The organism is Bacillus testis (genome assembly GCF_001243895.1).
GTDB classification, from domain to species: domain Bacteria; phylum Bacillota; class Bacilli; order Bacillales; family DSM-1321; genus Bacillus_AD; species Bacillus_AD testis.
This window is the reverse complement of record NZ_LN851186.1, coordinates 3,627,749-3,685,419: the sequence shown is the minus strand read 5'-3', so window position 1 is coordinate 3,685,419 and position 57,671 is coordinate 3,627,749. Positions and strand designations below refer to the sequence as shown.

Below are 57,671 nucleotides of genomic sequence, written 5' to 3'. Positions count from 1 at the left end.
TCTTTACTTTCTCATTATAATCTTCAGACTATAAGAGGGCAATTATTCATTATAGCAGGAGAAAATAGCCTCGAAATCCATATAGAAAGATAATAAACGGCCGGCGGTAAAATTTGTTACAGTTTGGTAAATAGATGTAATGAAACTTTAATATACCAATGAAAAATAGCTGTTATAATAAAACATACGTCGATAGTGTTAAATTATTTAAAAATAACTTAATTCAGCGTATAATGATAATAGTCATGCAAAAGGGGAAAAGTTGGAATTCTCACTTGTTCAGGAAATGAACAGGAGAAAAGACATATGTAAAAATAAAAGTGAAATAGTTTAAAATAAATAGAATCCAATATAAATCTACTAGCTTATCAAGAAAAAGAGATCATTGAAAGCGATAAAAAACGAACGATTATCTGGTTTTTGCTTGAAATGGTTGCAAAACAATGTATTTTTGGTGAATTCCATACTAAGATAGACATAGTACTTGAGGCGTTGTTTTAAAAAAAGAATGATGAGGACGACTCACTATGTATATGATCATCAACCCGGTAACAAAGCATTTTGATTAAATCATGGTGCGAGTTGGACGAAGACGGAGGCATCTGTATGTCCATAAAAAAAGTAGACATCCAAGAGTTAGATGCAATTTTAGAAAAAATGATCCATATGGTAGGCGCAAGCAAGAATGAAATTTTCAATATCGGCGAACAAAGCAGGCTGGATTTTGAGACTCTGCTAGAGGAACTGAAGAATATACGCAGCATGGTGCTTCTGGTAATTGAAGAAGGGGACCAGTTGGAGCGGAAAGCCCGGTTGGCCCGTAAGCGACTATCGGAAGTCAGTATGCATTTTAATACATTTTCAGAAGCACAAGTCCGTGAAGCATATGAAGTGGCTCATTCCTTACAGGTGGATCTGCAAATGAACAGGCAGATGGAGAAGCAGCTGCGCCACAAGCGCGATGATCTTCAGCGCCGGCTGATCGGCCTGCAGAATACGATTGAACGGGCTGAACATCTTGTTTCTCAAATCAGCATTGTTTTGAACTTCTTGACCAGCGACTTGGCGCAAGTAGGGGAAATATTGCATGATGCGAAGCGCCGCCAGGAATTTGGCTTCAAAATCATCGAAGCACAGGAAGAAGAACGAAAGCGCTTATCGCGTGAAATTCATGATGGGCCTGCTCAAATGATGGCAAACGTCATGATGAGATCAGATTTAATAGACCGAATCTTCCGAGAACAAGGGGCCGAAGAAGCGTTAGTTGAAATCCGGAACCTGAAAAAAATGGTACGCAATGCTTTATATGAAGTAAGACGGATTATTTATGACTTGCGCCCGATGGCTTTGGATGACCTTGGGCTCGTACCTACGCTGCGGAAATATTTAAGCAATATTGAAGAATACAACCAGACTTTGAAGATTGACTTTGTCTCATTGCGTGAAGACATACGATTGCCTACCAAGATGGAGGTTGCTTTATTCAGGCTGATTCAGGAATCGGTCCAGAATGCCATCAAGCACGCTGAGGCATCTACCATTACTGTGAAGATAGAAATAAATAAATCGCATGTAATGGCTGTTATAAAGGATGACGGAAAAGGGTTTGATCCAGATACAAAGAAAGAAGGTTCATTCGGTCTGATCGGCATGATGGAACGTGTAGACCTTCTGAATGGTGATCTAACAGTAGATTCAAGTATTGGGAAGGGAACAGTCGTCATGATTTCCATGCCGATTGAAATTTCATAAGCAATACCTTTATAAAGAATGGGACTGGATATAGACAAGGGGAGTGGAACATGTTGAGCACTACGAGTATTGTGATCATAGACGATCACCAGCTATTCCGTGAAGGGGTAAAACGAATTCTTGATTTTGAAGAGTCATTTGAAGTGGTCGCTGAAGGCGATGACGGTAGCGAGGCAATCGATCTAGTCGATCGCCACAGACCGGATGTCGTCATAATGGACATCAATATGCCTACCACGAATGGAATCGAAGCGACGAAGCAATTGATTCAGCAATTCCCGAATACAAAGGTCATCATCCTCTCCATCCATGATGATGAGAATTATGTAACGCATGCACTTAAGACAGGCGCCAGCGGCTATCTATTGAAGGAAATGGACGCCGATGCCCTGATTGAAGCTGTCAAGGTAGTGGCTGAAGGAGGCTCATACCTCCATCCGAAAGTCACTCATAACCTGGTCCGCGAATACCGCAGACTGGCTTCTGATACAGCGGATGAGCATTCATCCCATCTGGCAACCGAAATCCGCCGCCCGCTGCATTTATTGACACGGCGCGAATGCGAAGTGCTGCAATTACTGGCTGACGGCCAAAGCAACCGTAATATCGGGGAAACATTGTTCATTTCCGAGAAGACGGTTAAGAACCATGTCAGCAATATTCTCCAAAAAATGGCCGTCAATGACCGGACGCAGGCAGTTGTGCTTGCCATCAAGAACGGCTGGGTCGAAGTCCGCTAAGAAATATAACATGAACAAATGGGATGCGATTGAAGTTAATTGCATCTCTTTTTTTTATATGAAGCGTGAACTGCCCCTAGGTGTAAAAAGGCATATAAAAGCCCATAATGGAAGCAGAATATATATAGGGTATAACATTTTAATGCAAAACAACCACTTTTCATATAAAATGGTTAATATAATTGATATAGAGAAAATGATAATAAGGCAGGTACTACTTATGAAAACGGCAGTTCTGACGGATAGTACGGCGTACATCCCGAAAACCTTGCGTGAACAGTTGAATATACATATGGTTCCCCTAAGTGTTGTATTTGGAAACGAAACTTACAGAGAAGAAATTGACATAAGAGCAGATGAATTTTATGAAGAAGTAAAGAAAGAAGAAAAATTGCCCACTACCTCTCAGCCTCCAATCGGTTTATTCGTCGAAACATTTTCCGAGCTAGCAAAAGAGTATGATGCAGTTGTAAGTATCCACTTATCGAGCGGCATCAGCGGCACTTTCCAAGGAGCAGTAGCAGCCGGGGACATGGTCGAAGAAATCGAGGTCCACTGCTTCGACTCCGAAATTTCCTGTAGTGTCCAAGGCTTCTATGTCATTGAAGCGGCAAAAATGGCCCAAAACGGTGCCACTCCTGAGCAAATTATAGAGCGCCTGGAGGAAATCAAGAAAAGCGTCAGAGCTTATTTCATGGTGGACGACTTGAACCATCTGCAAAGAGGCGGACGTTTGGGCAGTGCCCAAGCCATCATCGGCAGTCTGTTGAAGGTGAAGCCAATCCTGCATTTCCAGGATAAAATGATCGTTCCTTTCGAAAAAATCCGCACAAGCAAAAAAGCGCTGAAGCGAATCGTGGATCTTTTGGAGGAAGATGCAAAATCAGGCGAACCGATAGAAGCCGTCATCATCCACGCCAACCGTGAAAGCGATGCGCGTGAATGGATGGAAGAACTGGCAGCCCGCTTCCCGAATGTGAACTTTGAACTGAGCTATTTCGGCCCGGTCATCGGCACCCATTTAGGGGAAGGCGCGTTGGGCATGGGTTGGTATAAGAAGTAAGATACAGAAGCTGTCCTTTTTAGGGCGGCTTTTTTTGTGCCTATCTAAAGGAAACAACTAGCCTTTTGTCGAATTGTGTGGGGAAAGGAGCTGATTCAATACATGAAAGACCTTCAATCACAGCTATGCGGTAAAACGCTGCTCGCATCCGAACTGACGGATCTATCCCCCGATGCTCTCCAAGCTGCCCTCGAACAAAAAATCATCCAACAAACAGCTGGACTGGCCAAGATGAATGGCCGGCTCACATGCCAGCGCTGCGGCAACCGTGATTCCAACCGTTTTGCCTCACACCATTGCGCCCGTTGCGGAAAGGAATGCGCCTATTGCCGGAACTGCATTATGATGGGTAAAGTGGCTTCATGCAGTACACTTATTCACTGGACAGGCCCGCCGGTTGTTTTTCCATTCCATGAACAATGCCTACAGTGGCAAGGAACATTATCGCCGGGACAGCAGGCAGCCGCGGATTTGGTTGTCCGGGCAGTACAGCAGAAGCAGACGGCCTTGGTCTGGGCGGTTTGTGGAGCAGGAAAAACGGAGGTGTTGTTTCCGGGCATTGCCGCTGCATTGTCTCAAGGAGAACGAGTCTGCATTGCCACCCCGAGAACGGATGTTGTCCTCGAACTGGCGCCGCGCCTGAAGCAAGCCTTTCCTTCCGTCACCATTGCGTCGCTTTACGGCGGAAGCGAGGAAAAGAATGTGTTGGCGCAATTGGTTGTCTCGACCACCCATCAGTTGCTTCGCTATCAAGAGGCGTTCGATCTGGTGGTTATTGACGAAGTGGACGCCTTTCCCTATAGTATGGACCAGGCGCTCCAATATGCAGCTGCCAGAAGCCGCAAACCAATCTCTTCACTTATTTACCTCACCGCCACCCCTTCCCGCGAGCTGCAAAAACAAGCAGCCGCCAACACCATCCACTGTGCGACTATTCCCGCCCGCTTTCATCGCCATCCAATCCCTGTGCCGCGTTATCAGTGGTGCGGCAACTGGAAAAAAGCATTTTCCCTGCAGAACATACCGGTTCCCATCCAAGAATGGTACAGAGAAAAACTTGCCTCCCAAACGCCGTTTCTATTATTTTTCCCCCATATCGAAATCATGAATGCTTGTTTGCCTTTCTTTCAACAAGACTACCCAGAATTGATGAGTGTCCATTCGGAAGACCCTAAGCGGAAAGAAAAGGTGCAGGCATTGCGTGAAGGAAAAGTGCTTGGCCTGATGACAACCACCATTCTTGAACGGGGTGTGACTATTCCCCGTCTGCATGCAGCAGTCGTCGGAGCAGAAGAAGGTATTTTCACAGAGAGTGCGCTTGTGCAAATCGCCGGCAGGGTCGGGAGGAAAGCAGACTATCCCACAGGCGACATCGTCTTCTTTCATTACGGGAAAACATGGGCGATGAAGCGCGCTGTCCGCCAGATCGAAACCATGAACAAAGAAGCGGCGGAAAGGGGAATGATTGATGTTTAAGTCCAATCTCTGTCTCTATTGCAGCACGCCGATGATGGCTTCCTATTCATGGGCCACGTTTTCGTGGAGCTATCAAAAACCCCTGCTATGCACAAGCTGCGAAGGCAAGTTGGCACCAATCAGCGGGACTACATGCAGTATTTGTTCAAGGGAATTGCCGACGGCAGAAGTCTTATGCCAAGATTGCAGCCGTTGGGAACAGGATGGTAGATGGAAAGGCATATTGGGCAAAAATACGTCTCTCTATCACTATAATGACTTTATGAAAGAGCTGATTGCCCTCTATAAATACCGCGGCGATACGGCACTTGCTGAAGTGTTTGCCGGACCGCTGAAGAAATGCCTCAGCGTTTATAAGGAAGCATTGATTGTCCCGATTCCGTTAAGCGATGAACGACTGATGGAAAGAGGCTTCAATCAAAGTGAACAATTGATCCTGAAAGCAGGATGCAAGCCGGTTCACTTGCTGGCACGGATCCACAGCGAAAAACAATCGAAAAAAACGCGCCGGCAAAGGCTGGAGCTGCCGCAGATTTTTCAGTTCAAAAGTAGTAGTCCGATTGAAGGTAAACAAATCGTGTTGGTAGACGATATTTATACTACAGGAAGTACTCTACGTCACGCAGCCGAAATACTATTGGAGTCAGGTGCAAGCAGCGTCCATTCACTAACGGTTGCTAGATAGATACGAATAAAAGCAACTGAAAGGGGAATAAACATGGGAGATCTAATGAATTGCCCAAGATGCGACAGCTTATTTATCCAGACAACATTCCGCGATGTATGCGATAGCTGCTATAAAGAAGAGGAAAAGCTGTTCGAATTAGTCTACCAATATATACGCAAGCGAGAAAACCGCACGGCAGCCATGCAGCAGGTAATCGAAGCAACCGGCGTCGAGGAAGAACTGATCATCAAGTTCATCCGCAACGGCCGGCTGAAGCTGGCGCAGTTCCCGAATCTGGGCTATAAATGCGAGCGATGCGGCGGCATGATCCGCGAAGGGCGACTCTGCGTTTCCTGTTCAACGTCATTGAAAAGCGAACTGCAGCTTTTTAAAGACGAAGAACGGCGAAAGCAGGAAATCCAGGAACGCGATAAGCGCCTGACCTATCACGTCAAAGAAAACAGCCACCCCAATAAGTGAATAGCTAATAGGAAAATGATAAAATAACATACAAACTCAGAAGAATGAGCCGATACTATTAATAAACAAAAAGATGCGGTTAATGAAAGCGAGGGGAATTCAATTGAAAATCAATCAAGTTGGCCCGGCCGGAATGAATCCATATAAAAAGAACATCAATAAATTAGATGAACTGAAACAGTCCACTTATCAAAAAGACAAAATCGAAATTTCCTCAACAGCAAAAGAAATGCAGCAGTCCTCACAAATCGTGGCACAACGCCAGGAACGCGTACAGGACATCAAAGTCTCCATCCAGAACGGCACGTATCAAGTCGATCCGAAAGCTACGGCGAAAAGCCTATTGGATTTTTACTCGAAAAATAAATAAAGAAGGGGCTAAAAAGCCCCTTCTGACATAAAGCAAATCTCGAAGGAGGCCACTCATGGGCAGTACAGCACTCATCCAGCACTTGGACACATTGATCAAGCTCCACCGTTCCTTGTTGAAACTGGCCAACCAGAAGACCGAAGCCATCAAAACCAACAACATCGATGTGCTTGAAAAGCTGATGAATGAAGAGCAAAAGCATATCAAGGCAATCACTCAGATTGAAAATGAACGGCTAAAGGAAGTCGCTCTCCTCATGGATCACCAAGACCACACAACGCCAAGTCTGATGGATGTCATCGCCCAAAGTGAAGACGGCCAGAGCGATCTATTGAAAAAGCAACGCGAGCAATTATTGGAGCTCACACAGCAATTGAAGGATGCCAATCACCTGAATCAGCAGCTGATTTATTCTTCCCTGCAATACGTCAATTTGACACTCGATATGCTACGGCCGCAGGAAGCAAACTACAATTACAATAAACCGGCCAACAACGGCGGCCAGCACATGAAACGGAGCCTATTTGATTCACAAGCATAACAATCGTAACCGAACAAGAACGGGGGAAATACAATGCGTTCAACCTTCATGGGTTTAGAAACAGCCAAACGCGGCATGTTCACGCAGCAAGGGGTATTATATGTAACCGGGAATAATATTTCTAATGCGAATACGCCGGGATATACAAGGCAACGGGCCAATATGGTGCAGACGGATTCCTATCCATACAGCGGCATGAACCGGCCAGGGATTCCTGGTCAGATTGGGACGGGGGTAACGACTGGAAGCATTGAGAGAGTGAGAGATTCTTTCCTTGACCAGCAAATTCGCCAACAAAATAATAGTGTCGGTTATTATAACGGACTTAGTGATGCCCTTGGCAAGATGGAACAAATCATGAATGAACCTTCGACAAGTGGTTTGCAAAGCACCATGGACAAGTTCTGGAACTCATTGCAGACGCTTGCGGCTAATACGGAAAACAGCGGCGCACGTGATGTCGTAGCATCCACCGGCCAAATGGTAGCCGATACGTTCAATTATTACTATAATTCATTGACCCGAGTTCAAACAGACCTGGGCAATCAAATAAGCGTCAAGACGACAGAAATCAATGAGGCCATCAAAAGTATAGCTGAGCTTAATCGAAAAATTTCAGAAGTTGAACCGCATGGCATGTTGCCAAATGACTTATATGATCAACGTGATGCATTGGTTGACCAATTGTCCAGTATGGTCAATATCAATGTCACTCGCGTCCAACCTACACAATATGGAAATGCCCTGCCGCAAGCAGATGGTTTGTACAATATTGAATTGGTAAAAGATGATGGGAAATCATCTGTACCTCCTATCAATTTGATTGAAGCGAGTACGAAAGGAAATGGCGGTTACAAACAATTCAGCATCACCCCGGAAAATCTAGAAGGCTCAGTCGATAAAATAGTTATGACGGATTCCGCTAATTCAGCTAAATCTGTAGAGATTTCAGCAAAAGATTTCGGTAAATCCGGTGAGTTATCAGCCATCATTCAAGCATACGGCTATGAGGATGGCGGGGTTAAAGGGAGTTTCCCGGATATGCTGAAAAAGCTGAATGATATGGCTTATGCATTCGGAAAAGAATTTAATGCAATCCATAGCCAAGGCTATATTTTGGATGATGGAACCAACACAAATATACAGGGCGGAGACTTCTTTGAAGGATTGAATAAAGAAAATGCTGCCCAAACAATTAAAGTAAAGGCATCCATCATAGATAATCCAAGTACGATAGCTGCCGGTGGGACGAGCGGCAAATCTGGAGATAATCAAAATGCACAGAAGCTGGCTAATATAAAGAAACTAAGCTTCTCGGAGTATTCAATTTATAATGGGACGGAGACGAAGCCGGATACGCTGACTGGAAACATGGACAGCTATTATGCAGGCATCATCGGCAAGCTTGGGGTCGAGTCGAAAAGCGCCCAGCAGAATTTGAAGAATGCCTCGACAATTGCTGCTTCTGTCGAAGAACGCCGCCAGTCTGTCAGCGAAGTATCGCTTGATGAAGAAATGGTCAATATGATCAAATTCCAACATGCCTATAATGCAAGCGCGCGGAACATTACCATGATTGACGAAATGCTGGATAAGATTATCAATGGCATGGGCGTCGTCGGACGTTAAGGAGATGAAGAGGAATGCGTGTCACACAATCGATGATCAGCAATAACACGTTGCGCCATATTAGTGATAGCTACAGCAAATTGGCGCAATTGGATGAACAGATTTCAACGGGCAAGAAATTTTCCAAGCCTTCGGATGATCCTGTTGCCGCCATGCGCGCGATGGGATACCGCAGCGACTTGAATAATATCCAGCAGTACCAACAGAACATCGGTGAAGTGAAAACATGGGTGGACAGCACGGACGATGCCCTTAATCAAGCCGTGTTGGCATTGCAGAAAATCCGTGAATTGACAGTTGAAGCAAGCAACGGTTCACTGGAGAGCAATCAGCGTTCTTATGTCGCCACAGAGATTGAACAATTGAAAGAACAAATCGGCAATATTGCGGATACACAAATCGGCGGCAAATTTATTTTCAATGGTGTGAATACACAAAAAGCGCCTACTAAGGATGGGTTTTATGAAGGCAGCACGGATCAGCAATCGATTAATTTGGAAGTGTTCCCCGGTATCACATTACCTTTGAATACACCGGGAAAAGATTTATTCCAGGAGTTAACAGCAAACGGCGATAATGACCCATTGCAGAGCTTGATCAATGATTTAAAGGATACCAATTCCAGTGAATCGACTATAAGTGGTCATTTGTCTGAAATCGATAAGCAAATTGATAAGTTTCTAACCGCACGTGCAAATGTCGGGGCAAAGCAAAACAGGGTAGAGCTGATGGATGACCGTTTAAATAGCCAAGAAGTCATCTCCACTCAAATACTCTCTGATAATGAAAATGTGGAAGTGGAGAAAGTCATCATGGATTTGACCATGCAAGAAGCGGTACACCGGGCTGCTCTTGGAGTAGGTGCCAAGATCATGCAGCCATCGCTGATGGATTTCTTAAGATAAGCTATTCCAATGGGATAGCTTCTTTTTTCTATTAAAAGGGGAGAGGGAAGATGAGAATACCGCAAATTAGATTGGAATCTCAGTCAGCAATGATTTCTATCCAAACGAATGATGCAGAATTAGAGTTGCAACAGCCCCAAGCTGAACTGGACATTCAACAACCAAAAGCAGAGATGTCCCTCGAAAGGACTCCTGCCAGATTGACGATTGACCAAACAGCCGCCTGGGAAGCGATGGGCTTTAAATCAATCAGCCGCAGTTCGAAAGAGTATGCCACTAATGGGAAGCAGGAATTGATGGAAGGCATGGCCCGGCGGACGCAAGAAGGTGATGCGCTGATGAAAATAGAAAATGGCGGAAACCCCATTCAACAAATAGCTAAACAAAACAGCGAAAGGACTGAGATACAATTCAATATCGGATTCATTCCGCCTATCGGCAGTGTAAAACTGGAGTATGAACCGGCCAAAGTAGATATCGATTGGCAGATTCATAAACCGATTGTAAATGCAAAAACAAACAAGCCGATTGGCGATTATCGAAGTGGAAATGTGGATATTGATTTAAGACAAAAGAATTCGCTTACCATTGATTTTGTCAGCGAAGAAATATAATAAATGATAGATATGGAGGGGTTATATGAAAATTATGACCAAGTTTCACGGAGAACTGGAGATAGACCAGCAACAGTTGTGGCATTTCCAAAATGGCATCCCAGGATTTCCGGATGAACAGCAGTTTGCCTTGTATCCTTTAGGCGATAGTGATTTATCCGTTTTGCAATCTTTTCAGAATAAGAATGTAGCTTTTGTGGTGGCAGATCCATTCGTTTTTTTTGACCGTTATGATTTTGTATTGGAAGACTCGGTTCTGGAGCAGCTTGAAGTGGAAAATCGAAGCGATGTGATGGTAGCTGTCATTTTGACATTAGGAGAGACGATAGAAGAATCAACAGCAAACCTGCAGGCACCTGTTATTTTCAATCTGAAAAACCAGAAAGCAAAACAAGTTATTCTGCATGATACGCACTATATGACAAAACATCCATTAAACCAGCAAGAGGGGAAGGAGTAAAGCCATGTTAGTGCTGACAAGAAAAGCAGGGGAAACAATCGTGATCGGCGAAGGAATTGAAGTGACCGTATTGGAATCCAAAGGAGATCAAATCAAGCTCGGCATAAAAGCGCCTAGAAATGTAGAAATCCACCGGAAGGAAGTATTCGAAAGCATCCAGAATGAAAACAAAGCTGCACTATCCAGTGAAAATTTCATTTGGGATTTTATCGGCAAAGAAAAATAAGTATCAGAAAAATATTCTCTAAAACCTATTAAATTCCTTGCTTGCATGTCGATATAACTAATGTAAACGAAAGGCGTGAACGGCCGTCACCCTTTCAGCTCTATATAGTGTTCACAAGGACGTGAACCGACACATTCAAGGAGGAATTTGAAATGAGAATCAATCACAACATTGCGGCCCTTAACACGTACCGTCAAATGGGGAACGCACAAAACGCACAATCTAAAAATATGGAGAAATTGTCTTCTGGCCAACGAATTAACCGTGCCGGCGATGATGCTGCAGGTCTTGCAATCTCTGAAAAGATGCGCGGACAAATCCGTGGATTGGATATGGCTGCTAAAAACTCTCAAGATGGTATCTCAATGATCCAAACTGCTGAAGGTGCTTTGAACGAAACACACAGCATTCTTCAACGTATGCGTGAGTTGGCTACTCAATCTGCTAACGATACAAATACAAGCACTGATCGTGACGAAATTCAAAAAGAAATGAATCAATTGACTTCTGAAATTACACGTATCGGTAACACTACAGAATTTAACACTAAAAAGTTACTTGATGGCACTCAAGCTATTACTACTACTACAGGTGAGGACGGAACAGTTTCTACAACGGGTACTGGTGCTTCATTACAAATTGGGGCAAACAAAGGCCAACAATTTACTGTACAAATCAATGATATGCGTGCTCAAGCTTTAGGGGTGTCAGGCGTTACTGGTGGAGGAGATGCTAGCGAAGCTGGTGCAAAATTCGTTGCTGTTGCTAAAGGTGGATTAACTGACGTTAGTGCAACGGCTGGGACAGCAGAATATGCACTAGATTTATCGACTGCTGACAAAGCAAGTGCTGCTATTACAGTAATTGATTCCGCTATTAAATCAGTTTCTAGCGAGCGTTCTCGTCTTGGCGCTTACCAAAACCGCTTAGAGCACACAATCAATAACTTGAGCACATCTTCTGAAAACTTAACAGCTGCAGAATCACGTATCCGTGACGTAGATATGGCTAAAGAAATGATGGAACAAACTAAAAACTCTATCCTTCAACAAGCTTCTCAAGCTATGCTTGCTCAAGCTAACCAACAGCCACAAGGCGTTCTTCAATTGTTGAAATAATAAATATGGTTAAATTTAAAGGGATTCTAGTTTTAGGACTAGAGTCTCTTTTTTTATATCATAAGTTCCTTTTATAAATGAATTGCTCTTTTTTCATCAAAATATAAGCCTTATCTCCGATAAATAATATATAGAAATGTTTCGGAAGGAGCGTCTGGTATGTTAGACAAAGTTGGAAGTTCGGGATTTCAACCTCAAACAACAACTATACAACCACAGAATCAGACAGATCTTAATATAGGTAAACAAACAGAATTTGAGCAGCGAGAGAAGCAATTAAATAAGAAAGATTTAGAGAAAGTAATCAATGGGATGAATGAATTTCTTAAGCCATCTACCACCCATATTCAATTTCAGTATCATGAAAAACTTCAAGAATACTATGTAACGGTGGTAGATATTGATACCCAAGAAGTTGTGAAGGAAATCCCGTCTAAAAAGATGCTGGACATGCATGCGGAGATGACCGAGTTTCTTGGCGTGCTGGTGGATAAGAAAATTTGAGGGGGTAAATCTTTTGAGAGTTAGCGGCTTAGCAAGCGGTATGGATATAGACAGCATTGTGAAAGATATGATGAAGGCACAAAAAATGCCTTTAGATAAGTTGAAACAGCAAAAGCAAATACTGGAATGGCAACGTGATGATTATCGTTCAATGAATACATTGCTATTAGGTTTTCGTAGTGAACTTCTGAATATGAAGATGACATCGCAGTATCGTGTGAGAATGGTGAGCTCTTCAGATGAAAGTAAACTTACTGCAACTGCTTCGAATGCGGCTAGCCAAGGTACACATACTATATCAAAAGTAACTCAATTGGCTGCAGCAGAAGTCTTATTGAATAAAGATTCAATCAAGGCTAAGGATAAAGAGATTGATATAAATAAGAGTTTATATAATCAAAACAGTTTATTTGCTGTTCAATCAGATAGCGTTTGGAAAGACGGAGCTATCTTATCTAAAAATGTAACAACTAAGACAGCTACTGATATGGTGGATTTGGGTACAGATGCAAAAATTAATTACAACGAATTGAAATCCATGTCTATAAAAGTTGATGGAACTCAGTTTAAAGTTGTGACTCAAGCAGAGTTAGATGCTCGTGATGAAGGTTTTCAAAATCTGCAGAACGATGAGGTGTTGGTCGATCCTGATAAAGGTACTTTGAAATTTGGAAAGACTCTCAATGAAAATAGCAGTGTAAAAGTCAATTATATTGCCAACGAACGAACAGATAAACTTTCTTTAGGTAAATCGAACACTAAATGGACTTTGAACCAAGGGAGTATTAAGGAAGACAGTATTTCTTTTGTACTTAAAAAGAAAGTAGGGGATATCGAAGAGAAGCCTTCAAAAACGTATATTGTAACAGGGGATAAAATTGTTGCAAAGGGTGATTCAGAAGAGTTAGGCACAATAAATTTAGAAACTGGAGAAGTTACTTTTAATTCAAATATTCCTAGCTCTGATGAAAAAACAGTTTACTCATTAGAAGCAACTTATAAGCATAAATATACAACGTTCGATATTGATACTACAACTTCAACTGGTGATAAACATGAAAGCTTTCTTATCGGTGGGAATGATTCTTTAAGTACGGTAATGTCAACTGTCAATAATTCTAGTGTAGGCGTTAATATGTTCTACGATGACCATACCGGACAGATGTCTTTAACACGAAAAGAGACCGGTGACTTTAATAAAAATGGAAATGAAATCAAAACTACCGGTAATTTTATTAATAAAACACTTCGTTTTGGTCAAGGAACCGTGTCGGTCAGTGCTCAAAATGCTGAATTCACAATAAACGGCTTAAAAACGGAGAGATCGTCCAATACATTTGAAGTAAGCGGCGTTTCATTTACTCTAAAAGCAAAATTTGATGACTCTGTTACAATTGGCATAACGAATGATAGCACTAAAGTGTATGATAATATTAAAAAATTTGTTGATGATTACAATACAATGATCAGCAAAATACAAGATAAAGTAAATGAAAAAAGGAATAATGATTATAAGCCTTTAACAGATGATCAAAAAGAAAGCTTAAGCGATAAACAGCAAGATAAATGGGAAGAAATCGCTAAAACAGGTTTACTGCGAAACGATAATCTATTGAATAGTGCCCTTTCTGGCATGAGGAATGATTTTTATGGAACAGTCGTTAATAGTAGTATACCAGATGGATATAACCAGCTTTCGAAAATAGGCATAACGACAACTGCAAACTATCTTGAGGGTGGAAAACTAGAGATAAATGAAGCGAAGTTAAAAAAAGCAATCGAAGAAAACCCGGATGCTATTGAGCAACTCTTTCGAGGGGAAAACGGCATTGCACAGAAATTGACGGATACGGTCAATAAATCAATGGATATGTTGAAGGCAAAGGCTGGTAATTCCGCTTCCACTAATCAGACATTTGTGATTGGCCGAGATTTGGATGGGATTGATAAGCGTGTCGATACATTTGAAGACCGTATGAAAGACCTGGAAGACCGCTACTACCGCCAATTCACGGCGATGGAACAGGCGATCCAAAAGGCTAACAGCCAATCCAATTATCTTTACTCATTCTTTAGTAATGGAAATTAACAGGTATATATAAGGAGTGTCACAAACATGGCAGCAAATAATCCATACAAAACATACCAACAAAATTCGGTCACGACAGCGTCTCCGGCTGAGCTGACGCTGATGCTTTACAATGGTTGCCTGAAGTTCGTTGCAAAGGCAAAAGTCGCTATTTCACAAGGCCAGATTGAAGAGAAGAATACGAATATCCAAAAAGCGCAGAAGATCATCCGTGAGTTAATGGTGACATTGAATATGGATATGGAAGTCAGCCATAATATGATGACTCTCTATGAATTTATGAATCAGCGCTTAATGGATGCGAATATCAAAAATAGTAGTGCGCCTTTAGATGAAGTGGAAGGATTATTGGTGGATTTCCGCGATACATGGAAGCAGGTGATTCAAAAAAATCGCCAACAACAGCATACGGGTGGAATGGTCTGATGAGAGCCAGTCTGAAAGAATGTTATCGGCTGACGGCTGAGCTTCGGATGCTTACCCATATTCCTCAGAGCGATTTGACGGATGAACAGTACGATGAAATTAGCCGTTTGCTGGATCGCCGCCAGAAGGTATTGGATGATATTTTCCCGCCTTTTACAGATGATGAGATGAAAATTGGCGGAGTGGTCGTTTCGATCAATAAGGAAATTGATATGAAATTGGTAGAAATCAAACAGCAGTTGGCTTCGCAAATCCGCAGTGTGAAAAAGCAAGGGAATTCCACGAAAAAATACTTGGGCTATTTCCAAGGCGATGCCGGCAGTTATTTCTATGATAAACGAAACTAAGATGATTCCATTCCGGGTTCATCTTTTTTTGTGCAGTCTATCAATCTCCTTATCCTGAGAAGATTCTGTGAAGTTTTTTGTTCGCAATTCCGACAAATAAAATTAATGTTTCATAGAGGGTTTGGAAGGGGTATCATAGAATCTAGTAGGTATAGTTTTATTTATTAAAGGAGGACTCACTTATGGATTATAACATTCGTGGTGAAAACATTGAGGTAACTCCAGCTCTGCGCGAATACGTGGAGAAGAAAATTGGAAAATTGGAAAGATATTTTAACAACACATCTAATGCTACCGTATATGTAAACCTTAAGGTTTATAACGATAAGACATCTAAGGTTGAAGTCACTGTTCCAATGTCTAATCTTGTTCTTCGTGCAGAAGAAAGAAATGCAGATATGTATGCTGCGATTGATACAATCACCGATAAGCTTGAAAGACAGATCCGCAAGCATAAGACAAAGGTGAACCGTAAGTTCCGGACTACTGGAAGCACGGCTGACCTGTTTGACTTTACGCCGGAAGAGGGTACTCCGCAGGATGCTGTGGAAACAGAAGAGAATGACTTGGAAGTTGTGCGTAACAAACGCTTCGACTTAAAACCAATGGACAGTGAGGAAGCGATTCTTCAGATGAATCTGTTGGGCCATAATTTCTTCGTTTACACAAATGCTGAAACGGAAGTGACAAATGTGGTCTACAAGCGTAAGGATGGCCGTTACGGCTTAATTGAACCGAATTAAATAATATAAAACTAGACTGAAGATGCGGTTTTCCGCCAGCCATTCCGTGGTTGGCGGGAGCCGCATTTTTTAATGCCCTTTTGCCTGTCCGTCTTTAGGCGCAGTATCACCTGCTATGGATAAAGATCTTCTCCAACGAAGCCACTGCCATTTTCACATGCTTCCTTTTTGCTGTATCTCCATAGGTAATCTGTGTTATGCTGAAGTACTGGCCTTTTCTTTGCCGTTTTTTGTCGGAAATTGGCCCATCATAGAGATGAAAGAAGATGAAACTCTACCAGAGGGCAGTTGTACCGAACAAGTAGAAATGGTAATATTATAAAATGGATATTTCCAGAAAAGTGCCACGCTAAACGAGTGAAGCCATTTTTTCATGTTTTCGCTTTTGGTTGGCATGGCTTATATCATGAAAGAATCAAGTGGGAAGATAGACCTGTTAAGATCAGTTCTTTCCTATAGATAAGGGCCGCATGATCAATCGGAACTTAGTACGGGGCGATTTCCCCATTATGGAACGAAGGTTTACGTTATCACAAAACAGAGGAGCGTTTGTGACATGTTATCAATTTTAAATAAAGTGTTTGATTCAAATAAGAAAGAAGTAAAACGTCTGCAGAAGATGGCAGATCAAATAGATGGATTGGCTTCGCAAATGGAAGCTTTATCGGATGAGGAGCTTAAAGCGAAGACTCCTGAGTTCAAGGAACGCTACCAAAACGGCGAGACGCTTGACCAGTTGCTTCCTGAAGCTTTCGCTGTTGTCCGCGAGGCGTCAAAGCGTGTGCTTGGCATGTATCCGTTCAAGGTGCAGCTGATGGGTGGTATTGCCCTTCATGACGGCAATATTTCTGAGATGAAGACCGGGGAAGGTAAAACGCTGACGTCCACAATGCCGGTGTATTTAAATGCACTGTCCGGCAAAGGTGTCCATGTCATCACGGTCAATGATTATTTGGCTTCACGTGATGCCACTGAAATGGGCCAGTTGTATGAATTCCTTGGCTTGACAGTCGGTTTGAACACGAACGGGCTTAGCCGCGAAGAGAAACAGGAAGCGTACAATGCCGATATCACATACGGTACGAATAATGAGTTCGGCTTCGATTATCTGCGCGATAATATGGTGTTGTATAAAGAACAAATGGTACAGCGTCCGCTTCATTATGCCGTGATCGATGAAGTCGATAGCATCCTGATTGATGAAGCGCGTACGCCGCTGATCATTTCCGGAAGCGCCCAAAAATCGACTTCTTTGTATATCCAGGCGAATGGCTTCGTCCGTACGTTAACGAAAGAAACAGATTACACATATGATGAGAAGACGAAGAGTGTACAATTGACAGAAGAAGGAATTACGAAAGCAGAGCGCGCTTTCCGCATCGACAACTTGTTCGATATTTCCCATGTGTCATTGAACCACCATATCAATCAGGCGTTGAAAGCGCATGTGTCGATGCATAATGACGTCGACTATGTCGTGCAGGACGGCGAGATTGTCATCGTTGACCAATTTACCGGTCGTTTGATGAAAGGCCGCCGCTACAGTGACGGTTTGCATCAGGCGATTGAAGCGAAGGAAGGCCTGGAAATCCAGAACGAGAGCATGACGCTTGCAACAATCACTTTCCAGAACTATTTCCGTATGTATGAAAAGCTTGCCGGTATGACTGGTACGGCGAAGACAGAGGAAGAAGAATTCCGCAACATCTATAATATGAATGTTATCGTCATCCCGACGAACCGCGACATCATCCGTGACGACCGCGCTGACTTGATTTTCGCGTCCATGAGCGGCAAGTTCAATGCAGTGGCCGACGACATCCAGGAACGCCATGAAAAAGGGCAGCCTGTCCTTGTCGGTACCGTTGCAATCGAAACATCGGAATTGATTTCCCAATTGCTTTCAAAACGCAAGATCCCTCATAATGTCTTGAATGCGAAAAACCACTTCCGTGAAGCGGAAATCATCGCCGATGCCGGTAAGCAAGGATCCGTAACGATTGCGACGAACATGGCTGGCCGTGGTACGGATATCAAGCTTGGCGAAGGTGTTAAGGAGTTAGGCGGACTTGCTGTCATCGGTACGGAGCGCCATGAATCCAGACGGATCGATAATCAGCTCCGTGGACGGTCAGGACGTCAGGGAGACCCTGGTGTCACTCAATTCTATCTATCGATGGAAGATGAATTGATGCGCCGTTTCGGCAGTGATAATATGAAAAATATGATGGCCCGCCTTGGAATGGATGATACGCAGCCAATCCAGAGCAAGATGGTCACAAAAGCGGTTGAATCCGCGCAGAAACGGGTGGAAGGCAATAACTTCGATGCCCGTAAGCAATTGCTACAATATGATGATGTCTTGCGCCAACAGCGTGAAATCATCTATAACCAACGCTTCGAAGTGTTGGATAGCGAAAACCTGCGCGAAATCATCGAGAAGATGATCACCACTTCTGTTGAGCGCCAGATTGCGGCCTTTATCAGCGGTGATGAGGAAGAAAACTATAACCTCGAAGGAATCATTGATTATGTGGAAGGCAATCTCTTGCCGGAAGGAACGATTTCAGTTGACGATCTGAAAGGCAAAGAAGGCGACGAAATCAGCGAGTTTATCCTAGAAAAAGTCAAACAGCGTTATGATGAAAAAGAAGAGCAAATGTCATCTGAACAAATGCGCGAGTTTGAAAAAGTCATTCTTCTCCGTGCGGTCGACAGCAAATGGATGGACCATATCGACGCGATGGAACAATTGCGCCAAGGAATCCATCTCCGTGCTTACGGACAAATCGATCCGCTTAAGGAATACCAGCAGGAAGGGTTTGCGATGTTCGGCGACATGATTGCTGCCATTGAAGACGAAGTGGCCATGTATATTATGAAAGCGGAAATCCAAAACAACCTGGAGCGCCAAGAAGTGGCTAAAGGACAAGCCGTCCATCCGAAAGAAGACGGAGAAGAAGTGAAGAAAAAGCCGGTCCGCAAAAAGCAGGAAGTTGGGCGCAATGACCCATGCCCATGCGGCAGCGGCAAAAAATATAAAAACTGTCATGGCCGCGCGTAAGCCGGCATATGGACTATAAGGAAAGAGGAAGGGCCATCAAGCGCCTCCTCTTTTCGTTTGTCACATTACTACATTTTTGAGGTGAAGAGCATGGAATTAGCAGAAATCAGATCAGAGCTCGAAAAAACAGCTAAGAAATTAGCGGACTTTAGGGGGTCTCTTTGACTTAGAAGAGAAGGAAGCCCGCATTGCAGAATTAGACCATGAAATGACACATCCGGACTTCTGGAATGACCAGCAAGCGGCTCAGAGTGTCATCAATGAAGCGAACGGATTAAAGGAATTGGTGGAGAAATTCTACTCCATGAGTGAAACCCATGAAAACCTGGAAGTTACGTATGAACTATTGAAAGAAGAATACGATGAAGACCTTCAGGCCGAGTTGGAATCAGAAATCACCGAACTGACAAAAGAAATGAATGAGTACGAACTGCAGGCGCTATTGAGCGAACCGTATGACAAGAACAACGCCATCCTTGAATTGCATCCGGGTGCAGGCGGAACCGAGTCGCAGGACTGGGGCTCCATGCTGCTGCGCATGTATACACGCTGGGCGGAAAAGCAAGGCTTTAAAGTGGAGACGCTTGATTATCTTCCAGGCGATGAAGCCGGCATCAAGAGCGTTACGCTATTGATCAAAGGCCATAATGCTTACGGTTATCTGAAAGCGGAAAAAGGTGTACACCGCCTTGTCCGCATTTCGCCGTTCGATGCATCTGGACGCCGCCATACATCATTCGTTTCATGCGATGTCATGCCGGAATTGAATGACGATATCGATATCGAAATCCGTAGTGAAGATCTGAAAATCGACACATACCGTGCGAGCGGTGCCGGCGGACAGCATATCAATACGACCGACTCTGCGGTCCGTATCACACATTTGCCGACTGGCGTAGTCGTAACCTGCCAAAATGAACGTTCTCAGATCAAGAACCGTGAAAAAGCGATGAGTATGCTGAAAGCGAAGCTATATCAACGCCAAATCGAAGAACAACAGGCACAGCTGGATGAAATTCGCGGCGAAAAAAGCGACATCAGCTGGGGAAGCCAAATCCGTTCATATGTTTTCCACCCTTATTCCATGGTCAAGGACCACCGCACAGGGGCGGAAACAGGAAACGTACAGGCTGTCATGGATGGAGACATCAACAGCTTCATTGATGCCTATCTGCGTTCGAAACTGGCTGATTAATCAAGAGCTGCAAGGAATTTTCCTTGCAGTTTTTTTGCTTAAAAAGACCTTTTTTGTTTCTCAATCATAGCTGACGATAAAATAGTTATCATATATCGTAATTTAAACAAGGACTTCAAATTCATCGAAGTCCTTTTCTAATTGTAATATCAACAAAGATATCTAATATAGCCTTTAAAATAAGGTCAATGATTCCCCATTAAGTCGATTGATTGGAGCGGAAGGATGCGAAGACTCCTGCGGGATCAGCGGGACAGGTGAGATCCCACAGGCGCAAGGGCGCCGAGGAAGCTCACCGCCCGCCCCACGGAAAGTGAGCATCCTGGAGCGGAAATCAATCGCTGCTGACTACTTGTTCAATCTGGATTTTTGCCTTTCCATCTGGCTATCATAAAAGGAAACTCTTCTGACAACACTATAGAAAAAGAATATCAAACAAACGATTGATTTAATGCTTTACTACGTTATCTGGCTGTTATTTACAGGCTCTCAAGCGTGGTGCTATACTCTTGTTTGGTATTAGAAAATGATAGGGAAATACAGGATGTTTTTACAGTCGGAGGGTATCATGGTAGATAAAATGAAAGGTTCCATCAGAAATGCGGCCAGCCATGCCTGGTTTGATTATGTATATGTTATGGTCGGAGCAGCGGTAGTGGCTCTGTCTTTTAATGTGTTTCTATTGCCCAATCATATTGCTTCCGGAGGGACAAGCGGAATTTCCACGATCCTGCATGCGAAGTTCGGCTGGGAGCCGGCTTATGTGCAGTGGGCATTAAATATTCCGTTATTCATTGCTGGCGTGATTTTGCTCGGCAAGCAATTTGGCATCAAGACATTTGTCGGGACATGTTTTTTCCCGCTTGTCGTTTATTTAACAAAGGATTTGCAGCCGTGGACAACGGATGCGCTGCTTGGTTCGATTGTTGGCGGCATCGGTGTGGGGCTTGGGCTTGGCATCGTCTTTTTAGGGAAAGCCTCAACGGGAGGGACGGATTTAGCAGCCCAGATTGCCCATAAGTACACGCGGGTCTCGCTCGGTAAATGTGTGGCGCTGATTGACGGGCTGATTGTCATTTCCGCAAGTTTCGTATTCGATATCGAGCGCGGACTGTATGCGCTGATTGGCTTGTATGCGACCAGCAAGACGATTGATCTGGTACAGGTAGGGATGGATAACTCGAAGATGACCTTAATCATCACGAATAAAGAACAGGAAATGCGGGAAGCCATTTTCAATCGCATTAACCGCGGCGTCACCGAGCTTCACGGCAAAGGCGGCTACACGGAAACGGATAAGCCTGTGCTGATGTGTGTGGTCGACCAGTCGCAATTCACGAAATTGAAACAAGTGGCGCGAGAAGTTGATCCTCATGCGTTCGTTGTCGTCACGGATGCCCACGAGGTATTGGGGGAAGGTTTCAATCAAGCCTGAAATGGTATAATATAGTAACGGAAAATACTATATGGGCTATGGGGGTATATGTATGAACAAAAAGCTAATAGCGCTGTTCCTCGGAACTTCGCTTGTGCTGGCTGCTTGCGGCGGGGGAGACAAGTCGTCAGAAAACGGAGCGGACGATGGCAAGTCGTACGTGGATGACAGTGCGGGAGCGAAAATCTACAAACAGAATTGCATCAACTGCCACGGTGATAATCTTCAAGGCGTCAGCGGGCCGAATCTGCAGGAAGTAGGCGCCAAACAATCCAAGGATGATATTGAGAAGATTATTCTCGAAGGAAAAGGCGGCGGCATGCCTAAAGGTTTGGTAAAAGGCAAGGATGCCGAGACGGTGGCCCAGTGGCTGTCAGAAAAGAAGTAAAATGAAACCGATCAGGCTTTTATCACAGAGCAAAGGTTTTTTGAACAAGCTGAATCTTTAACGAGATTCGGCTTTTTATATGAAACGGGACGTTATTCCTATCAGTTTTTTTGGAAAAATAAGACAAAGTTACCGCAATTATCTGAAAATTAATGATTCATTTGAAATAAAAATGTAATATTATTTAAACTGTATTTGAATTTTGTAGATGATATAATGGCTTTGGGGAAAACGAGGAAATTTGTTGGAAATTGGAATTACCAAGTTGTTAATGTCGAAAGAAGCATAAAGAACAAACAATAGCGCCTTATTAAAAAAGGCATAGATATAGGTGGTTTTTTTTAATGATTGAAATGGTTGATGTAAACAAGACCTACTCGAACGGCGTCAAAGCCGTTAGCGGTATTAATGTAAAAATTAAAAAGGGTGAATTTGTTTACGTGGTAGGGCCAAGCGGCGCCGGTAAATCAACATTTATTAAAATGATGTACCGGGAAGAAAAGCCGACCAGCGGAACTATCTCGGTAAATGGCATTTCACTCGGGAAAATCCGCAATTCAAAAGTTCCAGTGTTCAGACGCAATATCGGCGTCGTTTTCCAGGACTTTAAATTATTGCCGAAACTCACAGTATATGAAAATGTAGCATTCGCTATGGAAGTAATCGAAATTAATCCCCAGAACATCAAACAGCGCGTCATGGAAGTGCTTGACCTTGTCGGCCTGAAGCACAAAGCGCGTATGTTTCCGACTGAATTGTCCGGAGGAGAGCAGCAGCGTGTATCGATTGCCCGCTCCATCGTCAACGATCCTAAAGTGGTGATCGCCGATGAGCCGACAGGAAACCTCGATCCGGAGACCTCATGGGAAATCATGAATATTTTTGAAGAAATCAATCGACGTGGCACAACAGTTGTGATGGCCACTCATAATAAAGAAATTGTAGACAATCTTCGACACCGCGTTATAGCGATCGAGGGTGGCACGATTATAAGAGACGAACAACGAGGTGACTACGGATATGAATATTAATAGTCTCTTTCGTCATTTTAGGGAAAGTTTCAAGAGCCTTGGGCGTAATGCCTGGATGACATTTGCATCCGCCAGTGCCGTAACGGTCACGCTTTTATTGGTTGGTGTATTTTTCGTTATCTTGATGAATATGAACAATATCGCCAAGAATGTTGAGAATGATGTAGAGATCCGCGTGCAAATCGATGCGGCTGCTAAGCAGGATGACATGGACAAGCTGGGCCAGCAGTTGAAAGATACCAATGCTGTCAAAACGGTCACCTTCTCCTCTAAAGAAGAAGAGTTGGAATCCATCGTCAAAAGCCTTGGCAAATCCTTCGCTTTGTTTGAACAGGACAATCCACTCCGCAATGTGTATGTTGTGAAAACGAAAACTCCTGAAGATGTAATCAAAGTGGCGCATAAGATCGAGAAGTATGATTATGTTGAAAAAGTAAAATACGGACAAGGAACAGTTGAAAAGCTATTTAATGTCATCAATGTTATGCGTAATATCGGGGTTGTATTGATTGTCGGCTTGCTGTTCACAGCGATGTTCCTAATCTCCAATACAATCAAGATTACGATTGTTGCAAGAAGAAATGAAATCGAAATTATGAGATTGGTAGGGGCATCAAACTCCTTCATCCGCTGGCCATTCTTCCTTGAAGGGCTGTGGCTTGGCATATTGGGATCCATCATCCCGATCATTCTGATTGCCACAACCTATCACAAGGTCATCGGCGTGGTCACAGACAGAAGCGATATCGGCTATCTGCAAATGTTGCCATTCAGCCCGTTCATCTACCAAGTATCAGGCGTTCTGCTCCTAATGGGCGCACTGATCGGCGTTTGGGGAAGCATGATGTCAGTACGCAAATTCTTAAAGGTATAAAGAAAAGCGGAAGTGACCGTTTAGCGACGTACAAACTGGACTGCTTCTCTTCGAAATAAAGGAAACACGAAGAACGTAGTGATTCGATGTTGACTTATTGAAGAGAGAAGTGGGAAGTTTGCTAGTCGCTGGTCACTGCAGCTAGACAATAAAGAAAAGCGGAAGTGACCGTTTAGCGACGTACAAACTGGAGCTAAACGGTTTCAATCGCTTATAAAATAAATGGTTAAGGTGGGTCGGCCTTTTATCGTCCGGCCTTTCCTATTTGTATGGACTTATGCCGTCTACACAGAGAAAACTAGATTAGAAGAGAAAGGTGATCGTGGAACATGTTAAAATCTAAGTTGCTTGTCCTGAACACAACGGTTGTTCTAGGTTTATCAAGTATTTTTGCAGCCAGTGGTGTCAGTGCGGAATCCATCTCAGATATGGAAAACAAGAAAAAGAAAATCCAAGATCAACGCTCTAATGTTCAATCGAATATTCAAAGTACAGACGCAAAGATTAAAGCGTTGCAAGACCAGCAAGCTAAAACAAAATCTGAGATGCAAAAAATTGATGAAGCCATTTCATCGACCAATGCAAAAATCACAGAGAAGAATGAAGAAATTACATCTACCAAAGCAGATATAGAAAAACTGAAAAAAGAAATCGAAGAGCTGAAAGAACGCATTGCCAAACGGAATGAAGTCCTTAAAAACCGCGCATTGACGTATCAGGAAAACGGCGGCAGCAACAGCTATCTTGAAGTAATCCTCGGCGCTTCCAGTTTCGGTGAATTTATTGAGCGCATCGGCGCCGTATCGACAATCATGGATGCCGATCAAGATTTAGTCAAACAGCATGAAGCGGACAAAGAAAAACTTGAAAGCAACCAGAAAAAAGTAGAAAGCAAGCTTGCTTCTTTGGAAAAGATGAGAAGCGAATTGCAATCCATGAAGGCTACGCTGTCTAAACAACGTGCCGAAAAAGACAAGCTGATGGGCCAATTAGAACATGACGAACATGAAGCTCATACATATAAAATGGACCTTCAAGAAGAAAATGATGTTCTAGCTTCCCAACACGATGCGATCAATAAAGCTATCGCCAACGAAAAAGCCCGTCAAGCAGAAGCAGCAAAAGCAGAAAGAGAGCGTCAAGCGGCATTGGAACGCGCCCGTCAAGAAGCAGCTAAAAAAGCGGCCAGCGGCGGTTCACATGTAAGTTCTCATTCTAGTTCAAATTCAAGCAGCTCAAATTCAAGCTCAAACTCAGGCAGCAGCCATAGCAGTGCACCAAGCACTAGCTCAACTCCTGGCATCTCTGCAGGCGCCTTTACAAGACCGGCTGTAGGCGTACTTTCATCCGGATTCGGCGGACGCTGGGGAGCGACCCACTTCGGTGTAGACATTGCCAACCCTGTTTCTGTGCCGATTGTAGCGGCAGCTGATGGTGTTGTGGCCCGTTCTTACTATTCTTCTTCATATGGCAACGCGGTATTCATTTCACATAGCATCAACGGCAAGCTATATACAACCGTTTATGCGCATATGAACAGCAGAAATGTCAGCACCGGCCAAACGGTATCCAAAGGGCAGCAAATCGGTATGATGGGCAACACCGGCCAATCAACAGGACAGCATTTGCATTTCGAATTGCATGAAGGCCCTTGGACTCCATCGAAGAGCGGAGCAATCAACCCGATCGGTATTGTGCCTCTATAAAAATGTATATCCTTTTATAGATACGCTTAAACGTGACAACAGACATCTCAATCGCGGGGTGTCTGTTTCCTTTTGCCGCAAAAACCGCTGATTTTACGTTGTCGCCCAGAGATGTTGCCGGTGGCGAGGTTCTTTTTTTGGAGGTTGGGCATAGAACTGATATGATTAATAAGGAGATCAAATATCTAGACGTAGAACTTAGGAACTATTTAGCCACTGTAGTAAGAAGGAGAGTGCAACAATGATTGTTTTAAAATCAAAAAATGAAATAGAAAATATGAGAAAAGCGGGAGAACTGCTTGCCTCTGTGCATGAAAAATTAAGAGAAATGATTAAGCCGGGAGTCAATACACAGCAAATTGAAGATTTCGTGGAAAAGTATCTGAAACAACATGGCGCTACAGCTGAACAAAAAGGGTACCAGGGTTATCCGTATGCGACTTGTGCATCTGTCAACGATGAAATCTGCCACGGCTTCCCTTCTAAAAAGCCATTGAAAGAAGGGGACATCGTCACAATCGATATGGTGGTCAACCTGAATGGTTTCTTGGCGGATTCTGCATGGACTTATCCAGTGGGCAAGGTTTCTGATGAAGTACAGGATCTTTTGGAAGTAACCGAGAAGTCTCTATACCTTGGCATTGAGCAAGCAGTTGTCGGCAATCGTGTCGGCGATATCGGCCATGCGATCCAGCAGTACGTAGAAAGCAAAGGATACTCAGTTGTGCGCGACTTTACAGGGCATGGAATCGGCAGAACCATCCATGAAGATCCGTATATCCCGCACTATGGCTTGCCTGGCAAAGGGCCTCGTTTAAAAGCGGGCATGGTCATCACAATTGAGCCAATGGTCAATACAGGCGGCTGGCAAGCAAAAATGGACGATAATGATTGGACTGCCCGCACAGTGGATGGCGGCCTTTCAGCCCAATATGAACATACACTTGCCATCACGGAAGACGGCCCTATCATTTTGACCAAGCAAAAAGGGTGACGATCAGACCAATGAAAGTTAAGGGAGAATCATCATAATTTCTCCCCGGCTCTCATACAACTTATAGTACGTACAAGGTATCACACATATATGTGCGATGCCTTTTTGTATAGGAGAGATGGGGAGAGGAGACAGTTATGAATAAAAAATGGGTCCTTCCTACGGCCATCACATTATCGCTCGGTGCAGGCGCCGCAGGTGGAATGGCGATCGGGCCGGACATATTCATGAAATGGAAAACGCCGACGGAGGATACAGAGAGGCGTCCTTCTGTAACCATGGAAGAAAAAGAGACAAGCGAGGACTTGGCCAAGGTCGGACAGGCCTATGATTTGATAAAGAACTATTATATAGAGGAAAAGAAAGACGCTGAACTTGTTTCGGGTGCCATTCAAGGAATGCTGGCCTCTTTGAAGGATCCTTATTCCGTTTATATGGATAAAGCGACGGCCAAGCAATTCAATGATTCACTCGATTCTTCCTTTGAAGGGATTGGGACGGAAATCGGCATGGAAGAGACTAAAGTAGTGATTGTATCGCCCTATAAGGATTCGCCAGCCGAAAAGGCCGGATTGAAGCCGAAGGACGAGATTGTTTCCGTGAATGGCGAAAGTGTGAAAGGGCTGAATGTCCAGGAAGTCTCCGTAAAGATCCGCGGGGAAAAAGGAACAAAGGTAAAACTTGAAATCAAACGGCCAGGCGTCAGCGAACCGATGATGTTCTCGATTAAGCGCGATGAGATACCGATTGAGACTGTCTTTTCTTCAGTAAAGGAAGAAGCGGGGAAAAAGGTAGGCTATATTGAAATCACCTCGTTCAGCCAGGATACCGGAAAAGCCTTCCGCAAACAGCTGAAGGCATTGGAATCCAAGAAAATAAAAGGGCTGATCGTGGATGTCCGCGGCAATCCAGGAGGGCTTTTGCCGGCTGTCCGGGAAGTCCTTAATGAACTGATCCCCGAAAATAAACCGCTTTTCCGCATCGAAGAACGAAACGGCAATCAAGAGGAAACCTACTCGAAACTCGAAAACAAGAAGGATTATAAGATAGCCGTCTTGATCGACAACGGCAGCGCCTCAGCTTCGGAAATCCTGGCCGCAGCCATGGAAGAAGCCGGGGGCTATCCATTAATCGGGGAAAAAACATTCGGCAAGGGGACCGTCCAGCAGGCGGTTGAAATGGATGACGGCAGCAATATTAAATTGACGCTCTACAAGTGGCTGACGCCGGACGGAAACTGGATCCATAAAAAAGGAATAAAGCCTACAATGGAAATCAAACAGCCAAAAATCTACCATACACAGCCCCTAAACGTCGAAAAACCATTGAAGCAGGATATGACAAACGAACAAGTCCAGCATGCGCAAGTCATCCTCAAAAGCCTAGGCTACGACCCAGGGCGCACAGACGGCTATTTTGACGTCAAAACCGAAACAGCCGTCCGCGCCTTCCAAAACGGAGAACACCTAAAAAACACAGGCACCATCAACCTAAAAACAGCCCAAGCCCTCGAACAAACCATAAACAAAGCCAAAAAAGACGACGAAAACGACATGCAACTACAAGCAGCTATCAGATACCTATTGGAATAAAGAAAAGCGGAAGCGACCGTTTAGAGATGTACAAACCGGAACAATTTTCCTGATATAAAGAAAACACGGTGAGGAAAGTAGCAAGGCTATAATAAAACAACCAATACTTTAGAACACAAAAAAAATCGGGCAGCTTTCGCCCGATTTTTTTAATGATAAAGTCCCTCCGTATAAACAGCAGTTATGGTTTTTGCGATTTCCTCGACGGTTCCTTGGTGCTCGTTCCGGACTATTTCCCATAGATACATTTCGTTCGTAAAGAACCAGCCCCTGGCAACAAGCGTGCGGTTTAGCCTGGCTTTAGCCAGTCCGTGTTTCTGGGCGAATGCGATGTCTAGGGAAATTCGCTGGATGAATTTTTCACGGATTGCTTTCCATTTGGTTGAAATCAATGGCGATATTCCAATGGCTTGTTCAAACAATTGCATCATACTCCGCTCGGTTTCGGCCATTTTTAAAAAAGCAGTCGCCTGCGAAAGAATGATGTACCCCGCTTCTTCCTTTGTGTTGGGGGAAAATGAAACCTCGGCAATATCATAGAATTTTTCCATAACGTCATCTATTAACACCATTAGAATTTCCTCTTTCCCTTCAAAATGAACATAAGCGGTTCCGTAGCCAACACCTGCCTTTTTAATCATTTGCGAAATCGTTGCTTTTTGAAAGCCTTCTTCTAAAAAAACGTCCCTGGCAGCCTCCAATAGCTTTTGCCTTGTCTTTATGGAACGTAAATGGCGTTTGTCGACTACATCCAGTTTCTCCTTCATTTCCTTATCCTCCTGTGCTCGCTATCATTAAGAATAGCTGAAAACAAGGGCAGCTACAAGATTATGAATTTTCTGAAAAGAATTATTGACACTATGTCATATTTATTGGTATATTTTTCAAAAGTAATAAAAGGGGGAATTTCATAATGGTGGCACCAACTGTGGAATATGCCAGGAAGCTGGACAAGGAGGACTCTTTAAGAAGGTTTCGTGAGGAGTTTTATCTCAATCCAGGTTCGATTTATATGGATGGAAACTCATTAGGCCTTCTTTCGAAGCGGGCTGAACGGACCTTGCGTGAATCGCTGGATGATTGGAAGGAGCATGGCATCGACGGCTGGACAAAGGGGAAACATCCATGGTTCGACCTTTCTAAGAGATTAGCAGGATTGTTGGCGCCGCTTGTAGGGGCATCTGCTGAAGAAGTGATTGTAACCGGTTCTACTACGGTAAATTTGCACCAATTAGCGGCTACATTTTATCAGCCGCAAGGAAAACGAACAAAAATTTTAGCTGATGAGCTGAATTTTCCTACAGATATTTATGCGCTAAAAAGCCAGCTCCATATGCGCGGATATAATCCGGATGAGCATCTGATCCGCGTAAAAAGCAGGGATGGGCGTGTCATTGAAGAGGAGGACATAATAGAAGCCATGACCGATGAGGTGGCTTTAGTGGTCCTTCCGACGGTCCAGTATCGCAGCGGGCAAATTCTTGATATGAAAAGGTTAACCGAAGAGGCACATAAACGTGGCATTTTAATTGGTTTTGATGGCTGCCATTCCGTCGGAGCAATTCCCCATGCTTTTTCGGAATGGAATGTGGATTTTGCATATTGGTGTAATTACAAATACCTGAACGGCGGACCGGGAAGTGTTGGTGGGCTATACGTAAACCGGAAACATTTTGGTAAGAATCCTGGTTTGGCCGGATGGTTTGGTTCACGTCCGGATAAACAATTTGATTTGGAGCATGCCTTTACGGCTGCGGAAGACGCCGGCGCCTATCAGATCGGCACACCGCATGTGTTAAGCATGGCACCGCTCCTTGGCTCTTTAGAAATTTTTGCGGAAGCTGGGATAGAAAATATCCGAAAAAAATCACTTGAGATCAATCAGTATTTGATGGAATTAATTGAAGGAGAGTTGGCGGACTTCGGGTTTGAAATAGGCAATCCGCTTGAGGATGCACGCCGTGGGGGTCACGTCTGCCTTGAACATCCGGAAGCAGTTCGTATTTGTAAGGCATTAAAAGAAAATGGCATTATTCCGGATTTTCGTGCGCCGAATGTCATCCGCCTTGCCCCGATTGCACTTTATACTTCATATGAAGACGTTTGGAACGTGGTGTGGATTTTGAAAGAAATTATGGTTGAAAAACAATATGAGAAGTTTGCGAAAGAGCGGGAAATTGTAGCTTAATTTGGATTCGCAGATAAGAAGTCCAAAACTATGGATTAGCACCCCGGCTCGATCAATAGCAAAAGCCTACGGGTACATGTATTATATACTTTAAATGTATAAAAAAGTTCCAACGAGGGAAAGGCGGGGACATATGGAGAATAAGGTGGAAAAGGGATTAAAACGGGAACTTAAAACAAAACAGCTAACGATGATTGCGATGGGTTGTGCGATCGGAACCGGACTGTTTCTAGGTAGCGGCTTGGCCATTAGTACAGCGGGGCCGGGTGTCCTGGTTAGCTATGCGGTCGGAGCGTTTATTATCCTCTTGCTTATGGGTTGTTTGGCGGAAATGACGGTTGCCCATCCTTCATCAGGAGCGTTCGGGCTAATCGCTGAAAAATACATCCATCCTCTGGCTGGCTATCTCGTCCGCTATTCGTACTGGATTGCCAACGTATTGGCGGTAGGAGTTGAAGTCAGTGCCATTGCCGTTTATATGAAATATTGGTTCCCGACCACTCCGGGAATCGTTTGGATTTTGTTGTTTGGAGCGGTGCTCATTTATGTGAATGCTACCAGTGTAAACACCTTTGCTACATTTGAATACTGGTTCTCGATGATTAAAATAAGTGCCATTCTCGGCTTTATTTTACTAGGTGCTTACGTCTTATTTGGATCATCCGGTGCATCGCACATTGGGCCTGGAAATTTAACGAATGATGGCGGATTTTTGCCGTTTGGCTTTAAAGGGGTTTGGGTTGCTATCTTTATTTCGCTATTTAGCTTTATAGGAACCGAACTGATTGCCGTAACGGCTGGCGAAGCGAAGGATCCTGATGTGGCGGTGCCCAAAGCATTGAAGGCAACCGTTTTCCGTCTGTCCACCTTTTATGTTTTGACGCTCGCCATCATGCTGATGATTGTACCATGGAAACAGGCTGGCATCGATCAAAGTCCATTTGTAAAGGTTATGGAGATATTGAATATCCCCGGTGCTTCTGGAATCATGAATTTCATTATTTTGACTGCGGCTTTATCGGCGATGAATAGCCAATTGTATGCTTCGACCAGAATGGTGTTTTCCTTATCGCAAGCAAAATTTGCACCAGCCGTTTTTGGAAAGGTGAGCAACAAGGGAGTTCCATTATCGGCGCTTTCCGTTTCTGCAGTAGGAATTATAGTCGCAGCAGTGGTCAGTGCCTTGTTCCCTGAAACCTCGTACGCTTTTATGATGGGAATCTCTATGTTCGGCGCCATATTTACATGGTTGATGGTGTTTATCTCGCATTTATTTTTCCGAAAAGCGTGGGAAAAATCAGGGGGCCGCAAGCTGCCGGTAAAAATGATCGGTTTTCCTTATTTGACTGTTCTGGGTGCTCTTCTGTTAGTGAGCCTGATGATCACGACCTGGTTTACATCGTTTAAAATTTTGCTTCAGTTCGGTATTCCGTGGCTGGTCTTTTTAACACTTGTCTATTTCTTTTTTCATAAAAAGAGAGTGGATATAGCTTCTCAGCAAGATACGATGATGAAAGATTGATTAGGGGGTCTTTAAAGTGGAAAACGTAGATAATAAAAATGTAGAAAAAGGCATTCAATTAGATTTTAGAAAAGATATGTCCTATGGTGATTATCTTCTTCTTGACCAACTTTTGTCGAGTCAGAACCGGCTTTCGGACCATCACGATGAAATGTTATTCATCATCATTCATCAAACGAGTGAGTTATGGATGAAGCTGATTTTGCATGAACTGAATGCGGCTATCTCTTGCATCCGCCAAAATGATTTGGAGCCGTCGTTTAAAATGCTGTCGCGGGTATCAAGAATCCAGCAGCAGTTGATTCAGTCATGGAGTGTCCTCTCAACGCTGACTCCGTCCGAATATATGCAGTTCCGTGATAAATTGGGCCATTCCTCAGGATTTCAATCCTATCAAAATCGCTTGATTGAGTTTGCCCTTGGCAACAAGAATGCTCGTTCTCTGGCAGTCTATCAGCATCAGACAGAGTTATACCCATTGATGGTGAAGGCCCTAAACGAACCGAGCATTTATGATGCGGCGATTTTTTCCCTTGCGGCGCATGGATTAAAGGTCGATGAACAAGCGCTGAACCGCGATTGGTCGCAAAACTATGAACTGAATGCGAGTGTTGAAGAGGCTTGGTTGACGGTGTACCGTAATCCGAAGCAATATTGGGATTTATATGAATTGGCGGAGAAGCTGGTCGATATCGGCAATCAGCAGCAGCTTTGGCGTTTTAATCATATGACGACAGTAGAAAGAATTATTGGCCATAAAACAGGAACAGGCGGCTCATCGGGAGTGACCTATTTAAAAAGAGTAATAGACCAACCATTTTTCCCGGAGCTGCTGAGTTTACGGACGAAGCTGTAGGGAGATATGCTTGGCATTCCTGGGGGAGGGGGCTGATTGAAAATGGATTTCGGGGAAATGGAGTCGGCAGGCTTATTCCCAAAAGAGGTTTTGGAAGACCTTCTTCCTATACATAAAGCTGTTCTGTTCCCTATAAAAACAAAAGGAGGCTTTTCAAATGAATCCTTGGATCGATATTTCGCAGCCGCTGGATCACCGCGTTGCTGTTTGGCCGGAGGACACCCCTTTTTCTTACCAAGTCAATTGGAGTAAAAAGGAAAGTGGTTCAGTCAATGTCGGGCAAATGACGATGAGCACCCATACTGGAACACATATTGATGCCCCGTTTCATTTTGATGATGATGGAAAGAAAGTCATCGAGCTTGATGTCAATTTATATATTGGCAGGGCCCGAATCATCCATTTGCCGAAATCGTCATCAATTGGAATAAAGGAATTAGCCGGAGTTGAACTAGACGGAGTAACCCGCCTGTTAATCCGGACAGGTGCATGGACGGATCGAAGTGTGTTTCCAACAGAGATCCCCGAGATTGAACCTGAGTTAGCGCCCTATTTAGAAAGAAAGGGAGTTCGCCTGCTTGGTCTCGACTTGCCATCTGTAGATCCTATTGATAGTAAAGAACTTGCGGCACATCATGAACTAACCCGGTTTGGAATTCATATTTTGGAAGGGTTGGTATTAGATCAAATTCATCCAGGTGACTATGAATTAGCAGCGCTTCCGCTTTCGCTTGTGGAAGCAGACGGGAGTCCGGTCCGTGCGGTAGTGCGAAGAGTATAGGGTATAAGAAATCTTAGTATGAAACTAAGAAAAAGATATATAAAGATTTTAATATGGCTTAAAGCCTCTCAGATGAGGGGCTTTTTTTCATGTAGAATGGGCCTTTCCGAAAAAGCGCTGTTTCCGCCATTCTTCTTATTGTCCAGAGGGATATCCCGTTTTTGTGATAGGCAGGCTGTAGCTTCTTTGATAGAATAGAAGTTAGCGTATTCCGTATTTTTTGAAAGGAAGTGTAAGTAGTGGATCATATTTGGGTGCAACAATTTTTATGGGGCTTCGGTAAACTGTTTATACATCCACTATTCTACTATTCTTTATTGCTTAGTTTGTTCATAGGCTACAGGAGAGTCAAGAAGGAACGGAAGGATTTCAAGATCCGGGTGGAAAGTGGATATTTTGAGCTGCGCAATTTGCTGCCGCTTGGGATTATCATTGGCCTTTCGCTTTCGGTAGTCAGCATAGTGACTGGGATGGTGATTCCGTTTGCTGCTGTTTTGGTGATCGGTATTGTAACAGTGCTGTTGAGCTTGACACTGAAGTTCAGATTGCTGTCTCCGGCTTACACGGTCGGCTTTTCGATTTTTATTCTTTTTTTCCTGCAGGGCCAAAAGATAGATGTTCCTTATCTCGGTAAGGCGCTTGAAGATATGTCTTCTTCTCTGTATCCGGCACTTGCCGTACTGCTGGCGCTTCTATTGGCGGCTGAAGGGCTGCTGATCAGACGTAATGCGGCCAGGGGCACTTCTCCGGAGTTGATTACATCGAATAGGGGGATGACGGTCGGTTCGCATGTGTCACGCCGCGTGTGGCTGATTCCGATGTTTCTTTTTATTCCGGGAGGGGAGCTGGCGGCTCCTTTTGAATGGTGGCCGGTTTTTGAAATAAGCGGTTCTGTCCATGTGACACCGATTCTTCTGCCTTTCCTGATCGGTTTTTCACAGCATGTGCACGGACGTTTGCCTGCTGAATCAATCAAGATGACAGGCGGCAGGGTGTTAATCCTGGCAATCGGCGTTCTAATGATCGCAGTAGCAAGCATTTGGCTTCCGATTCTCTCAATCGTGGCTGCTGCTGTAGCTATGCTGGGCAGAGAAAGCATCCACTATTTTGGAAAATTGTATGAGCAGCGTTTGCCATTTTATTTCTCCCGGCGGAAGCATGGCGTCCTGATCCTCGCAGTCATTCCATTTTCTCCAGCAGAAAAGATGGCTTTGCAAGTGGGGGAAATCATTACGAAAGTCAATGGAACTCCGGTCCATACGGAGCATGAATTATATGAGGCCCTTCAGTATAATCGGGCGTATTGCAAACTTGAAGTGCTCGACAGCGACGGGCAAATCCGCTTTGTACAGCGGGCGCTGTTCGAAGGCGAACATTATGAACTAGGCATCCTGTTTTTGCCGGAAGAAAGACAGGAGACGATCGCTTAGGCAGTGTGTAAAAGGGCTGTTTCCAAAACGGAAAAAGAAGAAATCTTTTTTCTGGTATAAAGACGTTATAGCCACAAACGGAGAGAAACTATAAGAAAACAATAAGGCATATCTGAGTGAGTTCAGATATGCCTTATTTGTTATTATATGCTTTCGTTCTTTGTGCTGTTTGCTTTTTTAGGCATGAAACATACGAAAATGAGTGCCACAAAAGATAGTACGAACATAAACAGATAGGCGTCGCCTGAGCCGAGGATTGAAGCTGATTTGGCCAGCTGTATGGCTGGCATATGTCTGTGTTCGGCAGCCAGCTCGGTGGCATGGGAAGTCGATTGAATGGTGAAAATCGTGATAACAACTGCGGTTCCAATAGCGCCTGCTAATTGGCGGACCGTGTTATTCACCGCTGAACCGTGGGAACCCAATTCTCTTGGTAAAGCGTTCAATCCTGCTGTGTTTAAAGGCATGGAAATGAAGCTTAAGCCGATACGCAGGATGATCGTACGAACCATTATATAAAGATACGTGGTGGATTCGGTCAAATCAATGACTGCCCCCATTGATACAATGATGAATAGTAAGCCTGTGATAAAGAGTGGTTTTGCCCCATATTTATCATACATTTTGCCGGTGACAGGCGATAAAAAAGCATTAATGATTGCTCCTGGCAATAAAAGCAGGCCTGCTTCAAATGCAGTGAAACCCTGTCCGTTTTGCAAGAAAATAGGCAATAGGATGAGGTCCGCATACATAATCATCGTGACAAGTATATTGATGATGGATGTAAGAGTGAACACCTTATACTTGAATACGGATAAATTCAATAATGGATCCTTGGACTTTACTTGGCGCAGACTGAATAGAGCCGTAACAATGATTCCAATAACAATGGTTGTCAAAACAATTGGATCGTCCCAGCCCTTACTTCCTGCACTGCTGAACCCGAATAACACACAGCCAAAGCCGATTGTGGATAGAAGGACACTGAGCATGTCTAATTTTGCTTTTGCTGTTTCGCCCACATTCATCAAGTATTTAAAGGCAAGTACAATGACGATTAGTGCAAGTGGAATCAGTCCAATGAACAGCCATCTCCATGAGACATAATCAATGACGAAGCCTGATAATGTCGGGGCGATGGCCGGAGCGAAAATGATGGCAAAGCCGATGATCCCCATCACGCTTCCACGTTTTTCGAGCGGGAACAAATATAAAATAACCGTCATCATCAGCGGCATAATGATTCCTGCCCCAATTCCCTGAATCATCCTTCCTGTAAGCAAGATGCCAAAATTCATAGCACCGGCACAGAGCGCGGAACCGATGAGCAAGAAGAACATTGAGCTGATAAAAAGCTGCCTAGTAGTAAAGCGTTTCATCAAAAATGCAGTAATTGGCACTAAAACTCCGTTCACAAGCATGAAGCCTGTCGAAATCCATTGCACAGTAGCGGCTTTCACATCAAATACATCCATAAAATTACTTAACGCTACATTCAATAATGTCTGGTTCAAAGTCGATAAGAAACAGCCGGCAACCAGGACTACTAATAAGATTTTTTTATTTCTTTCTGTTATTTCTTTCTGCATCCCTAAACCCCTTCATCCAAACTTGAATTATCGACATTATGTCGATAAAATCCATAGTAACAAACTATATTTCCCTTGACCATGAACAGTTTCTTTGAAAATGTTTGCTACTCGACACTGGAAAGAGACGGTGTTGCGAAAGTCCAAGGAAAATCTATAAAGGAGTATGAATATGTCTACACCAAAAAAAGACGATCCGCGTACCATCCGTTCAAGAGAAATGTTTAAAAATGCTGTCGTTTCTCTCTTATGCGAGGATCCTGTAATCTCCCATTTAACGGTTCGGAAAATTGCGGACAAAGCAGGTTTGAACCGGACTACCTTTTATTTGCACTATCAAGATATCGAAGATTTGCTGACGCAGATCACCGAGGGAATTTTAGAGGAGATTTCCACTAAGATTACTGATTTAATGCATCCTGATGATTTACCAGAAAAACAACAGCTGACACAATTGCTTGATTATTTATATATGCATCGACATTACTTGCATATTTTAATTAACATGGACCAATTAGAGGAACGATTATTCTTATTACTAAAGCAGCTGATTGAAAAGAGAAGAGCGAATATCGCGGACAAGTTGCCAGAGGATTATACAGCGGTTGAAATAAAAACAGCCTCATTGGTGGGCATCATTATGTGGTGGATCAGAAAGGGGCTGCATTTCAGTTCGGATTATATAGCCGAGCAAATTCATTTAATGTACAGGGTGAAATGGTTTTAGGATTTTAGCGTACTATTTTCCGAAAAATGGAGGTTCATAAGATTTGCGAATAGAGCGGAAGGCGGGAGCCCAGGGCTATTATGCCGGGGAGGCTCACCATCCGCGCCGATTTAATGTCAGGAAAGCTTACCCCAATCTTCCGCAAGCATGCCGTAGATTTCATGGTCGACAAAATGGTCGTAAAGAAACTCAGCCTGGCGCACGGTGCCTTCATGGACAAAATGCAGGCGTTCAGGGATTGCCCGGCTTTTTTTATTTCCTGAAGCGGCACGGATTTCGACCCGGTTTACATGCAATTCAGTGAAGGCATAGTCAACAAGAGCGGTGACTGCTTTTGTCATTAAACCTTTGCCCTGGTATGCTTCACCAAGCCAATAGCCGATGGAAACCGATCGATTGGCGCGGTTGATGAGGTGGTAGGAGGCCAGTCCGGCTATTTGTCCTTTATGGACGATGGCCGCGGTCAGACTTCGGTGATCCTCGTAATCACGTACACAAGAATCGATGAACCCTTTGGTATCGTCTATGGCCGCTGTGGCATCCACCCAGGGAAGCCAGTCGCGCAGATAGTCTCTGGAAGCATCCGTGATCCGGAACAATTCCTCTGCGTCTTCCCTCCTAATATCCCGCAATAACGTATCTTCGTCTAATTCAAAGCTGAACATCGTTTATCCCCCCATTTGTACATGTAATTACCATATTACGGAATTCAAGTCTCCTTGTATAGAAAAAGCATGAATCCATACAGAATTCATGCTTTTAGATACAGTTTCATTCTCGTGTTGAATACGGAGTCTTCTCATCATTTAAAAAGGGATTAATTCATGACCCATTTATCCTTCAAAAAGAAGATCCGGGCAATGAAGAAGATCACAAGCAGGCAAAGGATATTGCTGCCGAATGTCAGCAGGATATGGTTGTAATCGACGATGCCGAGAATGAGTTCTTTCAACAGGGCAAACAGGTTTAAGAATGGCGTAACAAAGTAGGAAGCTGTTAGTTCATTGATCCCGATGCTGGTCAAGAACATCATCGGAAAGACATTGAGTATCATGATCGGCGTGCTATAGCTTTGCGATTCTTTCACTGTTTTGGCGATTATGCTGGTCAATACTAAAAGGGATGCAAGGAATATGGCGTATACAATGGAAAGCAAGAGAGCAAGCAGGATGATAAAAGGCGTCTGGCTGCTGAAAGAGATGGAATCCTTCAGGTTGGTTGTGAAGAAGGCGATCTCTGCCGTAACAACTGCTAGTGTAACAAAGCCTGTGATAGCGCCGATTGTTGAGATGGTCATCCATTTTGCCAAAAGCAAGGTTGATCGGTTGACCGGTGTCATCAACAGGGCTTCCATTGTTTTTCTTTCTTTCTCTCCGGCGAACAAATCGGAAGCTGCCGGTCCGGAACCCACTCCGATGGCGAGTGCCAGAATCATCGGAATGAGCATGGCAATGAGATTAATCGCTGGTTTTTCGGCGGATAATTCTTTTGTCTGAAGCTGGATCGGCTGCAGGATGGAAGGGTCCATTCCTTGCTGCTGGAGCCTTTCAGAGACAATCTTCTTTTCGTAGGACGATAAGTGATTGCTGACAATGGTCATCAGATTGGCTCCATTTTGGCTGAATGAATCGCCCACAATCGAAGCTTCTGCTTTTTGGCCATCCTGCAAGCGGGAAAAAAAGCCGTCTTCAAGAAGGAGGGCAGCTTGCGCTTTTCCATCCTTCACGGTCCGTTCCGGGTGCTCAGAAGGAATCAGTTTGATTTGGCTGCCGGGAATCATTTTCTTTAGTTCATCTGTGCTTGCCGCTTTATTGACGGCCAATGTATAGGTGTCTTCTTTGCCATCGGATAGCAGGCTTTCGTAGAAGAGGGTCATTCCGGATACAATCAGGATCGGCAGCAATACGGATAGAAGAAGTGTCCGGCGGTCGCGGAAGCAGTCTTTGATTTCTTTTAGATAGATATTAAGAAGCATACGTTGTGTTCCCCTTTACTAATTTACTCATGAAAATATAGTTCAAGTCTTTGCTGCCTTCTTCTTGATAGAGGGCATCGAGATTGCCTTGGTATACCATTTCCCCTTTGTGCATCATAGCGACCGAATCGCACAACATGGCGACTTCTTCCATGATATGGCTTGAAAAGACGATGGTTTTATTTTCTCTTTTAAGCTGGTGAACGAGTTGGCGGAATACATTGGAAGAAGTGATATCAAGCCCGGTGGTCGGTTCATCAAAGAGAATCACATCCGGGTCATGAATCAAGGCGCGTGAGATGGCAACCTTTTGCCTCATCCCTTTCGAGAAGCCGCCCACTTTCCGGTCCAGATAATCCCTCATGCCGAACATGCGGGCCAGTTCATCGATCCGCACTTTCGTCTCATGCTTGCTCATGCCGTACAGCAAAGCGAAATAAGCCAGGTTTTCACGGGCGGTCAGCCGGTCGTACAGTCCAGTTTCGCCTCCGAATAAAACACCGATCCTTTTTTTGATTTCATTATGTTCTCGGACGGTATCATAGCCGCCGACAGTCACTGATCCTTCTGTCGGGGTCAGCAATGTGGAGATGGTGCGCAGCAAAGTGGTTTTTCCAGCGCCGTTTTCCCCCAGCAATCCGACTACCTGGCCTTTGGCGACTGTCAATGTGATCTGTTTTAAAGCAGTGATCGATTTCTTTTTATCTTTGAATATTTTGGTTACATCATGGATTTCAATCATTTCATCACCCTCATGGTTTGTTTTCTTGTGTTTAGCTTACTAAGAAAGGAAGGGTAAATCAGCAGGTATGTCGCGAAAATGCCATTTAATGTCGTAAAAGGGTCAAATTTACTATTATTAATGTTAAAATGGATGTATAAATGCAAGGATGGAGAGAGCGGAATGAGGGTAGGGCTGGTAGATGACCGGGAGATCGACTTGGATAAATTGAATGCCATCGTAGATGGGATGGATGGAGTGGAAGTGGTATTTTCTACCTTATCTGCGGAAGAAGCGTATGAGCAGATCAAAAAGGAAAGCATCGATCTGTTGATTGCCGATATTGAAATGCCGCATCTGTCGGGTTATGAGTTAGCCGATATTATCCATACACATGCGCTTCATATAGCCGTCATTTTTGTGACGGCAAACAGCGGCTATGCCGTCCATGCCTTTGAATTGAATGTCCACGATTATATTATGAAGCCTTATTCAAGGGAGCGGCTGACGAAATCGATCGCGAGGCTGCTTGAAAAAAAGTCATCCGCTGATATAGCGGGAAGGCTATACATCAAGCAAAAGAATGATATTCATATTTTGCAAAAGAAAGATATTATCTTTATCGAACGTTCAGGAAGGTCATCAACCATTCATACAAGAACGGGATCGATCAAAACCTATCTAACATTGAATGAGCTGGAAGGCGAACTGCGCGAACGAGATTTCCTCAGGTCGCACCGGTCATTCATCATCAATATTCATTATGTAAACCATTTCAGTTTGTATGCGAAAAATTCATATACAGTAACGTTCGAGGGAATCGAAGGGCAGGCCATGATTACAAAAGAAAAAGTAGATTTCCTCCAGGCCCATTTTTTCTAGAAGGAGAGTCAGTCATTGAATCGAAACATTGTATATTGGATTGGGGCAGCTCTGTTGATGGCTGCGCATCTTTATCTTCTGCTGCTGAACACGGACATCGGATTTCCTAGCCTTATTTCCATATTGATTGCGGTGGTTATTTGTACGCCGGCAGCGAGAAAAATCCCTTTACGAGCCGGGGCAGCAGGCGGACGGATGAATGGGCTGCTTGTTTTGGTGCAAGTGCTGTTGTTGGCTGCTGCCTGGCTTGCCAAGCCTACCCTTTTGGAGGCGCTATGGATCTTGGCGGCTGCAGGAATTGAATACAGCCGCATAAAGCAAGATAACGAGGCTTATGCCCTGCGCCGGGAAGTGGATCACATGAAGGAACAGCGTGAGCAAATGAATGAAACATTCCGCATTGTCCGAAGCGAACGCCATGATTTCCTCAAGCATGTCTCCGTCCTGCATATTCTTCTGGAAAAAGGAGAGGATGGCGAAGCCGGACGCTACTTAGGCGAGTTGGTGGAAAGCTATAAAAAAACCAATCTATCCATTAAGGGAGAAAAAGGGACGGTGGCAGCCATCCTCCATGATATGTACAGGCGGGGCACGGATAAAGGGATTGCAGTTCTCTATGATCTCGACTTGCCGTTATCTACGTTGCCGATGGATGATAAGGATTTAGTTGCGTTGCTTGGGAATGTATTGTCGAATAGCCTGGATGCCTGCGAGGAATGGCAGCATAAAAAAGGGGAACAAGCGACTGTTGTCCTGCAATTCTACAAACGGAGCGGCTTATACATCCTTACGTGCAAGAATGATAGCTTGCCAATCCCTGTACGGGTCGTTGATTCATTATTCCATTCATACGGCAACAGCACAAAGGGCGGGGACCATGAAGGGCTCGGTACGAAAATTATTCAAGATATCATCAGCAAGCACCATGGCCACCTTGATTTCGTCCATAGCCATGAACAGTTTACCTTGAAGCTGAAGCTTCCCGCAGTTGTCCGGGCAGGCAGCGGTGAAGGGTAGAAAGCGCGCTTGATCATTGGGCGCCTAAAATGGTTCTTTCTGGAGATGTATAAAAGATAGGTTCACGTGAAACTATGCCATTTTCCCCATTTGAAAAACGGATTCCTGTTGGAATTCCGTTTTTCTGCTAATCATTTTCTTTGTTTTTAAGGGAAAGATCATCCGTTAACTTGTCAGAGGGGATCCGCTTTAATCCAAGCAAAAAGGCTTTGCCGTCACTGGGCCGCCCATCGGCATAATGAACAGGAAACAGAGAGAAAAAGACAACATAGAAAGAAAAATAGATGAACTGGTACCAAAAAGTGGCTGGTTCCATGTAGTCCAGCTTAATTAGTCCATTCACAAGCAGAATGCTCACTATATTAAAGCAAGAACCTCCCAAAAAAATGAGTGAATTGCTCAGTTTCGTATCCCAACGCAGCTTCACAAATTCACAACCGCCATTCATGAAATAGAATTGGCGGACTTCAATATTCCAAAAGGAAAATAGTTTCTTGCCGAAACCCAATATGATTTTCTTTTCGCTTCCCCCGCTGATGGTAACGAAGAAAATATGGCCCGCCAAATGAATAATCGTCACAATCGGGAAGATCACAAAAAAAGAAATGATAAATTTAAATACGTCATCCCATCCAAACACAGTACCACTCCTTAACTGATTCACTATTTGTTGAGTGACATTCTGTACATGTACCCGGCACACGCCATTCATAACATCTATTTTTTTCCTGCCGATTGCAGATGCCGGCAAAAAGAAGTCATCCGCAGTTCATCCCCTTATATACTGATGGCAGAGAAATGGTATACTTGTGCTGTTAAGCGAGGTGTTGAAAATTGGCGAAAAGGGTGGAAGGAAAGCGAACCATGCCTTTGATGTTATCTCTTATTAGTTTCTTTCTGGCAGCCTTGCACGGATTTTTGATTTTGAATCAAGTGTATGGACAGATGCCCCGGTATTGGGTGGATGTTCTTTATATGCCAATTTCTATCATTGTGACGTTGTTAATGGTAGTGTCTTCGATCAGAGAGCGTCGCAGCCATCCCATCTATTTCATTTTGTTTTTGTTGATGGCGGTAATGGGCGGAGGTGCCTTTTTCTTCATTTATGTTTGGGTGATATGAGCATCCCGCAGCCTAGGTGGATAAAAGCAATAGGGTGAATGATTGATATTTTTCGACAATATTCAACTCAAAGCAGCTGCAATATGGTATTATTTTGTGCGAGATTATCTTTTTGGGGAGGGTAGATTATATGAAAAGACATTTTACAAAAAAGAAGCTTGCTCTTTTATGGAAGTTAACTAGGCCTCATACTTTAACTGCTTCGTTTGTGCCGGTTTTGATCGGGACGGCGGCAGCAAAATCTTATAGTAAGATTGACATTGGATTATTTATTGCCATGATGTTTGCTTGTTTATTTATCCAGATTGCTACCAATCTATTTAATGAATATTACGATTTTAAAAGAGGGCTTGATACGGAACATTCCGTCGGCATCGGCGGCGCCATTGTCCGCGAAGGCATGAAGCCGCGGACTGTCATGCAGATGGCGCTTGTTTGCTATGCGATCGCCTTGTTGATCGGCGTGTATATTTGCGCAAGCACAACTTGGTGGCTTGCATTGATCGGATTGATCGGAATGGCCATCGGCTACTTATACACTGGCGGACCGCTTCCAATCGCCTATACACCATTTGGGGAATTGTTCTCCGGATTGTGCATGGGATCTATGTTCATCCTGATTGCTTTTTACTTGCAGACAGGTTTCGTCAACGTACAAAGCATCCTTTTATCGCTTCCAATTGCCATATTGGTGGGTGCGATCAATTTATCGAACAATATCCGCGATATTGAGGAAGATACACTCGGAGGAAGAAAAACATTGGCCATCCTGATTGGAAGAAGAAATGCCGTCTATGTATTGGCTGTTTCTTTTGTACTCGCTTATCTGTGGGTTCTTGCTTTAGTGTTCACCAGCGTGGTCAGCCCTTGGACGCTATTTGTATTCCTCAGCATTCCGATACCGGTCAAAGCGGTGAAAGGTTTCTTAAGCGAAGGCGTGAAGATGAAAATGGGCACAGCTATGAAATCGACCGCACAAACCAATACAGTATTCGGATTATTATTGTCATTGGGTTTATTTTTAACTTAAGGAGAGTCCTTCGCTTCATTGAAGCGGGGGCTTTTTTAGGATTTCATGAATGGTTTGTAGTGAAAACAGCACTTCACAGAATCATTGATTGCTTGTATGTTATAACTTGAAGGACTATGGGGTATGTAATAGAAGAAGGAGAGTGAACAGAATGTTAATGTTTATCGGCACAGGCAGTGCTTTTAATACAGCATTGGGCAACAACAATGCATTCATCAAGAAAGGCAATGAGCTATTTTTGATCGATTGCGGCAGCACTAATTTCAGTCGGATCATGGAACGCGGCTTGCTGGAGGGGATTAAGAAGATCACATTGCTCCAGACACATCTGCATGCTGACCATGTGGGTTCGCTTGGCGATTTAGTCGGCTATTCGTACCATGTTATGAAGCCGCAGCAGACAACGAAAATAACGATTATCACGCCAAAGGCTTTGACGGAGGATGTGGCCGGCATTTTGCGAAGCGAAGGGATAAGCGATGATCAATACCACTCTATTGAAATCGATGAATCCTATACACCGGAAAACATGATGGGGATTACGTACATAAAGCCTTATTTGGTTACTCACGTCCCGACGTTGACCTGTTTTGCTTATCTTCTGGAAATCAACGGGAAAACCATCTACTACAGCGGAGACTGCAACATGATTCCGGATGACATTCTGTCCAAGCTTCTGACTGGCGAGATTGATTTGTTCTACCAGGATACAAGCAAAGCTGAAAATAAAGTGCATCTTACTCTGCAACAGCTCACGGAGAGCATTCCGGAAGAACACCGCCATAAAGTATACTGTATGCACTTGGATGAAACATTTGACCGCGAAGAAGCGGAAAATCTGGGCTTCCATGTGGTGGAATCCATTTAGTGCGATGATCCTTTGAACAAGCCTGTACGCAGGCTTGTTCTGTTATATAGACAACTATTCTGTGGCATTGTTGTTTTTCCAATTGTGTTAGCGAACGGACCCTTGCACTTTAATGTTTCATAATGGTGTCCGACATAATGTGTACTTCTTGAACTCTGCGAGATCTTATATTATGTAAGCCGTGGAGTTCTTTTCTATATGCCATCATTATTTTACAAATATGAAACCTGTTATTTTTAAAGAAAAAAGATTTAGTGCTAAACTATTACTAAGAAGATTACACAGGTAGCTGCCTATTTTCTGCATCAAGGAACTTGATTTCACTGTTTGCGAAATCAGCTATGATGGTTGGTCCGAAAGAATGGCAGGATCCTATAAACGTATCATTCGAGTATCCCTTTGCGAGGACTGGGTGGATTGGAAGATAGCTGCCGTGCAACTGTTTGCTTAGCAAGTATAGACCGATTGCAAACAAACTATGAGTGATGGCGAAACTGCGATTCTTCGGTACGCTACATTCAGGTCCCGTACGGCTACTGGCCTATTTATAGGCGCCAGTCATTCACCAGAAGGAACATTGAGGGAAATAAATCATTCTAAGATGATTCTTAGAAGGCAAGGAGGATTGCTTGAGTAATAGTGATATTTTCAAACTCATCCATACTGTAGAACTGTTCACTAATGAGGCTCTTATCAAATGGTCAAAGTCATTTCAATATAGCATAGGCATTTCACCTATCCTTGTCTTGTCGGAATTGCACCATAATGGTTCGTTGAAGCAATCTGTATTGGCCAATAAGCTGGGATATACGCCGGCATCGATTACCAATATTGCCAATAAGCTTATTAAAAATGGGCTGGCTATCAGGGAATATAATGAAGAAGATCGCCGGAATGTTTTCCTGACGATTACAGATCAAGGCGAAATGGTTCTGAAGAAAGCCCATGAAAAAGGCACAGAGCTACGGCGCCACTTGTTCGAAGCGTTGACGGAAGAAGAAGTGCACCAGTTTTTAGCAATTCACGAGAAATTACTGAAACATCTTGAGGAATAGGCTTTTTTCTCATTGCTGATAGACAAGGATAAAAAGGGAGGCTGCAACGAATAGGTTGCAGCCTCCCTTTTTTTGGCTTGCAGGCAATTATGCCATTTTGCGGCATGCTTCTGCGCAGGCTTTGCATGCTTTTGCACATGTTTGGCAATGCTCAACGTCATGTTTTGCGCATTCATCTCCGCATGCTTGGCAGATTTCTGCGCATAGTGAGCAGATTTGGGCTGCGAATGGGGAATGGCTTTGCATGGATTTAACGGCAAACGCACAGATATCGGCACATTCACGGTCCATGCGGATGCATTCGCTCATCATTTTGACATCTTCTTCTTTCAGGCATGCATCGAAGCAGACATTGCAGGCCTCCATGCAATCCTGGCATGCTTTTATACATTCTTCATAATTCATTCCTATTACCTCCAACGGTATATTTGTCCTACTGGTTATCTACCCTTGCTCCTGTTTATAAAACGGCGTATTTTCCGGTTAGGGAGAAAAGGATGTCGATTTTTTCATATTTCAGAGTTATAAGAGTTAAATATGCAATTTTTTGGCGAAATCGGTATAATGAATAGAGAATAGCAGGTCTGGTAATTAGATAAAGGTGGGTTACATGATGGCTTTAAACCAAGAAGTGCGGGATTATTTTTTTAATCTAAAGGATCAGATGACCGAAGAGTGGTATGACACATTGGAAGAGAAAGATCCCGATTCTGTGTATGCTTCGACCAATCCGGAAGTCATTCGCAACTTAAAACAGCAAAATACGGAGTTCAATGGATCGGTTTGCAATATGTTTATTGAGGATGAGGAAGAATTCTTTAAGGAATTCGACAAATGGATCTTAGCAGTTGCTAGGGATAATCAACATGCTGCGACACCCATTCATAATATACTTAGAGAATTTATGCGTGTGCGAGAGCAGTATATCCATTATTTGATGAAGTTTGTCGACGATACTCATGAGCAGGTGGATCGCTGTCAGGAAAATAGTTGGCTTAAACTCATAAACAGAGTTTTCGATATAACGATCACCAAGTTTGTTGAAGAATATTATAAGAATTCGAAAAAGTTATTGGCTGCCCAACAGGAAATGATTAATGAATTGAGCTCGCCGATTATTACCTTGAAGCACCAAACGGCCCTGCTTCCATTGGTAGGCGATATCGATACACAAAGAGCGCGTATTATTATGGAGAATACATTGCTGCAATGTGCAAAGAAAGAAGTCAACCATTTGTTCATTGATTTGTCAGGGGTCGTGATGGTCGATACAATGGTAGCCAATGAGATTTTCCAGCTTATTGAAGCATTGAAGCTGATCGGCGTACAATCGACACTGTCTGGCATCCGCCCGGAAATCGCGGTAACGGCTATGCAGCTGGGATTGTCCTTTGACACAGCCAACATTACTGCTACTTTAACTCAAGCCATCCTGAAGAACGAAGCGGAAGAACGAAGCAAATCCTAATCAAAAAAGCTGTCCGGCGTAAGCGGACAGCTTTTTTGATTGTATGTGAAAAGAAATGTGCGCCTTTCCTTAGAGTGGAATTGGCGACGGTTGTCTGCGGGTAAACGTATAGATTTCGGTGAATCCGCATTGTTTTGCCAGTTCATATGCTTCAGCAATATGGCTTCCGGTATCGTCTGCCTTATGCGAATCTGAACCGATGGTAAGGATTTTTCCTCCAAGTTCTTTGTATAGCGAAAGGATTTCCTTGCCTGGCATGGTTTTACGCATGCTGGTCCGAAGTCCAGAGGTGTTGATTTCAATGCCAATGCCGCGTTCGATGGCTTTCGACAGGATTTTGGCAATGGATTCTTTGTATTTATTGAAGTCATATATTTCATTCAAATCTCGATGCGTGTATCGTTTAATCAAATCAAGATGTGCGATGACATCGATATCCGCCTCGGAAACCATTTTGTAAAGCTCCTGGAAATACAGTTCATTGGCTCTTTCTCCATGCGCTTTAATGACAGCGCTCAGCTTGGTGCTTTGGATATTATGGACGGATCCCATAATGAAATCCAGAGGCAATGAATCAAGCGCTGCTTTAAATTCAGCTTTTCTTTCATGGGGTTCGCATAGTTCAATGCCGGCTTTGATGGTGAGTTCGCTTCCGAACAGGCTGCGGCATTGTTCAATATCTTTAAAATAAGAATCGAACTCCATATGGCCGTATGTCGGCACACGCGGGTTTACGGAATAATGTTCTGTAAAACAGATCTCGCGCACCCCTTTTTCGATGGCTGATTTACAAATCTCCTTCATATCAGCTTTGCTGTCATAAGAGTGATTCGAATGATGATGGTAATCCATTAAATACAAGTAAAACGCCTCCGGGTCCTTTTTAGCTGTTTCCTTAAAAAGGTAGTGTTTGTATACGAGCGGTAAATAAACAGGAAGTTGACCGTTGCAGCTAGTAGAAAACGGTCCTATTTATGAATTAATATAATAGTAAAATATCAATAAATAACGCAAATGAGTTATACTAATTTGTTGTTTCTTGAATACAATATGCATTATATGGGGAAAATAGACAGATGTCAAAGGGAAATGAGTTATACTAAAATGTTAGAAAGTTTTGTTAGAATAATGCCCCCTTTTTGCAAAAAAGTTGAATTCCTATAAGGGATGGAGTATCATTAAGACAAAATAATGATTCTGTGAAAAAGAGAGTAGCTGCCAAAAGAATGGAGCAAAGCGATCCGGGGATGGTGGAAGCCTGGAGGACGTTCGGCAGTGAAGCGCACTTTGGAGAAAGGTTCCTGAAAGCAGTAGGGAATCTCGGGGAAAAGACCTCGTTAACAAACAGAGCTGGTCCGATTCCGGACAATCAGAGTGGTACCGCGGGAATGCAAAACTCTCGTCTCTTTCAAATAGAGGCGGGAGTTTTTTTATTATATAAAGCGATAGTAAAAACCAGATAAAAAATGAAAGCGGAGGTTAAGAATATGAAATATGTAAATGAATTTGCGGAACAGCTGCACGCTGTCCTGCAAGAGGAATTAGAGCTGGATAAAATTGCGTCCCTTATTGAAAAGCCTAAATACAGCAACCAAGGAGATCTTTCTTTTCCGTGCTTTTCACTGGCGAAAATCAGAAAGGCAGCCCCTCAAAAGATTGCCCAGGATATAAGCGAAAAGCTACATTCACCATTGTTCGACAAAATTGAAGTAATGGGCGGCTACCTGAATGTGTTTTTGAATCAAAAGGCTGTGTCACAAGAAGTGGTGCAGGAAGTCCTCAAAGAAGGAAGCCGTTATGGCCGAAACAATGATGGAAAAGAAGGGGTGATCACAATTGATATGTCTTCCCCTAATATCGCCAAACCTTTTTCCATGGGCCATCTCCGTTCGACTGTCATCGGGAATGCCCTTGCTCTGATTGTTGAGAAAAATGGATACAAACCGGTCAAAATCAATCATTTAGGCGACTGGGGCACACAGTTCGGCAAACTGATCACCGCCTATAAATTATGGGGTTCCGAAGAAAAAGTAAGATCGAATCCAATCAAGGAATTGCTTGAGCTGTATGTCCGTTTCCATGAGGAAGCGGAAAAGAATCCGGCGCTAGAAGATGAAGGGCGCAGATGGTTTAAAGCCTTGGAAGACGGCGATCAAGAAGCGACTGAACTATGGAAATGGTTCCGTGAAGAATCATTGAAAGAGTTCGAGGAAATATACCAATTGCTGAATGTTTCTTTTGATTCTTATGCCGGAGAAGCCTTCTACAATGACAAAATGGACGCTGTCATTGAAATCCTTGACCAAAAAGGATTATTGACGCTTTCCGATTCAGCTTATGTAGTCAAGTTGGATGAAGAAGAGCTACCGCCATGCCTAATCCGTAAATCAGACGGAGCAACATTGTATGCGACACGTGATCTGGCAGCGGCAAAATACCGTAAAGACCATTATGATTTTGTGAAATCACTGTATGTGGTAGGGAACGAGCAGTCGCTTCACTTCAAGCAATTGAAAGCTGTACTAAGCAAAATGGGATATGCTTGGGCGGACGATATTTCCCATATTCCATTCGGCATGATGTTGAAGGACGGCAAGAAAATGTCCACTCGTAAGGGCAAAATCATTCTGTTGGAAAAAGTATTGAAAGAAACAATTGATATGGCTTTGAAAATCATCAACGAACGCAACCCTTCTTTGGAAAATAAAGAGGAAGTGGCAAAGCAAGTTGGTGTCGGCGCTGTTATTTTCCACGATTTGAAGAACTATCGCATGAATGATATCGAATTCTCGATGGAAGATATGCTTCGCTTCGAGGGAGAGACTGGCCCATATGTCCAATATACACATGCCCGTGCCTGCTCGTTGCTGCGCAAAGGCGGTTACAAGCCGGATGCATCTGTTGATGTAGCGCTTGAGGGCGACAGCGCTTGGGAAGTTGTGAAGACATTGGAAGAATTCCCGGTCATCGTCAGACGTGCACTCGACAAATATGATCCTTCCTTGATCGGGAAGTATGCCATCGACCTTGCGCAAAGCTTTAATAAATATTACGGTGAAGTGCGCATCCTAGAAGAGGATTCAGCAAAAGCTTCCCGTTTGGCACTCGTACATGCTGTAACGATCGTGCTTGCTGAAAGCTTACGTTTAGTAGGTCTGGAAGCGCCGCAAGAGATGTAAAATAGAAAACTTGGAAGCAAAACAGCTGGGATTTTAGCTCCCGGCTGTTTTTTATCGGAATAGGAATGGTTTTGATTATTCATAATCTGGGATGGAAATCTTTCTTTTTCTCATAAAATGGTTGCGGATTCAGGGCAAATTGAATACGATAAAAGCAGATATATGCATGGTTAATCATATATGCATATAAGAGTGGAAACCGTTTTACATGAGAAAGAGCGCCACAAATCGTGTAAGTCCGATGAACCTGTCCATACTAATGGATATGAGAAGACAGGAGCGATTGGGGCATTATTAAACGTAACGGCTGAAAATGATTAATTAGACAATAAACGGAAAGCAAGGTGAGCAAGATGAGTGAGGCAAAAATCCGGGAGAAAGAGAACCAGGTATTTCGCGTCCAGGGTTTTTCGTGCGCGGGTTGCGCCAAACGGTTTGAACAGAATGTCCAGCAGTTGGACGGTGTAGAAGAAGCAAAGGTGAACTTCGGTGCTTCCAAACTGACAGTAGTGGGCCATGTGGATCTACAAGAGCTTGAAAAAGCAGGATCCTTTGAAAAGCTGCAAATTGTCCCGGAAAAATCAAAAGTGGACATGCGGAAAAAATCCCTTTGGGAAGAGCATCGAACAACGATTATCGCCTTTTTATTCTTAGTGGCCGGATATGCTCTGCAATATACGATCGGAGAAAACCATCCAGTGACTGTCGGCGCTTTTATTGCCACGATTTTAATCGGGGGATTCTCTTTGTTCAGGATTGGCCTCAAGAATCTTATTCATCTTCAATTCGATATGAAAACCTTAATGACGATTGCCATCATTGGAGCGGCTATCATTGGCGAATGGAGTGAAGGAGCGGTCGTGATCATCCTTTTTGCCATCAGTGAAGCACTGGAAGGTTATTCGATGGATAAGGCACGTAAAAGCATTTCATCTCTTATGGATATTTCCCCTAAAACAGCCATCGTCCGCCGCAATGGAATGGAAGAAACGGTTTCGGTGGATGAAATTGTCCTGAATGACAGGATGATTGTGAAGCCAGGGCAAAAAATTGCCATGGACGGGGTGATTGTCAAAGGGCATTCGAGCGTGAATCAAGCAGCCATTACGGGAGAATCCTTGCCTGTCGAAAAAAAGCAGGATGATGAAGTATTTGCCGGAACGCTTAATGGTGAAGGCTTGCTTGAAGTCCAGGTGACCAAACTGGTCGATGACACGACAATCGCCAAAATGATCCACCTTGTCGAGGAAGCCCAAGCGGAAAAAGCGCCTTCCCAAGCGTTCGTCGATGTGTTTGCAAAGTATTATACGCCTGCCATCATTCTTGGGGCCGTTCTTGTCGCATTGCTGCCGCCTTTAGTGGCAGGAGCCAGCTGGAGCGAATGGGTGTATCAAGGATTGGCTGTTCTTGTGGTCGGCTGTCCGTGCGCGCTGGTCATTTCCACACCGGTAGCGATTGTGACGGCGATCGGGAACGCGGCGAAACAGGGCGTTCTGATTAAAGGGGGCATCCATCTTGAAAATGCCGGTAAATTAAAAGCCATCGCTTTTGATAAAACAGGCACTTTGACAAAAGGAATCCCTGCTGTCACTGATTATCAACCATTTGTGGAAAACCAAGAGGCTGTTTTCGCCAAAGTGACAGCTCTTGAGAATTATTCACAACATCCGTTGGCACGGGCATTCATCAGAAAAGCGGATGAAGAAGGGGTGGATTACCGTTCCTTTAAAATCGAGGATTATTCATCCATCGTCGGCAAGGGCATACAGGGCCGAGTGGATGGAGAAATGTATTATATCGGCAATCCGGCGTTATTCATCGATAAAGGGTTGATGGATCAGGATGCGGCCTTGCTTGGACAAATCCGCCAGCTGCAAAGCCAAGGGAAGACAGCGATGCTGGCAGGGAACAGTTCAGCTATTTTGGCATTGATCGCTGTGGCGGATGAAGTGCGCCCGGTTTCCAAACGAGTAATCGCCAAACTGAAGAAGCTTGGAATTGAGAAGAGCATTATGCTGACCGGTGATTCGGAAGCGGCGGCAAACGAAATAGGCAAACAAGTAGGCGTATCTGAGGTGGCAGCCGGCTTGCTCCCTGAAGATAAATTGGAGAAAATGAAACAGCTGCGCAACCAGTATGATCGTGTGGCGATGGTCGGAGATGGCGTGAACGATGCACCGGCATTGGCTGCGGCAACTACAGGGATTGCGATGGGCGGTGTCGGCTCGGATACAGCATTGGAAACGGCTGATATCGCACTGATGGGGGATGACTTGGAAAAGCTTCCTTACACCATTTCCCTCAGCCGGAAAGCGATGAATATCATCAAGCAAAATATCTCATTTGCAATCGGCATAAAAGTGGTGGCATTGTTGCTTGTTGTCCCTGGTTGGCTTACGTTATGGATTGCTATATTTGCCGACCTGGGCGCTACACTGATGGTTACATTAAATGCCTTGCGATTGTTGCGGGTCAAAAAATAATGGGGGAGGAAAAGCGGTCTGCTTTTCCTCTTTTTTTCAGCTGTCCAAAGCGGATGCGATCATCCAAAACAAGGAGAATGGGATTCTTTTTACATAGGCGAAGGCGATGCAGTATACTTTTGGTAATAACTAATGGACGGGAGCAAAATGTATGAGAATATTAGTGGTAGAAGATCATGAGTCACTATTGCATTCAATCAGGGATATATTGCAGAAGAGTTTTACAGTGGATATTGCCTCCACAGGCGAAGAAGGATATTTCCTCGCCCAGCAGAATATATATGATGCCATCATCCTGGATGTCATGCTGCCGGGGATGGATGGTTTTGATATATTGAAGAAGTTGAGGGAGGAGCATATCGAAACACCGACTATGTTCCTGACAGCCCGCGATTCATTGGAAGACAGAGTGAAGGGGCTGGATATCGGAGGAGATGATTATCTGGTCAAACCATTCCAGGCTCCGGAATTGGAAGCTCGGCTTCGGGCTTTGCTGCGCCGCAGCGGGGCATTTACGAATGAGCAGACCATCCGTTATAAGGGCATTGAGCTGCTTGGCAAGGAGAATGATATCAAGGTAGACGGCCATCCGGTTAAGCTGACCTTGAAGCAATATGAATTATTGGAGTTTTTTATCGGTAATGCCGGATCGATTCTGACTAGAGAGCAGATTTACGACCGGATATGGGGATATGACTCCGATACAACCATTGGAGTGGTGGAAGTGTTTACACATCATCTGCGGAAGAAGCTGGAGCCGTTCGGTTATGATAAAGACATTAAAACAGTGCGTGGCATCGGCTATATGCTTCAGAAGGAATAGGAGATAAGAGAATGTTCCAAAAAACCCGTATCAGGCTGACAATCCAGAACTCCATGATTTTGATTCTGGTTATCGGAGCAATTGCAGCGACTGTTTATTTCTATATGCAGATTCTTTTGTACAGCGATCTGGATAAAGATTTGGAAGATTTGATGGCCCAATGTGAAACAACCGTCAAAAAAGGGTATATCCCTGTAGAGGCTACATTGACCAAGCCTACATTTATCCAAGACCCCCGCGTGACGGTATTGCTTTGGGACGAAGAAGGCAAAATCATTCAATACGATGATGAAAATACGCTTTTTACAAAGTATCAATCTGATTTCAAACCGGGCCGCCCCCACCGCATTGAGGAAAAGACGGCGAAAGGCTATTACTTCCGGACCATCTCAGCCAACTTTTCGACCCAATATGGCGATGTGACTGTCCAGCTCGTAAGGAATGTCAATTCCGAGCAGGAAATGATTCAGCGTGTCGGGATGGTGTTGACGATCGGCACCTTGATAGGGGGCATTATGGCCGTCATCGCAGGATTTTACTTGGCAGGAGTTGCGCTTGTTCCGATCACTGAAGCGTGGAACAAGCAACAGCAGTTCGTTTCGGATGCATCCCATGAACTCAGGACGCCGCTTGCAGTGGTCCAGTCCCGGGCTGACCTGCTCCTGCGGACGCCATCTGCGACGATTGAAGAAAAAGCATTGGAAATCTCCGTTATATCGAAGGAAATCAGGCGGCTGACGAAGCTGGTCAATCATTTGCTATTGCTGGCGAGGGCAGACTCCAAAGCCATCAGTATCAATAAGACGGAATTCGACCTTGTCCATTTGTTGAAGGAAGTGCTGGGGAATTATATTGAATTGGCGGAAGTCCAGGGCAAAAAGATGGAGCTGAAAACAAAAGAAGAATCCTTGATGATGAAAGGCGATGAAGAACGCATCCACCAATTGATTGTCATCCTGTTGGACAACGCGCTTAAATTTACGGAAGACGGCGGCGAAATCATCATTCTCTGCAAGAAATCTTCGACCGGCATCGACCTTTCCATAGCGGATAACGGATCCGGCATTTCAAAAGAGGATCTCCCCCATATCTTCGACCGGTTCTATCAAGGCGAAAAGAGCAGGACAGCCGGCGGCGGAACAGGATTGGGGCTGTCGATCGCAAAATGGGTGGTCGATCAGCATAACGGCAAAATCAAAGTGAACAGCGAAGAAGGGAAAGGGACCATCATTAAAATCACCTTTCCTAAGTAGGGATTTGGCAAGTGTAAATATAAGCCAAATCATATGCGATATGATACAATCAGAATATCTCAAAACTGTTCTTTATATGATGAAATGAGCAAGGAGATGGTCATATGGGCTGGTATTTCTCAGCATTGCTGTTGCCGGCACTATTAGTCTATGTATTTTCCAAAGTCACTTATAATCCATATATAGGCCTAGCGCTGACAGTCGCTCTCATATCAGCATCCGCTTATGCGGGATATACCCATTCTTGGCCAATAATCATATTGGATGCCGTTTCCATCACGTTTGGCCTGTGGCTTTCCAAAAGATATACGAAACAACCGAATCGCAGAAGCACCTAGTTAAGGGTGCTTCTTTTTGTCCTCTTTTGAGTATCTATTTTTCTCTTCTTCATGCTTCTTCAGCTTAATTGCTTTTCTAATATAATACGAATGGACGTTCGCTTTTTTGTGGTTAGATTTCCTGTGTTTGTGGTAGAATGTCTATATAATCTGCAGTTCGTGCAAAATAGTAAGATGAAATGCAAGGTAGGAGGCCGGCGCACTTTATGAATGAATTTGAATTAGTTTCTAAGTATTCCCCTAGCGGAGATCAGCCTCAAGCCATCAAAGCGTTAGTGGAAGGGGTTAAGAGCGGCAAGAAACACCAGACGCTGCTTGGGGCTACCGGTACGGGGAAAACGTTCACCGTGTCGAATGTCATCAAGGAAGTCAATAAGCCAACGCTGGTGATCGCCCATAACAAAACGCTGGCTGGCCAGCTGTACAGTGAATTTAAAGAGTTTTTCCCAAACAATGCAGTTGAATATTTTGTGAGTTATTATGATTACTATCAACCCGAAGCCTATGTGCCGCAGACGGATACATTCATTGAGAAGGACGCCAGCATCAATGATGAAATAGATAAACTGCGGCACTCTGCGACCTCGGCTCTTTTTGAACGCAATGATGTCATCATTATAGCCAGTGTGTCCTGTATATACGGTTTGGGTTCTCCGGAAGAATACCGGGAAATGGTTGTTTCCCTGCGCACAGGGATGGAAATTGAACGTAATGCCCTCCTGCGCAAACTGGTCGATATCCAATACGAACGGAACGATATCGATTTCAAGCGGGGAACGTTCAGGGTAAGAGGGGATGTTGTGGAAATCTTTCCGGCATCCCGCGATGAACACTGCATCCGCGTTGAGTTTTTCGGTGATGAAATAGACCGCATCCGCGAGGTGGATGCCTTGACGGGCGAAGTGATCGGCGAACGGGACCATACGGCTATCTTCCCGGCTTCCCACTTCGTTACCCGGGAAGAAAAAATGAGAAAAGCCATTGAAAATATCGAAAAGGAACTCGAAGAGCAATTGGCCGTGTTCAGAGAAAACGGCAAGCTGCTGGAAGCGCAGCGCTTGGAGCAAAGAACGAGATACGACCTGGAAATGATGAGGGAAATGGGCTTCTGTTCGGGAATCGAGAACTACTCGCGCCATTTGACCCTGCGTCCGCCGGGTTCGACGCCGTATACATTGCTTGATTATTTTCCTGACGACTTCCTGTTGGTGATTGACGAGTCGCACGTGACGCTGCCTCAGATCCGCGGTATGTATAACGGCGACCAGGCGCGTAAGCAAGTGCTTGTCGACCACGGTTTCCGTCTGCCTTCAGCGCTTGATAACAGACCATTGCGCTTCGATGAGTTTAAGGAGAAGGTCGGGCAATCCATCTTCGTTTCAGCCACGCCGGGGCCATATGAGCTTGAGCATACGCCTGTCATGGTTGAACAGATCATCCGCCCGACCGGATTGCTCGATCCTACGATAGAGGTCCGTCCGATCAAAGGGCAAATTGATGACCTGATCGGCGAAATTCAAGAACAGGTCAAACGCAATGAACGCGTATTGATCACAACGCTCACGAAAAAGATGTCCGAGGATTTGACCGATTACCTGAAGGAAATCGGAATCAAGGTCCAGTATCTTCATTCGGAAGTCAAAACACTGGAACGGATCGAAATTATCCGCGAACTGCGGATGGGCAAATACGATGTACTGGTCGGAATCAACTTGCTTCGGGAAGGCCTCGACATTCCGGAAGTTTCTCTAATAGCGATACTGGATGCCGACAAGGAAGGCTTCTTGCGTTCGGAGCGCTCCCTGATCCAAACCATCGGCCGGGCAGCACGGAATGCGAACGGACGGGTCATCATGTATGCCGATAAAATTACCAACTCGATGGAATTGGCGATCAACGAAACAAAACGGCGCCGCTCCATCCAGGAAGAATATA

Annotated in this window: 56 protein-coding genes and 1 other annotated feature (1 of these 57 cut by a window edge); of the genes, 48 read left to right on the top strand and 8 right to left on the bottom strand. The window is 44.1% G+C overall.

All coding sequences use genetic code 11. The features are described 5' to 3' along the window. Positions 1-606: 606 nt before the first annotated feature. The 28 genes from BN1765_RS18330 to BN1765_RS18195 all read left to right on the top strand — a co-directional run bounded on the left by BN1765_RS18330 (position 607) and on the right by BN1765_RS18195 (position 28,429). The gene (locus BN1765_RS18330; RefSeq protein ID WP_050616470.1) at positions 607-1,752 is read left to right on the top strand and encodes a sensor histidine kinase; all 1,146 of its coding nucleotides are present in this window, start codon (positions 607-609) and stop codon (positions 1,750-1,752) included. A 50-nt stretch (positions 1,753-1,802) separates the two neighbouring features. Further along, positions 1,803-2,492, top strand: coding sequence for a response regulator transcription factor (locus BN1765_RS18325; RefSeq protein WP_050616469.1), 690 nt, complete (start codon positions 1,803-1,805; stop codon positions 2,490-2,492). Positions 2,493-2,712: 220 nt separating this feature from the next. Further along, a complete protein-coding gene (locus BN1765_RS18320; protein ID WP_050616838.1) occupies positions 2,713-3,555 on the top strand; it encodes a DegV family protein in 843 nt (280 codons plus the stop codon). Between the two features lie 102 nt (positions 3,556-3,657). After that, the gene (locus BN1765_RS18315; protein ID WP_050616468.1) at positions 3,658-5,031 is read left to right on the top strand and encodes an ATP-dependent helicase ComFA; all 1,374 of its coding nucleotides are present in this window, start codon (positions 3,658-3,660) and stop codon (positions 5,029-5,031) included. Further along, a complete protein-coding gene (locus BN1765_RS18310) occupies positions 5,024-5,716 on the top strand; it encodes a ComF family protein (RefSeq protein ID WP_050616467.1) in 693 nt (230 codons plus the stop codon). Before BN1765_RS18315 ends, BN1765_RS18310 begins: the two co-directional genes overlap by 8 nt. Positions 5,717-5,749: 33 nt before the next feature. Further along, positions 5,750-6,178 carry a TIGR03826 family flagellar region protein gene (locus BN1765_RS18305; protein ID WP_050616466.1) on the top strand — a complete coding sequence of 143 codons (429 nt, stop codon included), beginning with the start codon at positions 5,750-5,752 and terminating at the stop codon, positions 6,176-6,178. Positions 6,179-6,281: 103 nt separating this feature from the next. Continuing rightward, the gene (gene flgM / locus BN1765_RS18300; protein ID WP_050616465.1) at positions 6,282-6,548 is read left to right on the top strand and encodes a flagellar biosynthesis anti-sigma factor FlgM; all 267 of its coding nucleotides are present in this window, start codon (positions 6,282-6,284) and stop codon (positions 6,546-6,548) included. 55 nt (positions 6,549-6,603) lie between these two features. After that, positions 6,604-7,089, top strand: coding sequence for a flagellar protein FlgN (locus tag BN1765_RS18295; protein WP_050616464.1), 486 nt, complete (start codon positions 6,604-6,606; stop codon positions 7,087-7,089). A gap of 33 nt (positions 7,090-7,122) precedes the next feature. Next, the gene (gene flgK, locus BN1765_RS18290) at positions 7,123-8,718 is read left to right on the top strand and encodes a flagellar hook-associated protein FlgK (RefSeq protein ID WP_050616463.1); all 1,596 of its coding nucleotides are present in this window, start codon (positions 7,123-7,125) and stop codon (positions 8,716-8,718) included. A 14-nt stretch (positions 8,719-8,732) separates the two neighbouring features. Then, positions 8,733-9,623 carry a flagellar hook-associated protein FlgL gene (gene flgL, locus BN1765_RS18285; protein ID WP_050616462.1) on the top strand — a complete coding sequence of 297 codons (891 nt, stop codon included), beginning with the start codon at positions 8,733-8,735 and terminating at the stop codon, positions 9,621-9,623. A gap of 50 nt (positions 9,624-9,673) precedes the next feature. Next, positions 9,674-10,237: a DUF6470 family protein gene (locus tag BN1765_RS18280; RefSeq protein ID WP_050616461.1), complete on the top strand. Its 564-nt coding sequence runs from the start codon at positions 9,674-9,676 to the stop codon at positions 10,235-10,237. Positions 10,238-10,262: 25 nt separating this feature from the next. Next, the gene (gene fliW, locus BN1765_RS18275) at positions 10,263-10,697 is read left to right on the top strand and encodes a flagellar assembly protein FliW (RefSeq protein ID WP_050616460.1); all 435 of its coding nucleotides are present in this window, start codon (positions 10,263-10,265) and stop codon (positions 10,695-10,697) included. Between the two features lie 4 nt (positions 10,698-10,701). Beyond that, entirely contained in the window at positions 10,702-10,923 is a 222-nt protein-coding gene (csrA, locus tag BN1765_RS18270) for a carbon storage regulator CsrA (protein WP_050616459.1), read from the top strand. Between the two features lie 152 nt (positions 10,924-11,075). Continuing rightward, positions 11,076-12,041 (top strand): flagellin Hag, encoded by a 966-nt coding sequence (gene hag / locus BN1765_RS18265; protein ID WP_050616458.1) that lies wholly within the window; start codon positions 11,076-11,078, stop codon positions 12,039-12,041. A 159-nt stretch (positions 12,042-12,200) separates the two neighbouring features. Beyond that, a complete protein-coding gene (flaG, locus tag BN1765_RS18260) occupies positions 12,201-12,545 on the top strand; it encodes a flagellar protein FlaG (RefSeq protein ID WP_050616457.1) in 345 nt (114 codons plus the stop codon). A 13-nt stretch (positions 12,546-12,558) separates the two neighbouring features. Beyond that, the gene (gene fliD / locus BN1765_RS18255; RefSeq protein WP_230199549.1) at positions 12,559-14,634 is read left to right on the top strand and encodes a flagellar filament capping protein FliD; all 2,076 of its coding nucleotides are present in this window, start codon (positions 12,559-12,561) and stop codon (positions 14,632-14,634) included. Positions 14,635-14,661: 27 nt separating this feature from the next. Then, positions 14,662-15,060 carry a flagellar export chaperone FliS gene (fliS, locus tag BN1765_RS18250; protein ID WP_050616456.1) on the top strand — a complete coding sequence of 133 codons (399 nt, stop codon included), beginning with the start codon at positions 14,662-14,664 and terminating at the stop codon, positions 15,058-15,060. Continuing rightward, positions 15,060-15,407 (top strand): flagellar protein FliT, encoded by a 348-nt coding sequence (locus tag BN1765_RS18245; RefSeq protein ID WP_050616455.1) that lies wholly within the window; start codon positions 15,060-15,062, stop codon positions 15,405-15,407. Before fliS ends, BN1765_RS18245 begins: the two co-directional genes overlap by 1 nt. Before the next feature lie 182 nt (positions 15,408-15,589). Continuing rightward, positions 15,590-16,150: a ribosome hibernation-promoting factor, HPF/YfiA family gene (gene hpf, locus BN1765_RS18240; protein WP_050616454.1), complete on the top strand. Its 561-nt coding sequence runs from the start codon at positions 15,590-15,592 to the stop codon at positions 16,148-16,150. Positions 16,151-16,706: 556 nt separating this feature from the next. Further along, the gene (gene secA, locus BN1765_RS18235; RefSeq protein ID WP_050616453.1) at positions 16,707-19,214 is read left to right on the top strand and encodes a preprotein translocase subunit SecA; all 2,508 of its coding nucleotides are present in this window, start codon (positions 16,707-16,709) and stop codon (positions 19,212-19,214) included. 90 nt (positions 19,215-19,304) lie between these two features. Continuing rightward, positions 19,305-20,409 (top strand): peptide chain release factor 2 gene (gene prfB / locus BN1765_RS18230; protein WP_147554228.1). Its coding sequence is split into 2 segments (ribosomal slippage): positions 19,305-19,376 and positions 19,378-20,409, totalling 1,104 coding nucleotides; the frame shifts between segments, so codons are not numbered across the junction. Between the two features lie 568 nt (positions 20,410-20,977). Further along, positions 20,978-21,844 (top strand): YitT family protein, encoded by an 867-nt coding sequence (locus BN1765_RS18225; protein ID WP_230199548.1) that lies wholly within the window; start codon positions 20,978-20,980, stop codon positions 21,842-21,844. A gap of 52 nt (positions 21,845-21,896) precedes the next feature. Further along, positions 21,897-22,232, top strand: a complete 336-nt coding sequence (gene cccB, locus BN1765_RS18220; RefSeq protein WP_050616451.1) for a cytochrome c551 — start codon at positions 21,897-21,899, stop codon at positions 22,230-22,232. 344 nt (positions 22,233-22,576) lie between these two features. Next, a complete protein-coding gene (gene ftsE / locus BN1765_RS18215) occupies positions 22,577-23,263 on the top strand; it encodes a cell division ATP-binding protein FtsE (RefSeq protein ID WP_050616450.1) in 687 nt (228 codons plus the stop codon). Further along, entirely contained in the window at positions 23,253-24,137 is an 885-nt protein-coding gene (gene ftsX, locus BN1765_RS18210) for a permease-like cell division protein FtsX (RefSeq protein WP_050616449.1), read from the top strand. Before ftsE ends, ftsX begins: the two co-directional genes overlap by 11 nt. A gap of 329 nt (positions 24,138-24,466) precedes the next feature. Then, positions 24,467-25,843, top strand: coding sequence for a murein hydrolase activator EnvC family protein (locus BN1765_RS18205; protein WP_050616448.1), 1,377 nt, complete (start codon positions 24,467-24,469; stop codon positions 25,841-25,843). Positions 25,844-26,084: 241 nt separating this feature from the next. After that, positions 26,085-26,837: a type I methionyl aminopeptidase gene (gene map, locus BN1765_RS18200; RefSeq protein ID WP_050616447.1), complete on the top strand. Its 753-nt coding sequence runs from the start codon at positions 26,085-26,087 to the stop codon at positions 26,835-26,837. A gap of 137 nt (positions 26,838-26,974) precedes the next feature. After that, positions 26,975-28,429 carry a S41 family peptidase gene (locus BN1765_RS18195; RefSeq protein WP_050616446.1) on the top strand — a complete coding sequence of 485 codons (1,455 nt, stop codon included), beginning with the start codon at positions 26,975-26,977 and terminating at the stop codon, positions 28,427-28,429. Between the two features lie 149 nt (positions 28,430-28,578). Here the strand turns inward: BN1765_RS18195 and BN1765_RS18190 are convergent, their stop codons facing one another. Beyond that, positions 28,579-29,196, bottom strand: a complete 618-nt coding sequence (locus BN1765_RS18190) for a TetR/AcrR family transcriptional regulator (protein WP_050616445.1) — start codon at positions 29,194-29,196, stop codon at positions 28,579-28,581. A gap of 146 nt (positions 29,197-29,342) precedes the next feature. Between BN1765_RS18190 and kynU the strand changes: the two genes are divergently transcribed. The 5 genes from kynU to BN1765_RS18165 all read left to right on the top strand — a co-directional run bounded on the left by kynU (position 29,343) and on the right by BN1765_RS18165 (position 35,206). Further along, positions 29,343-30,617, top strand: coding sequence for a kynureninase (kynU, locus tag BN1765_RS18185; RefSeq protein WP_050616444.1), 1,275 nt, complete (start codon positions 29,343-29,345; stop codon positions 30,615-30,617). A 133-nt stretch (positions 30,618-30,750) separates the two neighbouring features. Beyond that, positions 30,751-32,139 carry an amino acid permease gene (locus BN1765_RS18180; RefSeq protein ID WP_050616443.1) on the top strand — a complete coding sequence of 463 codons (1,389 nt, stop codon included), beginning with the start codon at positions 30,751-30,753 and terminating at the stop codon, positions 32,137-32,139. A 16-nt stretch (positions 32,140-32,155) separates the two neighbouring features. Beyond that, the gene (gene kynA, locus BN1765_RS18175; RefSeq protein ID WP_050616442.1) at positions 32,156-32,995 is read left to right on the top strand and encodes a tryptophan 2,3-dioxygenase; all 840 of its coding nucleotides are present in this window, start codon (positions 32,156-32,158) and stop codon (positions 32,993-32,995) included. Between the two features lie 157 nt (positions 32,996-33,152). Next, entirely contained in the window at positions 33,153-33,776 is a 624-nt protein-coding gene (gene kynB / locus BN1765_RS18170; RefSeq protein ID WP_050616441.1) for an arylformamidase, read from the top strand. 239 nt (positions 33,777-34,015) lie between these two features. Further along, positions 34,016-35,206 (top strand): PDZ domain-containing protein, encoded by a 1,191-nt coding sequence (locus tag BN1765_RS18165; RefSeq protein WP_050616440.1) that lies wholly within the window; start codon positions 34,016-34,018, stop codon positions 35,204-35,206. 143 nt (positions 35,207-35,349) lie between these two features. Here BN1765_RS18165 and BN1765_RS18160 read toward each other — a convergent pair whose 3' ends face one another. Next, positions 35,350-36,795 carry a DHA2 family efflux MFS transporter permease subunit gene (locus tag BN1765_RS18160; RefSeq protein WP_050616439.1) on the bottom strand — a complete coding sequence of 482 codons (1,446 nt, stop codon included), beginning with the start codon at positions 36,793-36,795 and terminating at the stop codon, positions 35,350-35,352. Between the two features lie 172 nt (positions 36,796-36,967). On the opposite strand from BN1765_RS18160, the gene BN1765_RS18155 reads away from it, so the two are divergent. Then, entirely contained in the window at positions 36,968-37,522 is a 555-nt protein-coding gene (locus BN1765_RS18155) for a TetR/AcrR family transcriptional regulator (protein ID WP_050616438.1), read from the top strand. A gap of 116 nt (positions 37,523-37,638) precedes the next feature. On the opposite strand, the gene BN1765_RS18150 is transcribed toward BN1765_RS18155, so the two are convergent. From BN1765_RS18150 to BN1765_RS18140, 3 genes are all read right to left on the bottom strand, one after another. Then, the gene (locus tag BN1765_RS18150) at positions 37,639-38,187 is read right to left on the bottom strand and encodes a GNAT family N-acetyltransferase (RefSeq protein WP_050616437.1); all 549 of its coding nucleotides are present in this window, start codon (positions 38,185-38,187) and stop codon (positions 37,639-37,641) included. Between the two features lie 152 nt (positions 38,188-38,339). Next, a complete protein-coding gene (locus BN1765_RS18145) occupies positions 38,340-39,497 on the bottom strand; it encodes an ABC transporter permease (RefSeq protein ID WP_050616436.1) in 1,158 nt (385 codons plus the stop codon). Beyond that, positions 39,487-40,239 (bottom strand): ABC transporter ATP-binding protein, encoded by a 753-nt coding sequence (locus BN1765_RS18140; RefSeq protein WP_050616435.1) that lies wholly within the window; start codon positions 40,237-40,239, stop codon positions 39,487-39,489. The genes BN1765_RS18145 and BN1765_RS18140 overlap by 11 nt, the downstream gene beginning before the upstream one ends. Positions 40,240-40,401: 162 nt before the next feature. Between BN1765_RS18140 and BN1765_RS18135 the strand changes: the two genes are divergently transcribed. Together BN1765_RS18135 and BN1765_RS18130 are read left to right on the top strand one after the other, a co-directional pair. Then, complete coding sequence (locus tag BN1765_RS18135) at positions 40,402-41,100, top strand: LytR/AlgR family response regulator transcription factor (protein ID WP_050616434.1); 699 nt, start codon at positions 40,402-40,404, stop codon at positions 41,098-41,100. A gap of 15 nt (positions 41,101-41,115) precedes the next feature. Continuing rightward, entirely contained in the window at positions 41,116-42,117 is a 1,002-nt protein-coding gene (locus BN1765_RS18130; protein WP_230199547.1) for a sensor histidine kinase, read from the top strand. A 127-nt stretch (positions 42,118-42,244) separates the two neighbouring features. Here the strand turns inward: BN1765_RS18130 and BN1765_RS18125 are convergent, their stop codons facing one another. Further along, positions 42,245-42,868, bottom strand: a complete 624-nt coding sequence (locus BN1765_RS18125; RefSeq protein WP_187119467.1) for a hypothetical protein — start codon at positions 42,866-42,868, stop codon at positions 42,245-42,247. An 83-nt stretch (positions 42,869-42,951) separates the two neighbouring features. Here BN1765_RS18125 and BN1765_RS18120 point away from each other — a divergent pair, with 83 nt between their 5' ends. The 4 genes from BN1765_RS18120 (at position 42,952) to BN1765_RS18105 (ending at position 46,192) form a co-directional block, all read left to right on the top strand. Beyond that, the gene (locus BN1765_RS18120; RefSeq protein ID WP_050616433.1) at positions 42,952-43,239 is read left to right on the top strand and encodes a hypothetical protein; all 288 of its coding nucleotides are present in this window, start codon (positions 42,952-42,954) and stop codon (positions 43,237-43,239) included. A gap of 130 nt (positions 43,240-43,369) precedes the next feature. Then, the gene (locus tag BN1765_RS18115) at positions 43,370-44,269 is read left to right on the top strand and encodes a 1,4-dihydroxy-2-naphthoate polyprenyltransferase (protein ID WP_050616432.1); all 900 of its coding nucleotides are present in this window, start codon (positions 43,370-43,372) and stop codon (positions 44,267-44,269) included. Between the two features lie 151 nt (positions 44,270-44,420). After that, the gene (locus tag BN1765_RS18110) at positions 44,421-45,137 is read left to right on the top strand and encodes an MBL fold metallo-hydrolase (RefSeq protein ID WP_050616431.1); all 717 of its coding nucleotides are present in this window, start codon (positions 44,421-44,423) and stop codon (positions 45,135-45,137) included. Between the two features lie 629 nt (positions 45,138-45,766). Then, entirely contained in the window at positions 45,767-46,192 is a 426-nt protein-coding gene (locus BN1765_RS18105) for a MarR family winged helix-turn-helix transcriptional regulator (protein WP_050616430.1), read from the top strand. Between the two features lie 87 nt (positions 46,193-46,279). On the opposite strand, the gene BN1765_RS18100 is transcribed toward BN1765_RS18105, so the two are convergent. Further along, positions 46,280-46,597, bottom strand: coding sequence for a four-helix bundle copper-binding protein (locus BN1765_RS18100; protein ID WP_050616429.1), 318 nt, complete (start codon positions 46,595-46,597; stop codon positions 46,280-46,282). 208 nt (positions 46,598-46,805) lie between these two features. Between BN1765_RS18100 and BN1765_RS18095 the strand changes: the two genes are divergently transcribed. Continuing rightward, positions 46,806-47,660, top strand: a complete 855-nt coding sequence (locus tag BN1765_RS18095; protein ID WP_050616428.1) for an STAS domain-containing protein — start codon at positions 46,806-46,808, stop codon at positions 47,658-47,660. 69 nt (positions 47,661-47,729) lie between these two features. On the opposite strand, the gene BN1765_RS18090 is transcribed toward BN1765_RS18095, so the two are convergent. Further along, entirely contained in the window at positions 47,730-48,512 is a 783-nt protein-coding gene (locus BN1765_RS18090; protein ID WP_315969845.1) for a histidinol-phosphatase HisJ family protein, read from the bottom strand. A gap of 338 nt (positions 48,513-48,850) precedes the next feature. Continuing rightward, positions 48,851-49,070 (top strand) — a binding site (T-box leader). 77 nt (positions 49,071-49,147) lie between these two features. On the opposite strand from BN1765_RS18090, the gene argS reads away from it, so the two are divergent. The 7 genes from argS to uvrB all read left to right on the top strand — a co-directional run. Next, a complete protein-coding gene (gene argS / locus BN1765_RS18080; protein WP_050616425.1) occupies positions 49,148-50,839 on the top strand; it encodes an arginine--tRNA ligase in 1,692 nt (563 codons plus the stop codon). 180 nt (positions 50,840-51,019) lie between these two features. Beyond that, the gene (locus tag BN1765_RS20200) at positions 51,020-51,160 is read left to right on the top strand and encodes a hypothetical protein (RefSeq protein ID WP_154666097.1); all 141 of its coding nucleotides are present in this window, start codon (positions 51,020-51,022) and stop codon (positions 51,158-51,160) included. A 32-nt stretch (positions 51,161-51,192) separates the two neighbouring features. Then, positions 51,193-53,322 carry a heavy metal translocating P-type ATPase gene (locus BN1765_RS18075; RefSeq protein WP_050616424.1) on the top strand — a complete coding sequence of 710 codons (2,130 nt, stop codon included), beginning with the start codon at positions 51,193-51,195 and terminating at the stop codon, positions 53,320-53,322. 151 nt (positions 53,323-53,473) lie between these two features. Continuing rightward, entirely contained in the window at positions 53,474-54,145 is a 672-nt protein-coding gene (locus BN1765_RS18070) for a response regulator transcription factor (protein WP_050616423.1), read from the top strand. 11 nt (positions 54,146-54,156) lie between these two features. Continuing rightward, complete coding sequence (locus tag BN1765_RS18065; protein WP_050616422.1) at positions 54,157-55,398, top strand: sensor histidine kinase; 1,242 nt, start codon at positions 54,157-54,159, stop codon at positions 55,396-55,398. Between the two features lie 104 nt (positions 55,399-55,502). Then, complete coding sequence (locus BN1765_RS18060; RefSeq protein ID WP_050616421.1) at positions 55,503-55,736, top strand: CsbA family protein; 234 nt, start codon at positions 55,503-55,505, stop codon at positions 55,734-55,736. Between the two features lie 206 nt (positions 55,737-55,942). Continuing rightward, positions 55,943-57,671: the 5' portion of an excinuclease ABC subunit UvrB gene (gene uvrB, locus BN1765_RS18055; RefSeq protein WP_050616420.1), read on the top strand. 248 nt of this gene lie beyond the right edge of the window; 1,729 of the gene's 1,977 nt are visible here — the first part of the coding sequence; its start codon is at positions 55,943-55,945; the stop codon falls past the right edge of the window.

Bases quoted from the DNA above. Each gene is read 5' to 3' on its own strand.
- BN1765_RS18330 (WP_050616470.1), top strand. From the start codon at position 607: ATGTCCATAAAAAAAGTAGACATCCAAGAGTTAGATGCAATTTTAGAA.
- BN1765_RS18325 (WP_050616469.1), top strand. From the start codon at position 1,803: ATGTTGAGCACTACGAGTATTGTGATCATAGACGATCACCAGCTATTC.
- BN1765_RS18320 (WP_050616838.1), top strand. From the start codon at position 2,713: ATGAAAACGGCAGTTCTGACGGATAGTACGGCGTACATCCCGAAAACC.
- BN1765_RS18315 (WP_050616468.1), top strand. From the start codon at position 3,658: ATGAAAGACCTTCAATCACAGCTATGCGGTAAAACGCTGCTCGCATCC.
- BN1765_RS18310 (WP_050616467.1), top strand. From the start codon at position 5,024: ATGTTTAAGTCCAATCTCTGTCTCTATTGCAGCACGCCGATGATGGCT.
- BN1765_RS18305 (WP_050616466.1), top strand. From the start codon at position 5,750: ATGGGAGATCTAATGAATTGCCCAAGATGCGACAGCTTATTTATCCAG.
- BN1765_RS18295 (WP_050616464.1), top strand. From the start codon at position 6,604: ATGGGCAGTACAGCACTCATCCAGCACTTGGACACATTGATCAAGCTC.
- flgK (WP_050616463.1), top strand. From the start codon at position 7,123: ATGCGTTCAACCTTCATGGGTTTAGAAACAGCCAAACGCGGCATGTTC.
- flgL (WP_050616462.1), top strand. From the start codon at position 8,733: ATGCGTGTCACACAATCGATGATCAGCAATAACACGTTGCGCCATATT.
- BN1765_RS18280 (WP_050616461.1), top strand. From the start codon at position 9,674: ATGAGAATACCGCAAATTAGATTGGAATCTCAGTCAGCAATGATTTCT.
- fliW (WP_050616460.1), top strand. From the start codon at position 10,263: ATGAAAATTATGACCAAGTTTCACGGAGAACTGGAGATAGACCAGCAA.
- csrA (WP_050616459.1), top strand. From the start codon at position 10,702: ATGTTAGTGCTGACAAGAAAAGCAGGGGAAACAATCGTGATCGGCGAA.
- hag (WP_050616458.1), top strand. From the start codon at position 11,076: ATGAGAATCAATCACAACATTGCGGCCCTTAACACGTACCGTCAAATG.
- flaG (WP_050616457.1), top strand. From the start codon at position 12,201: ATGTTAGACAAAGTTGGAAGTTCGGGATTTCAACCTCAAACAACAACT.
- fliS (WP_050616456.1), top strand. From the start codon at position 14,662: ATGGCAGCAAATAATCCATACAAAACATACCAACAAAATTCGGTCACG.
- BN1765_RS18245 (WP_050616455.1), top strand. From the start codon at position 15,060: ATGAGAGCCAGTCTGAAAGAATGTTATCGGCTGACGGCTGAGCTTCGG.
- hpf (WP_050616454.1), top strand. From the start codon at position 15,590: ATGGATTATAACATTCGTGGTGAAAACATTGAGGTAACTCCAGCTCTG.
- secA (WP_050616453.1), top strand. From the start codon at position 16,707: ATGTTATCAATTTTAAATAAAGTGTTTGATTCAAATAAGAAAGAAGTA.
- BN1765_RS18225 (WP_230199548.1), top strand. From the start codon at position 20,978: ATGGTAGATAAAATGAAAGGTTCCATCAGAAATGCGGCCAGCCATGCC.
- cccB (WP_050616451.1), top strand. From the start codon at position 21,897: ATGAACAAAAAGCTAATAGCGCTGTTCCTCGGAACTTCGCTTGTGCTG.
- ftsE (WP_050616450.1), top strand. From the start codon at position 22,577: ATGATTGAAATGGTTGATGTAAACAAGACCTACTCGAACGGCGTCAAA.
- ftsX (WP_050616449.1), top strand. From the start codon at position 23,253: ATGAATATTAATAGTCTCTTTCGTCATTTTAGGGAAAGTTTCAAGAGC.
- BN1765_RS18205 (WP_050616448.1), top strand. From the start codon at position 24,467: ATGTTAAAATCTAAGTTGCTTGTCCTGAACACAACGGTTGTTCTAGGT.
- map (WP_050616447.1), top strand. From the start codon at position 26,085: ATGATTGTTTTAAAATCAAAAAATGAAATAGAAAATATGAGAAAAGCG.
- BN1765_RS18195 (WP_050616446.1), top strand. From the start codon at position 26,975: ATGAATAAAAAATGGGTCCTTCCTACGGCCATCACATTATCGCTCGGT.
- BN1765_RS18190 (WP_050616445.1), bottom strand. From the start codon at position 29,196: ATGAAGGAGAAACTGGATGTAGTCGACAAACGCCATTTACGTTCCATA.
- kynU (WP_050616444.1), top strand. From the start codon at position 29,343: ATGGTGGCACCAACTGTGGAATATGCCAGGAAGCTGGACAAGGAGGAC.
- BN1765_RS18180 (WP_050616443.1), top strand. From the start codon at position 30,751: ATGGAGAATAAGGTGGAAAAGGGATTAAAACGGGAACTTAAAACAAAA.
- kynB (WP_050616441.1), top strand. From the start codon at position 33,153: ATGAATCCTTGGATCGATATTTCGCAGCCGCTGGATCACCGCGTTGCT.
- BN1765_RS18160 (WP_050616439.1), bottom strand. From the start codon at position 36,795: ATGCAGAAAGAAATAACAGAAAGAAATAAAAAAATCTTATTAGTAGTC.
- BN1765_RS18155 (WP_050616438.1), top strand. From the start codon at position 36,968: ATGTCTACACCAAAAAAAGACGATCCGCGTACCATCCGTTCAAGAGAA.
- BN1765_RS18150 (WP_050616437.1), bottom strand. From the start codon at position 38,187: ATGTTCAGCTTTGAATTAGACGAAGATACGTTATTGCGGGATATTAGG.
- BN1765_RS18145 (WP_050616436.1), bottom strand. From the start codon at position 39,497: ATGCTTCTTAATATCTATCTAAAAGAAATCAAAGACTGCTTCCGCGAC.
- BN1765_RS18140 (WP_050616435.1), bottom strand. From the start codon at position 40,239: ATGATTGAAATCCATGATGTAACCAAAATATTCAAAGATAAAAAGAAA.
- BN1765_RS18135 (WP_050616434.1), top strand. From the start codon at position 40,402: ATGAGGGTAGGGCTGGTAGATGACCGGGAGATCGACTTGGATAAATTG.
- BN1765_RS18115 (WP_050616432.1), top strand. From the start codon at position 43,370: ATGAAAAGACATTTTACAAAAAAGAAGCTTGCTCTTTTATGGAAGTTA.
- BN1765_RS18110 (WP_050616431.1), top strand. From the start codon at position 44,421: ATGTTAATGTTTATCGGCACAGGCAGTGCTTTTAATACAGCATTGGGC.
- BN1765_RS18100 (WP_050616429.1), bottom strand. From the start codon at position 46,597: ATGAATTATGAAGAATGTATAAAAGCATGCCAGGATTGCATGGAGGCC.
- BN1765_RS18095 (WP_050616428.1), top strand. From the start codon at position 46,806: ATGGCTTTAAACCAAGAAGTGCGGGATTATTTTTTTAATCTAAAGGAT.
- BN1765_RS18090 (WP_315969845.1), bottom strand. From the start codon at position 48,512: ATGGATTACCATCATCATTCGAATCACTCTTATGACAGCAAAGCTGAT.
- argS (WP_050616425.1), top strand. From the start codon at position 49,148: ATGAAATATGTAAATGAATTTGCGGAACAGCTGCACGCTGTCCTGCAA.
- BN1765_RS20200 (WP_154666097.1), top strand. From the start codon at position 51,020: ATGCATATAAGAGTGGAAACCGTTTTACATGAGAAAGAGCGCCACAAA.
- BN1765_RS18075 (WP_050616424.1), top strand. From the start codon at position 51,193: ATGAGTGAGGCAAAAATCCGGGAGAAAGAGAACCAGGTATTTCGCGTC.
- BN1765_RS18070 (WP_050616423.1), top strand. From the start codon at position 53,474: ATGAGAATATTAGTGGTAGAAGATCATGAGTCACTATTGCATTCAATC.
- BN1765_RS18065 (WP_050616422.1), top strand. From the start codon at position 54,157: ATGTTCCAAAAAACCCGTATCAGGCTGACAATCCAGAACTCCATGATT.
- BN1765_RS18060 (WP_050616421.1), top strand. From the start codon at position 55,503: ATGGGCTGGTATTTCTCAGCATTGCTGTTGCCGGCACTATTAGTCTAT.